At 72.2% G+C, this 56,576-nt stretch carries 55 protein-coding genes (2 of these 55 cut by a window edge); 14 read left to right on the plus strand and 41 right to left on the minus strand.

Features of this window, described 5'->3' with window-relative positions:
* From IE118_RS01295 to hisI, 5 genes are all read right to left on the minus strand, one after another.
* A protein-coding gene (locus IE118_RS01295) for a DUF2752 domain-containing protein (RefSeq protein WP_189555327.1) crosses the window boundary here: on the minus strand, positions 1 to 105 show its start. The gene continues 339 nt to the left of window position 1, outside the view; the window shows 105 of its 444 coding nt (coding positions 1-105); the start codon lies at positions 103 to 105; its stop codon lies off the left edge, out of view.
* Positions 106 to 187: 82 nt separating this feature from the next.
* A complete protein-coding gene (locus IE118_RS01300; protein WP_189555328.1) occupies positions 188 to 439 on the minus strand; it encodes an HGxxPAAW family protein in 252 nt (83 codons plus the stop codon).
* 118 nt (positions 440 to 557) lie between these two features.
* The gene (locus tag IE118_RS01305) at positions 558 to 1,208 is read right to left on the minus strand and encodes a TIGR02234 family membrane protein (RefSeq protein ID WP_189555329.1); all 651 of its coding nucleotides are present in this window, start codon (positions 1,206 to 1,208) and stop codon (positions 558 to 560) included.
* Positions 1,208 to 2,752: an anthranilate synthase component I gene (locus IE118_RS01310; protein ID WP_189555330.1), complete on the minus strand. Its 1,545-nt coding sequence runs from the start codon at positions 2,750 to 2,752 to the stop codon at positions 1,208 to 1,210. Before IE118_RS01310 ends, IE118_RS01305 begins: the two co-directional genes overlap by 1 nt.
* An 11-nt stretch (positions 2,753 to 2,763) precedes the next feature.
* Positions 2,764 to 3,195, minus strand: coding sequence for a phosphoribosyl-AMP cyclohydrolase (gene hisI / locus IE118_RS01315; protein WP_189555331.1), 432 nt, complete (start codon positions 3,193 to 3,195; stop codon positions 2,764 to 2,766).
* A 297-nt stretch (positions 3,196 to 3,492) separates the two neighbouring features.
* Between hisI and IE118_RS01320 the strand changes: the two genes are divergently transcribed.
* On the plus strand, positions 3,493 to 4,128 hold the full coding sequence (locus tag IE118_RS01320; protein ID WP_189555332.1) for a TIGR03085 family metal-binding protein: 636 nt from the start codon (positions 3,493 to 3,495) through the stop codon (positions 4,126 to 4,128).
* 21 nt (positions 4,129 to 4,149) lie between these two features.
* Positions 4,150 to 4,548 (plus strand): VOC family protein, encoded by a 399-nt coding sequence (locus tag IE118_RS01325; protein WP_189555333.1) that lies wholly within the window; start codon positions 4,150 to 4,152, stop codon positions 4,546 to 4,548.
* A gap of 3 nt (positions 4,549 to 4,551) precedes the next feature.
* Here the strand turns inward: IE118_RS01325 and hisF are convergent, their stop codons facing one another.
* From hisF to hisD, 8 genes are read right to left on the minus strand one after another with little or no spacing between them, the layout of a single operon-like run.
* Complete coding sequence (gene hisF, locus IE118_RS01330) at positions 4,552 to 5,307, minus strand: imidazole glycerol phosphate synthase subunit HisF (RefSeq protein ID WP_189555334.1); 756 nt, start codon at positions 5,305 to 5,307, stop codon at positions 4,552 to 4,554.
* A complete protein-coding gene (locus IE118_RS01335; protein WP_189555335.1) occupies positions 5,304 to 5,708 on the minus strand; it encodes a Rid family hydrolase in 405 nt (134 codons plus the stop codon). Before IE118_RS01335 ends, hisF begins: the two co-directional genes overlap by 4 nt.
* Positions 5,705 to 6,430: a bifunctional 1-(5-phosphoribosyl)-5-((5-phosphoribosylamino)methylideneamino)imidazole-4-carboxamide isomerase/phosphoribosylanthranilate isomerase PriA gene (priA, locus tag IE118_RS01340; RefSeq protein WP_189555336.1), complete on the minus strand. Its 726-nt coding sequence runs from the start codon at positions 6,428 to 6,430 to the stop codon at positions 5,705 to 5,707. The genes IE118_RS01335 and priA overlap by 4 nt, the downstream gene beginning before the upstream one ends.
* A gap of 4 nt (positions 6,431 to 6,434) precedes the next feature.
* The gene (hisH, locus tag IE118_RS01345; RefSeq protein ID WP_189555337.1) at positions 6,435 to 7,076 is read right to left on the minus strand and encodes an imidazole glycerol phosphate synthase subunit HisH; all 642 of its coding nucleotides are present in this window, start codon (positions 7,074 to 7,076) and stop codon (positions 6,435 to 6,437) included.
* Between the two features lie 4 nt (positions 7,077 to 7,080).
* Positions 7,081 to 7,239 carry a CG2302 family histidine operon protein gene (locus IE118_RS01350; RefSeq protein WP_189555338.1) on the minus strand — a complete coding sequence of 53 codons (159 nt, stop codon included), beginning with the start codon at positions 7,237 to 7,239 and terminating at the stop codon, positions 7,081 to 7,083.
* A 3-nt stretch (positions 7,240 to 7,242) separates the two neighbouring features.
* A complete protein-coding gene (gene hisB / locus IE118_RS01355; protein WP_030228358.1) occupies positions 7,243 to 7,836 on the minus strand; it encodes an imidazoleglycerol-phosphate dehydratase HisB in 594 nt (197 codons plus the stop codon).
* Entirely contained in the window at positions 7,833 to 8,939 is a 1,107-nt protein-coding gene (locus IE118_RS01360) for a histidinol-phosphate transaminase (protein WP_189555339.1), read from the minus strand. Before IE118_RS01360 ends, hisB begins: the two co-directional genes overlap by 4 nt.
* Positions 8,936 to 10,261, minus strand: coding sequence for a histidinol dehydrogenase (hisD, locus tag IE118_RS01365; protein ID WP_189555340.1), 1,326 nt, complete (start codon positions 10,259 to 10,261; stop codon positions 8,936 to 8,938). Before hisD ends, IE118_RS01360 begins: the two co-directional genes overlap by 4 nt.
* 210 nt (positions 10,262 to 10,471) lie before the next feature.
* Here hisD and IE118_RS01370 point away from each other — a divergent pair, with 210 nt between their 5' ends.
* The 4 genes from IE118_RS01370 to ybaK all read left to right on the plus strand — a co-directional run bounded on the left by IE118_RS01370 (position 10,472) and on the right by ybaK (position 14,546).
* On the plus strand, positions 10,472 to 12,046 hold the full coding sequence (locus IE118_RS01370; RefSeq protein ID WP_189555341.1) for an oxidoreductase: 1,575 nt from the start codon (positions 10,472 to 10,474) through the stop codon (positions 12,044 to 12,046).
* Between the two features lie 142 nt (positions 12,047 to 12,188).
* Positions 12,189 to 13,265, plus strand: a complete 1,077-nt coding sequence (locus IE118_RS01375; protein WP_189555342.1) for a hypothetical protein — start codon at positions 12,189 to 12,191, stop codon at positions 13,263 to 13,265.
* 11 nt (positions 13,266 to 13,276) lie between these two features.
* Entirely contained in the window at positions 13,277 to 14,017 is a 741-nt protein-coding gene (locus tag IE118_RS01380) for an LON peptidase substrate-binding domain-containing protein (protein WP_189555343.1), read from the plus strand.
* Positions 14,018 to 14,045: 28 nt separating this feature from the next.
* Positions 14,046 to 14,546: a Cys-tRNA(Pro) deacylase gene (ybaK, locus tag IE118_RS01385; RefSeq protein WP_189555344.1), complete on the plus strand. Its 501-nt coding sequence runs from the start codon at positions 14,046 to 14,048 to the stop codon at positions 14,544 to 14,546.
* A 31-nt stretch (positions 14,547 to 14,577) separates the two neighbouring features.
* On the opposite strand, the gene IE118_RS01390 is transcribed toward ybaK, so the two are convergent.
* The 3 genes from IE118_RS01390 to IE118_RS01400 all read right to left on the minus strand — a co-directional run bounded on the left by IE118_RS01390 (position 14,578) and on the right by IE118_RS01400 (position 17,193).
* On the minus strand, positions 14,578 to 15,276 hold the full coding sequence (locus IE118_RS01390; RefSeq protein ID WP_189555345.1) for an AAA family ATPase: 699 nt from the start codon (positions 15,274 to 15,276) through the stop codon (positions 14,578 to 14,580).
* 34 nt (positions 15,277 to 15,310) lie between these two features.
* Positions 15,311 to 16,132, minus strand: coding sequence for an ABC transporter permease (locus IE118_RS01395; RefSeq protein WP_189555346.1), 822 nt, complete (start codon positions 16,130 to 16,132; stop codon positions 15,311 to 15,313).
* 86 nt (positions 16,133 to 16,218) lie between these two features.
* Positions 16,219 to 17,193 carry an ABC transporter ATP-binding protein gene (locus tag IE118_RS01400; protein ID WP_189556043.1) on the minus strand — a complete coding sequence of 325 codons (975 nt, stop codon included), beginning with the start codon at positions 17,191 to 17,193 and terminating at the stop codon, positions 16,219 to 16,221.
* Between the two features lie 243 nt (positions 17,194 to 17,436).
* On the opposite strand from IE118_RS01400, the gene IE118_RS01405 reads away from it, so the two are divergent.
* A complete protein-coding gene (locus tag IE118_RS01405) occupies positions 17,437 to 17,847 on the plus strand; it encodes a VOC family protein (protein WP_189556044.1) in 411 nt (136 codons plus the stop codon).
* Between the two features lie 16 nt (positions 17,848 to 17,863).
* On the opposite strand, the gene IE118_RS01410 is transcribed toward IE118_RS01405, so the two are convergent.
* Positions 17,864 to 19,069 (minus strand): NYN domain-containing protein, encoded by a 1,206-nt coding sequence (locus IE118_RS01410; RefSeq protein WP_189555347.1) that lies wholly within the window; start codon positions 19,067 to 19,069, stop codon positions 17,864 to 17,866.
* Between the two features lie 222 nt (positions 19,070 to 19,291).
* On the opposite strand from IE118_RS01410, the gene IE118_RS01415 reads away from it, so the two are divergent.
* Complete coding sequence (locus IE118_RS01415; RefSeq protein WP_189555348.1) at positions 19,292 to 19,459, plus strand: hypothetical protein; 168 nt, start codon at positions 19,292 to 19,294, stop codon at positions 19,457 to 19,459.
* Between the two features lie 89 nt (positions 19,460 to 19,548).
* Here IE118_RS01415 and dnaE read toward each other — a convergent pair whose 3' ends face one another.
* Positions 19,549 to 23,088, minus strand: coding sequence for a DNA polymerase III subunit alpha (gene dnaE / locus IE118_RS01420; RefSeq protein WP_189555349.1), 3,540 nt, complete (start codon positions 23,086 to 23,088; stop codon positions 19,549 to 19,551).
* Between the two features lie 203 nt (positions 23,089 to 23,291).
* On the opposite strand from dnaE, the gene IE118_RS01425 reads away from it, so the two are divergent.
* The 4 genes from IE118_RS01425 to IE118_RS01440 all read left to right on the plus strand — a co-directional run bounded on the left by IE118_RS01425 (position 23,292) and on the right by IE118_RS01440 (position 28,058).
* Complete coding sequence (locus IE118_RS01425; RefSeq protein ID WP_189555350.1) at positions 23,292 to 24,617, plus strand: DUF2252 domain-containing protein; 1,326 nt, start codon at positions 23,292 to 23,294, stop codon at positions 24,615 to 24,617.
* A 67-nt stretch (positions 24,618 to 24,684) separates the two neighbouring features.
* A complete protein-coding gene (locus tag IE118_RS01430; protein ID WP_189555351.1) occupies positions 24,685 to 25,395 on the plus strand; it encodes a hypothetical protein in 711 nt (236 codons plus the stop codon).
* Between the two features lie 78 nt (positions 25,396 to 25,473).
* Positions 25,474 to 26,286 (plus strand): DsbA family protein, encoded by an 813-nt coding sequence (locus tag IE118_RS01435; RefSeq protein ID WP_189555352.1) that lies wholly within the window; start codon positions 25,474 to 25,476, stop codon positions 26,284 to 26,286.
* 89 nt (positions 26,287 to 26,375) lie between these two features.
* Entirely contained in the window at positions 26,376 to 28,058 is a 1,683-nt protein-coding gene (locus tag IE118_RS01440) for an alkaline phosphatase D family protein (RefSeq protein WP_189555353.1), read from the plus strand.
* Between the two features lie 17 nt (positions 28,059 to 28,075).
* On the opposite strand, the gene IE118_RS01445 is transcribed toward IE118_RS01440, so the two are convergent.
* Positions 28,076 to 28,651, minus strand: a complete 576-nt coding sequence (locus tag IE118_RS01445; protein ID WP_189555354.1) for a dienelactone hydrolase family protein — start codon at positions 28,649 to 28,651, stop codon at positions 28,076 to 28,078.
* Positions 28,652 to 28,758: 107 nt separating this feature from the next.
* On the opposite strand from IE118_RS01445, the gene IE118_RS01450 reads away from it, so the two are divergent.
* The gene (locus IE118_RS01450; RefSeq protein ID WP_189555355.1) at positions 28,759 to 29,868 is read left to right on the plus strand and encodes a mechanosensitive ion channel family protein; all 1,110 of its coding nucleotides are present in this window, start codon (positions 28,759 to 28,761) and stop codon (positions 29,866 to 29,868) included.
* Positions 29,869 to 29,875: 7 nt separating this feature from the next.
* On the opposite strand, the gene IE118_RS01455 is transcribed toward IE118_RS01450, so the two are convergent.
* The 6 genes from IE118_RS01455 to IE118_RS01480 all read right to left on the minus strand — a co-directional run bounded on the left by IE118_RS01455 (position 29,876) and on the right by IE118_RS01480 (position 35,451).
* Positions 29,876 to 30,616 (minus strand): SDR family NAD(P)-dependent oxidoreductase, encoded by a 741-nt coding sequence (locus tag IE118_RS01455; protein WP_189555356.1) that lies wholly within the window; start codon positions 30,614 to 30,616, stop codon positions 29,876 to 29,878.
* A 36-nt stretch (positions 30,617 to 30,652) separates the two neighbouring features.
* Entirely contained in the window at positions 30,653 to 32,245 is a 1,593-nt protein-coding gene (locus IE118_RS01460; RefSeq protein WP_189556045.1) for a Na+/H+ antiporter, read from the minus strand.
* Positions 32,246 to 32,327: 82 nt separating this feature from the next.
* A complete protein-coding gene (locus IE118_RS01465) occupies positions 32,328 to 32,795 on the minus strand; it encodes a GNAT family N-acetyltransferase (protein ID WP_189555357.1) in 468 nt (155 codons plus the stop codon).
* Positions 32,792 to 33,736 (minus strand): RluA family pseudouridine synthase, encoded by a 945-nt coding sequence (locus IE118_RS01470; protein ID WP_189555358.1) that lies wholly within the window; start codon positions 33,734 to 33,736, stop codon positions 32,792 to 32,794. The genes IE118_RS01465 and IE118_RS01470 overlap by 4 nt, the downstream gene beginning before the upstream one ends.
* A gap of 54 nt (positions 33,737 to 33,790) precedes the next feature.
* Positions 33,791 to 34,417, minus strand: coding sequence for a signal peptidase II (gene lspA, locus IE118_RS01475; RefSeq protein WP_189555359.1), 627 nt, complete (start codon positions 34,415 to 34,417; stop codon positions 33,791 to 33,793).
* A gap of 65 nt (positions 34,418 to 34,482) precedes the next feature.
* Positions 34,483 to 35,451: a TraR/DksA family transcriptional regulator gene (locus IE118_RS01480; protein ID WP_189555360.1), complete on the minus strand. Its 969-nt coding sequence runs from the start codon at positions 35,449 to 35,451 to the stop codon at positions 34,483 to 34,485.
* Between the two features lie 581 nt (positions 35,452 to 36,032).
* On the opposite strand from IE118_RS01480, the gene ileS reads away from it, so the two are divergent.
* Complete coding sequence (ileS, locus tag IE118_RS01485; protein WP_189555361.1) at positions 36,033 to 39,185, plus strand: isoleucine--tRNA ligase; 3,153 nt, start codon at positions 36,033 to 36,035, stop codon at positions 39,183 to 39,185.
* A 219-nt stretch (positions 39,186 to 39,404) separates the two neighbouring features.
* Here ileS and IE118_RS01490 read toward each other — a convergent pair whose 3' ends face one another.
* From IE118_RS01490 to rsmH, 16 genes are all read right to left on the minus strand, one after another.
* Positions 39,405 to 40,592: a DivIVA domain-containing protein gene (locus IE118_RS01490; protein WP_189555362.1), complete on the minus strand. Its 1,188-nt coding sequence runs from the start codon at positions 40,590 to 40,592 to the stop codon at positions 39,405 to 39,407.
* Positions 40,593 to 40,644: 52 nt separating this feature from the next.
* Entirely contained in the window at positions 40,645 to 40,935 is a 291-nt protein-coding gene (locus IE118_RS01495) for a YggT family protein (protein ID WP_004932337.1), read from the minus strand.
* Between the two features lie 48 nt (positions 40,936 to 40,983).
* Positions 40,984 to 41,625 (minus strand): cell division protein SepF, encoded by a 642-nt coding sequence (locus IE118_RS01500; RefSeq protein ID WP_189555363.1) that lies wholly within the window; start codon positions 41,623 to 41,625, stop codon positions 40,984 to 40,986.
* A gap of 129 nt (positions 41,626 to 41,754) precedes the next feature.
* Positions 41,755 to 42,474: a YggS family pyridoxal phosphate-dependent enzyme gene (locus IE118_RS01505; RefSeq protein WP_189555364.1), complete on the minus strand. Its 720-nt coding sequence runs from the start codon at positions 42,472 to 42,474 to the stop codon at positions 41,755 to 41,757.
* Between the two features lie 6 nt (positions 42,475 to 42,480).
* Positions 42,481 to 43,209, minus strand: coding sequence for a peptidoglycan editing factor PgeF (gene pgeF, locus IE118_RS01510; protein ID WP_189555365.1), 729 nt, complete (start codon positions 43,207 to 43,209; stop codon positions 42,481 to 42,483).
* Positions 43,206 to 44,399: a cell division protein FtsZ gene (gene ftsZ, locus IE118_RS01515; RefSeq protein ID WP_189555366.1), complete on the minus strand. Its 1,194-nt coding sequence runs from the start codon at positions 44,397 to 44,399 to the stop codon at positions 43,206 to 43,208. The genes pgeF and ftsZ overlap by 4 nt, the downstream gene beginning before the upstream one ends.
* A gap of 279 nt (positions 44,400 to 44,678) precedes the next feature.
* Positions 44,679 to 45,473: a cell division protein FtsQ/DivIB gene (locus IE118_RS01520; protein WP_189555367.1), complete on the minus strand. Its 795-nt coding sequence runs from the start codon at positions 45,471 to 45,473 to the stop codon at positions 44,679 to 44,681.
* A 26-nt stretch (positions 45,474 to 45,499) separates the two neighbouring features.
* Complete coding sequence (gene murG / locus IE118_RS01525; protein WP_189555368.1) at positions 45,500 to 46,594, minus strand: undecaprenyldiphospho-muramoylpentapeptide beta-N-acetylglucosaminyltransferase; 1,095 nt, start codon at positions 46,592 to 46,594, stop codon at positions 45,500 to 45,502.
* Between the two features lie 6 nt (positions 46,595 to 46,600).
* Complete coding sequence (gene ftsW / locus IE118_RS01530; RefSeq protein WP_189555369.1) at positions 46,601 to 47,953, minus strand: putative lipid II flippase FtsW; 1,353 nt, start codon at positions 47,951 to 47,953, stop codon at positions 46,601 to 46,603.
* A gap of 86 nt (positions 47,954 to 48,039) precedes the next feature.
* Positions 48,040 to 49,458 carry a UDP-N-acetylmuramoyl-L-alanine--D-glutamate ligase gene (gene murD / locus IE118_RS01535; protein WP_189555370.1) on the minus strand — a complete coding sequence of 473 codons (1,419 nt, stop codon included), beginning with the start codon at positions 49,456 to 49,458 and terminating at the stop codon, positions 48,040 to 48,042.
* A complete protein-coding gene (gene mraY, locus IE118_RS01540; RefSeq protein WP_189555371.1) occupies positions 49,440 to 50,513 on the minus strand; it encodes a phospho-N-acetylmuramoyl-pentapeptide-transferase in 1,074 nt (357 codons plus the stop codon). The genes murD and mraY overlap by 19 nt, the downstream gene beginning before the upstream one ends.
* On the minus strand, positions 50,510 to 51,940 hold the full coding sequence (locus IE118_RS01545) for a UDP-N-acetylmuramoyl-tripeptide--D-alanyl-D-alanine ligase (RefSeq protein WP_189555372.1): 1,431 nt from the start codon (positions 51,938 to 51,940) through the stop codon (positions 50,510 to 50,512). The genes mraY and IE118_RS01545 overlap by 4 nt, the downstream gene beginning before the upstream one ends.
* A gap of 4 nt (positions 51,941 to 51,944) precedes the next feature.
* Complete coding sequence (locus IE118_RS01550; protein WP_189555373.1) at positions 51,945 to 53,465, minus strand: UDP-N-acetylmuramoyl-L-alanyl-D-glutamate--2,6-diaminopimelate ligase; 1,521 nt, start codon at positions 53,463 to 53,465, stop codon at positions 51,945 to 51,947.
* 170 nt (positions 53,466 to 53,635) lie between these two features.
* The gene (locus tag IE118_RS01555; RefSeq protein WP_308431809.1) at positions 53,636 to 55,597 is read right to left on the minus strand and encodes a peptidoglycan D,D-transpeptidase FtsI family protein; all 1,962 of its coding nucleotides are present in this window, start codon (positions 55,595 to 55,597) and stop codon (positions 53,636 to 53,638) included.
* 5 nt (positions 55,598 to 55,602) lie between these two features.
* A complete protein-coding gene (ftsL, locus tag IE118_RS01560) occupies positions 55,603 to 56,118 on the minus strand; it encodes a cell division protein FtsL (RefSeq protein ID WP_189555375.1) in 516 nt (171 codons plus the stop codon).
* 94 nt (positions 56,119 to 56,212) lie between these two features.
* On the minus strand, positions 56,213 to 56,576 hold the 3' portion of the coding sequence (gene rsmH / locus IE118_RS01565) for a 16S rRNA (cytosine(1402)-N(4))-methyltransferase RsmH (RefSeq protein WP_189555376.1). 593 nt of this gene lie beyond the right edge of the window; only the last 364 of its 957 coding nucleotides appear in the window; the start codon falls outside the window, past its right edge — the gene reads right to left on this strand; the stop codon is at positions 56,213 to 56,215.

The following is a 56,576-nucleotide window of genomic DNA, read 5'->3' on the forward strand; positions in this document are numbered from 1 at the left end:
GAAGGCCCCGGCGACGGCGGCGAGGATCGCGACGGGGACGGCCGGCCGGGCCGCCCGGCCGGTGCCGCGGGGCGCGCTGGGGCTGGGGGCGTTCACGTGGTGCATTGTGCCCCGGAAACGGGTCGGGGGCGGTGCGGGCTCCGCCGTGCGGGCCGCGCCGCCCCCGGTCCCGGGTGACGGGTGGTGCTCAGCCGCGGGCGCCGGCCGGGGCGCCTTCGCCGGTGGTGCGGTGCACGGGGTGGGCGCTCTTCGGCTGGCCCAGGCCCATCGAGCGCATGACGGCGCCGACGACACCGCCGAGGAGCACGACGCCCATGCTCGCCCAGAAGCCCACCGGCTGGTCCATCACCATGAACGCGCCCGCGGCGCAGAAACCGATGAAGGCGATGATGACACCGGTCCAGGCGGCCGGGGTGTGACCGTGGTTGCTGCCCGCCATTGCATGCTCCTCGTTGCTGTGTACGTGTCTGAGCAGGGCGCTCCCGCCCATTGTCCCGCACCCGGCCGTCCCGGGTGATCGGGGGTGCCGGACGGGTGGGACCGTGCGCGGGAACGCGTCAGGCCCCCGTCGGGTCCTCGCCCCGGTCGAGCGCCTTCCAGAGGTCCTCGGGACGGTCGGGGTCGACCCGCGCCGCCTGCTTCCGGCGCGGCCGCGCGGCGGCCCCGCCCCGTTCGTAGCGGCCGGACATCGCCGGCCACAGCCATCCGTACCGCAGCGCCAGCAGCCCCGCCAGCAGCAGCAGCGCGCCGCCCGCCGCGGCGACGTACGGCCACGCCGTGTGGCTGAGGGCCTCGACCGTCGCCGAGGTGTCCCCCGACGCCTTCGCCGCCTGCTCGTTCAGCGCCGAGCGGTCGGACGCCCCGAGCAGCGCCGCGGCGACGATGCCCGCTCCGGAGAGGGCGAGCAGCCCGGCGACGGCGAGGCGGCCGGCCCGGCGGACGGCGAACACGGCGACGAGCGCGGCCAGTCCCACGACCGCGAGGGCGGCCGGGACGCCGGTGACGTCACTGCCGCGGGCGGTCAGGGGGAAGGGGCCGCCGGCCACCGTGACGGTGCCCTCCGACCACTGCTGCCGGGTGGCGAGCAGGGCCACGGCCGCGCCCAGGGCGCCGGACAGCAGGGCGACGGCGAGGCTGAGGCGGCCGGTCCTGGCGGAGCCGGCGGCCTCGGAACGCGGGGGGGTGGGTACGGCAGTCACGACATCCACTATCGCCTGAACCCCGGGCGAACCGACAGCCGGGGTTCGTCCCGGACGTCTCGGGCCCGCCCCAGCCGGTTCGCCGTGTGCACCGCGCGCAGTACGGCCGCCGCCTTGTTGCGGCACTCGGTGTCCTCGGCGACCGGGTCGGAGTCGGCGACGACGCCGGCCCCGGCCTGGACGTACGCGGTGCCGTCCCGCAGCAGGGCGGTGCGGATGGCGATGGCCGTGTCGGAGTCCCCGGCGAAGTCGAGGTAGCCGACGCAGCCGCCGTACAGTCCGCGCCGGGACGGTTCGAGTTCGTCGATGATCTGCATCGCGCGGGGCTTGGGCGCGCCGGAGAGCGTGCCCGCGGGGAAGCATGCGGTGAGCACGTCGAAGGCGGTGCGGTCGCCGGTGACCCGGCCGGTGACCGTCGAGACGATGTGCATGACGTGCGAGTAGCGCTCGACGGACATGAAGTCGACGACCTCGACGGAGCCCGGCTCGCACACCCGTCCGAGGTCGTTGCGGCCCAGGTCGACGAGCATCAGGTGCTCGGCGCGCTCCTTGGGGTCGGCGAGGAGTTCGTCGGCGAGGGCCTGGTCCTCCTGCGGGGTGCCGCCGCGGTGCCGGGTCCCGGCGATGGGGTGGACCATGGCCCGCCCGTCCTCGACCTTCACCAGCGCCTCGGGGGACGAGCCGACCACGTCGAAGCCGTCGAAGCGGAACAGGTACATGTACGGGGACGGGTTGGTGGCGCGCAGCACCCGGTAGACGTCGAGGGCGCTCGCCGTGCACGGCGTCTCGAAGCGCTGGGAGGGGACGACCTGGAAGGCCTCCCCGGCGCGGATGCGCTCCTTGACGTCCTCCACGGCCGCCCGGAAGTCGGCGCCGCCCCAGAGCGCGGTGTACTCGGGCAGTTCGGAGGGGGGCAGGACGGCCGGCGGCTGCGCCACCGCGCGGGTGAGGTCGGCCTCCATGGCGTCGAGGCGGGCCACGGCGTCGGCGTACGCCTCGTCGACGCCGGTCTCCAGGTCGTTGTGGTTGATCGCGTTGGCGATCAGCCAGACGGAGCCCTCCCAGTGGTCCATGACGGCGAGGTCGCTGGTGAGCAGCATGGTCAGCTCGGGGAGGCGCAGGTCGTCCCGCTCGCCGGGGCCGATCTTCTCCAGGCGGCGCACGACGTCGTAGCCGAGGTAGCCGACCATGCCGCCGGTGAAGGGCGGCAGGCCGAGGTCGTGGGCGAGGTCGCGCGGGGTGTGCAGGGCCTGGAGGGTGGCGCGCAGCGCGGCGAGCGGGTCGCCGGACGTGGGGACGCCGACGGGTGGGATGCCCTCCCAGTGGGCCTGTCCGTCGCGTTCGGTGAGGGTGGCGGCGCTGCGGACGCCGACGAAGGAGTACCGGGACCAGGACCGCCCGTTCTCCGCCGACTCCAGCAGGAACGTGCCGGGGCGCTCGCCGGCGAGCTTGCGGTAGAGCGCGACCGGGGTGTCGCCGTCGGCGAGGAGCTTGCGGGTGACCGGGACGACCCGGCGGTCGGTGGCGAGCTTGCGGAACGTCTCGAGGTCCATGGCGGCCGACCCTACTGATCCGCGGCGGGGGCGTCCGCCACCAGGACGTCGGCGTCGAAGCAGGTGCGCGCCCCGGTGTGGCAGGCAGCGCCGACCTGGTCGACCTTGACCAGCACGGTGTCGGCGTCGCAGTCCAGGGCCACCGACTTGACCCACTGGAAGTGGCCGGAGGTGTCGCCCTTGACCCAGTACTCCCGGCGGCTGCGCGACCAGTAGGTGCAGCGGCCGGTGGTCAGGGTGCGGTGCAGCGCCTCGTCGTCCATCCAGCCCAGCATCAGCACCTCCCCGGTGTCGTACTGCTGGGCGATGGCGGGCAGGAGGCCGTCGGGGCTGCGCTTGAGCCGCGCGGCGATCTCCGGGTCGAGGCGGCTGGACGACGCACCGTGGCGCGCGGCGCCTTCGTGCGGGGTGGTGGCCGGGCGACGGGCGGGCGTGCTGGTCATGCCGACCATTGTGCCGCGCGGGACGGGTGAGCCCGCGCACTCGTCCACCGATTGGGAACGCGGCTCGTTGAGGGGTGGCGGTCGGGTGACGGGTGGACTGCGCTGTGCCGCGCCGGCGGCTCCTTGAGGGGTGGTGGCCGGGTGACGGGTGGACTGCGCTGTGCCGCGCCGGCGGCTCCTTGAGGGGTGGTGGCCGGGTGACGGGTGGACTGCGCTGTGCCGCGCCGGCGGCTCCTTGAGGGGTGGCGGCCGGGTGACGGGTGGGCGGACGTCGCGGGCGGCCGTAGGCTGGCTGGCATGTCGACCCATGCGAAGCGTGAACGACTCCTGCTGGCCGATCTGCTGGAGACCGCGGGCCCCGAGGCCCCGACCCTGTGCGAGGGCTGGACGACCCGGGACCTCGCCGCCCATGTCGTGGTGCGTGAGCGCCGCCCCGACGCGGCGGGCGGCATGCTGGTCAAGCAGCTGGCGTCGCGTCTGGAGCGGGTGATGGCGGAGTTCACCGCCAAGCCGTACGAGGAGCTGATCCAGCTCATCCGGACCGGTCCCCCGCGTTTCTCACCCTTCTCGCTCAAGCAGGTCGACGAACTGTCCAACATCGTCGAGTTCTACGTCCACACCGAGGACGTCCGCCGGGCCCAGCCCGACTGGACGCCGCGCGAGCTGGATCCCGTGTTCCAGGACGCCCTGTGGTCGCGGCTGGAGCGCTCCGCACGTCTGATGGGGCGCGGGGTTCCGACGGGTCTGGTGCTGCGCCGTCCGGACGGCCAGACGGCGGTGGCCCATCGCGGCACGCCGGTGGTGACGGTGACCGGGGAGCCCTCCGAGCTGGTGCTGTTCGCCTACGGGCGGCAGGGCGCGGCCAAGGTGGAGCTGGACGGCGACGAGAACGCGATCGCGAAGCTGCGGGAGACCAAGCAGCTCGGCATCTGATCCGCCCCGAAAGGCGCAGCCGTGATCAAAGTGGCCATGACCAGTGTGTACGTCGACGACGTGGCGAAGGCGCACGCCTTCTACACCGACGTCCTCGGCTTCGAGACGCGCACCCGCATGGATCTCGGCGACGGGACGCTGTTCGTCACCGTGGGCGCCCGTGAGGGGGCCCAGCGGGACCTGGAGCTCCTGCTGGAGCCGGGCCGGGGCCCGATCGCCGGGCCGTACCGCCGGGCCGTGCGGGAGGCGGGACTGCCGGCGATCGTGTTCTCGGTGGACGACCTCCGCGCGGAGTTCGAACGGCTGCGCGGGGAGGGCGTCCACTTCGTCCAGGACCCGCGGCGGCAGGGCCCGGTGCTCGCCGCGGTGCTGGACGACACGGTCGGCAACCTGATCCAGCTGGCGCAGCCGGCGGGCTGAGCCTCAGCGCACCGGGTGACCGGCGTCCCGCAGGGTGTCCTTGACCTGGCCGATGCGCAGATCGCCGAAGTGGAAGACGGAGGCGGCGAGGACGGCGTCCGCGCCGGCCGCGACGGCGGGCGGGAAGTCCGCGAGCCTGCCGGCGCCGCCGGAGGCGATCACCGGCACCGTGACGTGCTTGCGGACGGCGGCGATCATCTCCAGGTCGTAGCCGTCCTTGGTGCCGTCGGCGTCCATGGAGTTCAGCAGGATCTCGCCCGCGCCGAGTTCGGCGGCGCGGTGTGCCCATTCCACGGCGTCGATGCCGGTGCCCCGGCGGCCGCCGTGCGTGGTGACCTCGAAGGACCCGGACTCCGTGCGCCGGGCGTCCACGGACAGCACCAGGACCTGCCGGCCGAAGCGCTCGGCGATCTCCCGGATGAGTTCGGGCCGGGCGATGGCCGCGGTGTTGACGCCGACCTTGTCGGCGCCCGCGCGCAGCAGCCTGTCCACGTCCTCGGAGGTGCGGACGCCGCCGCCCACCGTGAGCGGGATGAACACCTGCTCGGCGGTGCGGCGCACCACGTCGTAGGTCGTCTCGCGGTTGCCGGACGAGGCGGTGATGTCGAGGAAGGTCAGCTCGTCGGCGCCCTCGGCGTCGTACACCTTGGCCATCTCGACGGGGTCGCCCGCGTCGCGCAGGTTCTGGAAGTTGACACCCTTGACGACCCGGCCGTTGTCCACGTCCAGGCAGGGGATGACTCGGACCGCCAGGGTCATGAATCCACGGCTCCTCTGAATGCTTCGAGTTCCACTGAGACCAGTACGCGCGAGTCGACGAAGCCCTCGACCACCAGCAGGGTGGTGACCGGGCGCACGGCGTCGAACAGCTCCTTGTGGGCGCGCCCGGCCGCGTCGACGTCCCGCGCGTGGGCGAGGTGGATGCGGGTGCGGATCACGGACCCGATGCCGAGCCCGAACTCCCCGATCGCCTCCAGCGCGCTGGTGAAGGCCACCTTGGCCTGCTCGTACGGGTCGCCCTCCCCGTACAGCACCTCGCCCCGGAACGCGGTCGTGCCCGCCACCAGGACGCGGTCGCCCGCCGCCACGGCGCGCGCGGAGCCGAGGGTCTCCTCCCAGGGGTTCTGGCTCTGCACACGCCGTACGGCATCGAACGTCATCGGGACACAGCCTCCAGGGCCTCTTCCAGGGTGAACGCCTTGGCGTACAGGGCCTTGCCGACGATGGAGCCCTCGACGCCCAGCGGGACGAGCTCGGCGATGGCCCGCAGGTCGTCCAGGGAGGAGACGCCGCCGGAGGCGACGACGGGGCGGTCGGTGGCGGCGCAGACGTTCTTCAGCAGTTCCAGGTTGGGGCCCTGGAGGGTGCCGTCCTTGGCGATGTCGGTGACCACGTAGCGGGAGCAGCCCTCCTTGTTGAGGCGGTCCAGCGTCTCGTAGAGGTCGCCGCCGTCGCGGGTCCAGCCGCGGCCGCGCAGGGTGGTGCCGCGCACGTCGAGGCCGACGGCGATCCGGTCGCCGTGCTCGGCGATGACCTTGGCGACCCACTCGGGGGTCTCCAGGGCGGCGGTGCCCAGGTTGACGCGGGTGCAGCCGGTGGCGAGGGCGGCGGCGAGGGTGTCGTCGTCGCGGATGCCGCCGGACAGCTCCACCTTGATGTCCATCGCCCCGGCGACCTCGGCGATCAGCGCGCGGTTGTCGCCGGTGCCGAACGCGGCGTCGAGGTCGACCAGGTGCAGCCACTCGGCGCCGGAGCGCTGCCAGGCGAGCGCGGCCTCCAGGGGGGAGCCGTAGGACGTTTCGGTCCCGGACTCGCCGTGCACGAGGCGGACGGCCTGGCCGTCGCGGACGTCGACGGCGGGAAGGAGTTCGAGCTTGGCCATGTCTCTACAGGGTTCCGATCCAGTTGGTGAGGAGCTGGGCACCGGCGTCGCCGGACTTCTCGGGGTGGAACTGCGTCGCCCACAGGGCGCCGTTCTCGACGGCGGCGACGAAGGGCTTGCCGTGGGTGGACCAGGTGACCAGTGGGGGGCGCATCGCCGGGTTCGTCGTCTCCAGGGTCCAGTCGTGGACGGCGTAGGAGTGCACGAAGTAGAAGCGGGCGTCCGCGTCGAGGCCGGCGAACAGCTCGGAGCCGGCCGGGGCGTCCACGGTGTTCCAGCCCATGTGGGGCACGACCTCGGCCTGGAGCGGCTCGACCGAGCCGGGCCACTCGTCGAGGCCCTCGCTCTCCACGCCGTGCTCGATGCCCCGGGCGAAGAGGATCTGCATGCCGACGCAGATGCCCATGACCGGGCGGCCGCCGGAGAGCCGGCGGTCGACGATCCAGTCGCCGCGCGCTTCCTTGAGGCCCTTCATGCAGGCGGCGAAGGCGCCGACGCCGGGCACCAGCAGGCCGTCGGCGTTCATGGCCGTGTCGAAGTCACGGGTGATCTCGACGTCGGCTCCCGCGCGGGCGAGGGCCCGCTCGGCGGAACGGATGTTGCCGAAGCCGTAGTCGAAGACCACGACCTTCTTGGTGGTGCTCAAGGGCTCACACCTCCAGGTACAGAAGGCCCGTGCCGATGCACAGCACGGCGCCGATGGAGAGCAGCACGACGAGGCTCGTGGGCATCTTCTGCTTGACGAAGGAGATGATCCCGCCGACGAAGAACAGGCCGACGACGATCAGGACGGTGGACAGACCGTTCATGGGCTACAGCGCGCCCTTCGTGGAGGGCAGGATGCCGGCCGCGCGCGGGTCGCGCTCGGACGCGTAGCGCAGGGCGCGGGCGAGGGCCTTGAACTGGCACTCCACGATGTGGTGCGCGTTGCGGCCGTAGGGCACGTGCACGTGCAGGGCGACCTGCGCCTGGGCGACGAAGGACTCCAGGATGTGCCGGGTCATCGTGGTGTCGTACTCGCCGATCATCGGCGCCATCTTCTCGGGCTCGGTGTGCACGAGGTAGGGGCGGCCGGACAGGTCGACGGTGACCTGGGCGAGGGACTCGTCCAGCGGGACCGTGCAGTTGCCGAAGCGGTAGATGCCCACCTTGTCGCCGAGCGCCTGCTTGAAGGCGGCGCCGAGCGCGAGGGCGGTGTCCTCGATGGTGTGGTGGGAGTCGATGTGCAGGTCGCCCTCGGTCTTCACGGTCAGGTCGAACAGGCCGTGGCGGCCGATCTGGTCGAGCATGTGGTCGTAGAAGCCGACCCCGGTGGAGATCTCGGTCCTGCCGGTGCCGTCGAGGTCGATCTCGACGAGGACGGACGTTTCCTTGGTGGTGCGTTCCACGCGTCCAACGCGGCTCATGCGCTCTGCTCCTTCTTGATGTCACGTACCGCGTCGAGGAACGCGTCGTTCTCGGCCGGGGTGCCCGCGGTGACCCGCAGCCATCCCGGTACGCCGTTGTCCCGGACCAGGACGCCCCGGTCGAGGATCTCGCGCCACGCGGCGTGGGAGTCCTCGAACCTGCCGAACTGCACGAAGTTGGCGTCGGATTCGGTGACGTCGTAGCCGATCGCGCGCAGTTCGGCGACCAGCCGGTCGCGCTCGGCCTTCAGCTGCTCGACGTAGCCCAGCAGTGTGTCGGTGTGCTCCAGGGCGGCCAGCGCGGTGGCCTGGGTGACCGCCGACAGGTGGTACGGCAGCCGCACCAGCTGGACGGCGTCGACGACGGCCGGGTGCGCGGCCAGGTAGCCGAGGCGCAGTCCGGCCGCGCCGAACGCCTTCGACATGGTGCGGGAGACCACCAGGTGGGGGCGGCCGTCGAGCAGCGGGAGCAGCGAGCCGCCGTGGCTGAACTCGATGTACGCCTCGTCCACGACCACCATCGACGGCCGGGCCGCCTGGGCGGCCTCGTACAGCGCGACGACGGTCGACGCGGGGACCGCGTTGCCGGTGGGGTTGTTGGGGGTGGTGACGAAGACGACGTCGGGCCGGTGTTCGGCGATCGCCTGCTGGGCGGCGGCGAGGTCGACGGTGAAGTCCTCGTTGCGCGGCCCGGAGATCCAGCCGGTGCCGGTGCCGCGCGCGATGAGGCCGTGCATCGAGTACGACGGCTCGAAGCCGAGCGCGGTGCGGCCCGGCCCGCCGAAGGTCTGCAGCAGTTGCTGGATGACCTCGTTGGAGCCGTTGGCCGCCCAGACGTTCTCCACGCCCACCGGGTGGCCGGCGGTCCTGGTCAGGTAGGCGGCCAGCCCGGTGCGCAGTTCGACCGCGTCCCGGTCGGGGTAGCGGTTGAGGTGCCGGGCGGCCTCGCGGACCCGCTCGGCGATCCGCTCGACCAGCGGCTCGGGCAGCGGGTAGGGGTTCTCGTTGGTGTTCAGCCGTACGGGGACGTCCAGTTGGGGCGCGCCGTAGGGGGACTTGCCGCGCAGCTCGTCCCGTACGGGGAGATCGTCGATGCCGGTCACTTGCTCTTCGGTACCTTCCAGCCGAACCTCGCCTTGATCGCCGCGCCGTGCGCGGGCAGGTCCTCCGCCTCCGCCAGCGTCACCACGTGGTGCGCGACCTCGGCCAGCGCGTCCTCGGTGTAGTCGACGATGTGGATGCCGCGCAGGAAGGACTGCACGGACAGGCCCGAGGAGTGGCAGGCGCAGCCGCCGGTGGGCAGCACGTGGTTGGAGCCGGCGGCGTAGTCACCGAGCGAGACCGGGGCCCAGGGGCCGACGAAGATGGCGCCCGCGTTGCGCACCCGGTCGGCGACCGCGGCGGCGTCGGCGGTCTGGATCTCCAGGTGCTCGGCGCCGTAGGCGTCGACGACCCGCAGGCCCTCCTCGATGCCGTCGACCAGGACGATGGCGGACTGGCGGCCGGACAGGGCCGGGGCGATCCGCTCCTCGACGTGCTTGCTGGCCTCGACCTGCGGCCTCAGTTCCTTCTCCACGGCGTCCGCGAGGTCCGCGGAGTCGGTGACCAGGACGGCGGCGGCCAGCGGGTCGTGCTCGGCCTGGCTGATCAGGTCGGAGGCCACGTGTACCGGGTCGGCCGTGGAGTCCGCGAGGATCGCGATCTCGGTGGGGCCGGCCTCGGCGTCGATGCCGATCTTCCCGGTGAAGTAGCGCTTGGCGGCGGCGACCCAGATGTTGCCGGGTCCGGTGACCAGGTTCGCGGGCGGGCAGGACTCGGTGCCGTGGGCGAACATGGCGACGGCGGTGGCGCCGCCGGCCGCGTAGACCTCGTCGACGCCGAGCAGGGCGCAGGCGGCGAGGATGGTCGGGTGCGGAAGCCCGCCGAAGTCGGCCTGGGCCGGGGAGGCGAGCGCGAGGGAGGGGACGCCGGCCTCCTGGGCGGGCACCACGTTCATGATCACCGACGACGGGTAGACGGCCCGGCCGCCCGGCGCGTACAGCCCCACGCGGTCGACCGGCACCCACTTCTCGGTGACCGTGCCGCCGGGGACGACCTGGGTGGTGTGGGTGGAGCGGCGCTGCTCGCGGTGGACGAGCCGGGCGCGCCGGATGGACTCCTCCAGGGCCGCGCGCACGGCCGGGTCGAGCTCCTCCAGGGCGCGGGTGAGCGCGTCGGCCGGGACCCGCACCCGGTCCAGCTTCACGCCGTCGAAGCGCTCGGCGTAGTCGATCAGCGCCGCGTCGCCCCGATGGTGCACGTCCTCGCAGATGGGCCGCACCTTGTCCAGGGCGGCCGCGACGTCGAAGTCGGCTCGGGGCAGCAGGTCGCGCAGGGCGGCACCCTCGGGGAGGGCGTCGCCGCGCAGATCGATTCGTGAGATCACGTGCTCAATTCTCTCAGACCGGGACTGTGGGCCGTCCGCCCGTTCCAGTGGCTGATACGGACCCCTCGCGGTAACGGTCCGCTCACATATGCGAGATCTTCTTCACTTTCCGTGTTCAACGGGTCACCGCACTGGGCATCACCGGTTGTACGAAGAGACGAATCGTACGAAGAAACGAACCGACGAGTACATGGGGAGGAGGAGAGGTCCGTGACCCACGGGGTGACACCCGGCGCGGAACCGCCGGAGGATCTGACCGTCGCGGAGGCGGGCATGTGGCAGGCCTTCCGCAACGGCAGCGTGTACGACCTGAGCAGCGGTGACACGGCCGTCGACGATCCGCACGGCGGGCACCCCTGGGGTCCGGAGCGGACCGTACGGGCGCGCGTGGTGTGCTGGCTGCTGCTGGACGGTCCGCCCGCGCTGGCCGGCCGGGTGTCGTCGCTGAAGCTGGTCGGGGTGCGGATCAGCGGCGTGCTCGACCTGGCCGGGGGCACGGTGGTGCCCTACTGGGAGCTGCGCGGCTGCCGCTTCGAGCGGGACGTGCTGCTGCCGGAGAGCCGCTTCACGACGGTGCGGATGGTCGACTGCGCCATACCCCGCCTGGAGGCGGCCCGGCTGCACACCGAGGGCGATCTGCACCTGCCGCGCTGCCGGTTCCTGGGCGGCATCCGGCTGACCGACGCGCGCATCGGTACGGATCTGCTGCTCAACCAGGCGGTCGTGCACCGCGACCGCAGCGGCCGCTCGATCGCCGCGGACGGGATGAGCGTCGGGCAGGACCTCCAGGCGGAGATGCTGGAGTCGCACGGTGAGCTGAGCCTGCGCAGCGCGACGATCGGTGTCTCGCTGAGCCTGCGCGGCGCACGGCTGGGGAACTCGCAGACCCGGCTCGCGCTGAACGCGCCGCAGCTGACGGTGGAGCGCTCGCTGTACCTGACTCCGGCCGGGGTCGGGGCCCAGGCGCGCAGCGGGATGACCCCGGCGCGCGGCACGCGGATCCAGCGGTTCGAGTGCCGGGGCGGGGTGCGGCTGGACGACGGCCGCTTCGGGGACGCGGTCGACTTCGAGGGGGCCCGGTTCGTCCTCACCGACGAGCAGGAGCTGTCGCTGCGCCGGGTGCAGACGCCGGAGCTGCGCTTCCTCGGGGAGCGGCCGGCGCGCGGCCGGGTGGTGCTGTCGGGGGCGCGGGTGGTGAACCTGGTGGACCGGGCGGACAGCTGGCCGGGCCCCGGCCGGCTGCACATGGGCGGCTTCACCTACGAGAACCTGGTGCCGCGCGGCCCGTTCCCGCTGTCCCTGCGGCTGCGCTGGGTGGACGCGGCGAGCGCCGAGTACAACCCGGAGCCGTACGAGCGGCTGGCCGCCGTGCTGCGGGAGGGCGGGGAGGACGAGCACGCCCGGGAGGTGCTGCTCGCCAAGCAGCGCCGGCGCCGCGAGAGCCTGCCGCTCGCGGCCAAGCTGTGGGGGTACGCGCAGGACTGGACGGTCGCCTACGGGTACCGTCCGGGCCGGGCGGCGCTGTGGATGGCGGTGCTGTGGGCGGCCGGTTCGCTGGCCTTCGCGCGCTCCGACCACCCGCCGCTGAAGGCCGGTGAGCACCCGGACTGGAACCCGGCGCTGTTCGCGCTGGACCTGCTGCTGCCGGTGATCGACCTGGGGCAGGTGGGCTTCTGGCAGCTGCGCGGCGGCTGGCAGTGGCTGTCGGCCGCGTTCGTCCTGCTGGGCTGGATCCTGGCCACGACGGTGGCGGCGGGCGCGACCCGCACACTGCGGCGCACCTAGGGGGTCTGGGGCGGGTGGGTCCGCCGCTCCGCCGGGGGCGCTTTGAGGGCCGTCCGTTCTTTGCCGGTCCTTGACCGGCCCCCGTACAACTTTCCGTGACTTCCGTGTCGGCTCTGGCGCCGCTGTGACCAGCGGTCTTTCAATGGTCGACACCATGGCTCTGCTGCACGCGTTCACCCGCACGTCCCGGGTGCGAGGAAAGTCGACGGGCGCCGCCTCCCCCGTCCCCGTCGTGCTGCCCGCTGACGACGAGGTGCTGCTCGACGCGCCCGACGACGTCCTGGGCCGGGCGCTGGTCGGCGCGGCGGGCGGCGACCACCGGCCCGCCGCGGAGCTGCTCGCCGCCACCCGGCGCACGGGTGCCTGGGACCACCGCGACCGGTACGTGCGGGGCCTGGCGGCGTTCGCCCGCGCGCGGCCCGAGTGGCTGGACACCTGGCGCGCTCTCGCCCCGCTCGACCCGGACGCCACCGTGGTGGACGCCCAGCGGGCGGTGGACCGCGCCTGGGACTCCCCGGCGCGGGGCGAGCTGCTGCGCGAGGTGAGCCCGCTGATCACGGCCGCGGCCCGGGCGGACAACCGCGACCCGGTGCCCTGGCGGCTGGCGCTGGACCACGCCCGGGGCGCGCGGGCCGGCCACACCTACGTCGAGGAGCTGTGGGAGGCGGCCGTCCGGCGCGCCCCGCACCACTACGGCTGCCATGTGGCGGCCCTGCGCTACCTGGCGTCCTCCTGGCACGGCTCGCACCGGGAGTGCCTCGACTTCGCCGACCGGGCCGCCCAGGACGCGCCGGAGACGTCGCTCACGCAGGCGCTGCCGCTGCGGGCGGCGTTCGGCTACCTGACCGACGGCTGCGGCCCCGAGGTGCCGCGCGCACGGCTGGAGGCCGCGGCCGACCGCGCCGTCGCCCTGTCCGCGCGGCTGCCGGCGGGCCAGCCCTGGCCGGCCGAGCCGCGCAATCTGCTGACGTACGTCCTGGTGCGGCTGGAACGCTGGCAGGACGCCCTGGAGCAGCTGCGGCTGACGGGCCCGTACGCCACCTCGTTCCCCTGGGACCGGGACGCGGAGGACCCGCTGGGTCGCTTCCTCGAAGTGCGCCGGGATGTGGGCGCCGCGGTCGCGGCCGGTGCCCGCGGACCCGATCCCAGGGGCTCCGTCCCGGTCCCGGACCGCCCCGAACGCGGGCAGGGCGGACGACTCCGCTCCGGCGCCCATTAGGCTTTTACGTCGTGACCACCGTCCGGCTCCCGCTCTTCCCCCTGAACACGGTGCTGTTCCCGGGGCTCGTGCTCCCGCTCAACGTCTTCGAGGAGCGCTATCGCGCCATGATGCGCGAGCTGCTGAAGACCCCGGAGGACGAGCCACGCCGGTTCGCCGTCGTGGCGATCCGCGACGGCCACGAGGTGGCGCGGACCGCCCCCGGGATGCCCGATCCCACGGCCGAGCCCGAACGGGGCCCGGCGGCGGGCTTCGGCAGCGATCCGCTGCGCGCCTTCCACAAGGTGGGCTGCGTGGCCGACGCGGCGACGGTCCGGGAGCGGGCCGACGGCACCTTCGAGGTGCTGGCGACCGGGACGACCCGGGTGCGGCTGCTGTCGGTCGACGCCTCGGGTCCGTTCCTCACGGCCGAACTGGAACCGCTGGAGGAGGAGCCGGGCGACGATCCGGGTCCGCCGGCGGAGGTCGTACTGCGGGCGTTCCGCCAGTACCAGAAGCGGCTGGCCGGGGCGCGGGAGCGGTCGCTGGCGACCGGCGCGGACCTGCCGGACGAGCCGGGCGTGGTCTCCTACCTGGTCGCCGCGGCGATGATGCTGGACACGCCCACCCGGCAGCGTCTGCTGCAGGCGCCGGACACCGCGTCGCGGCTGCGGGACGAGCTGAAACTCCTTCGCACCGAGACGGCGATCATCCGTAATCTGCCGTCGTTGCCCGCGTCGGAGCTGACGCGCGGCCCGATGAGTCTCAACTGACGTACGACTGTCCGGGGTGACGGCCGACATGGCGAAGAAGTCCAGGAAGCAGCAGCCGGGGGGAACGCCCGCGACGGTGGCGCTCACGGCGGCCGGGGTGCCGTTCACCGTGCACTCCTACGACCACGACCCGTCCCATCCCTCGTACGGCGAGGAGGCGGCCGAGGCGATGGGCGTCGCACCGGAGCGGGTGTTCAAGACGCTGGTGGCGGACGTCGACGGGGCGCTGACGGTGGCGGTGGTGCCGGTGGCGGGGCAACTGGACCTGAAGGCCCTCGCGTCGGCGGCCGGCGGCAAGCGGGCGGCGATGGCCGATCCGGCCCTCGCGGAACGCACCACCGGGTACGTGCGGGGCGGGATCTCCCCGCTGGGCCAGCGCAAGAGGCTGCCGACGGTCCTGGACGAGTCGGCGACGCGGCACGAGACGATCTGCGTCTCGGCGGGCCGCCGCGGCCTGGAGGTCGAGCTCTCCCCGGCCGACCTGACCGGCCTGACCTCCGCCGTCCTGGCCCCGATCGGACGCGTCTGACCGGTCCGGTCTCCCCCGGGGGCTCGGGGATCTAGGCCCCCGGGGCCGGCACGTGCGGGTCCGGCGGAAAGTCCTCGGGGTCCCGCGGCCCGAACAGGCTCGTCAGCCCCAGGTGCACCACCAGCGCCGCGAACGGCCACGCGAGCAGGGCGCCCTTCGCGCTCAGCTGCAGCGGGGCATCGAAGGTGACGCCCTGGCCCACGCTCCGGGCCTGCGCCATCACGTCCTCGGGCGGCCCCAGCCACACCCCCAGCCGCCAGGCCAGGACCGACCCCAGCAGCCCGCCCGCGGCCAGCGCCACCACCAGCGGCACGCCGCCCCGCCGCCGCACCAGGAACACGACCAGCGCGCTCAGCGCGCCGAACGCCAGCGCGAGCAGGGTGAACGTCCCGTCCACCCCGATGCCCTGCTCACCCTCGGAGTCCTTGAGGTAGACGGCCCAGTTGCCGCCGGACACCTCGCCCACCAGCGGCACCCGCGGCGCCAGCCACCACCACAGCGCGCCGAGCAGCAGCCCGCCGAGCGCCACCGCCACCAGGGTCACCGCGGCCTCGCGCAGTTCCTGCTTCATCCCGGGACCGTCCTGGTCGTCCCACCAGCCGCGCCGGGGATACCCGGACTTCCCGGCGTGCCGGGCCGAATCCTCCGCGGCCGGGCCGGACGGCGACTGCCACGGGTCACGGGCGGAATGCCCGTGCGGGGGCGGTGGTGGTGTCAGGGGAGCGCTCACCCTGCCATCGTGCCAGGCCCGGCCGTGCGGCGCGTCACCGGACGGCGGCCCTGCGGTAGGCCCAGGTCGCCACCGCCAGCGAGAGCACCCCGACCACCCCGCACACGGCGAGGTCACCGAGGACGAGGGCCCAGTCGGGGTGCGGGGCGAAGGTCCGCGCGAAGGCCTCGACGCCGTACGTCGACGGCAGCAGGTCGCGGGCCAGGCGCACCGCCTCCGGCATCCGCTCCGGCGGCAGCACCCCCAGCAGCAGCGCCGCGGACATGCCGAGCTGGCCGAGGAGCGTGGCCAGTTCCGGCCGGGGCGCGAGCAGGCCGAGCGCCGCTCCGAGCCCGGCGAGCGCGGCGCCCGCGAGGGGGATCACCGCGATCAGGACCCACAGGTGCGCCAGCGGCAGCCCGAACAGCGCGCAGCCGAAGACGGCGGTCACGACGGTGCCCGGCACGGTGAACGAGGCGTACGCGCCCGCCGCGCCCAGCACCACCGCCGCCGGCGGCACCGGCAGGGTCGCGTAGTGGTCGAGTCCGCCGCCGGCCCGCAGCTGGCCGAAGTACTGGGCGAGGAGGTTCAGGGCGACGAACGCGACGACCAGTACCGCCGAGCCGGCGACCACGGCGCGCGCCTCGCCGCCGCCGTCCACGACACCGCGCATCAGGATCATGATGCCGACCGACTGGAACGTCGCCACGAACAGCAGCGGGATGCGCGCCACCCGGGCCCGGGACAGCTGCGCCCGGTACACGGCCGCCAGCGACGGCCACAGCCGCGCCCGGGGGCCGAGCTCGGCCGTCTCCGGCTCGGCCGCCCCGACGGCCGGGACACCGCCCGGCAGGACATCGGCGGGTACGACACTCACGTCGTGCTGCTCTCCTTCGCTCGGAGCCTCACCCGGATGCGCGGCGGCACCCGCCCCGTTCCGTACGGATGACACGGCCCGTGTGCTCACGCCTTCACCAGTCCTTGTCGTACGGCACCGCCGAGCGCGAGGTAGACGTCCTCCAGGCTGGGCGTGGCCAGCGTGAAGTCGTCCAGGGCGGCGAAGGCGGCACCGCCGGTGACGGTGGCGACGACGGTCCGGGCCTCCTCGGGGGCCAGCCGCAGGGTCCAGCGGCGGCCGGACTCGACGACGCGGTCGCGCAGCGCGGCGACCTCGGGCACGTGCAGCGGCGCGGCCTCGCGCCACACCAGATCGACCCGGACCTCGCCGGCGACCTGCTCCTTCAGCCCGGACGGGGTGTCGCAGGCGATGACCCGGCCGCGGTCGAGCACCGCGACACGGTCGAGGACGGTCTCCGCCTCGATGACGTTGTGGGTGACCAGCAGGACGGTCGCGCCGTGCTCGGCACGGCGCCGGTCGACGGCGGACCACACCGCGCGCCGGGCCACCGGGTCCATGCCGGTGGTGGGCTCGTCGAGCACCAGCAGCGGCCGCCGCCCCACCAGCGCGGCGGCGAAGCAGGCGAGCCTGCGCTGGCCGCCGGAGAGCTTGCGCAGCGGGCGCCCGGCGAGCGGGGCGAGCCCCAGTTCGTCCAGGACGTCGTCGCGTTCGCCCCGTGCCCGGCGGGCGTCGAGGCCGCGCAGCCGGCCGGTCGTCTCGGCGGCGAGGGACACGGTCAGGTCGTCCAGGGCGGTGGACTCCTGGCCCAGGTAGGCGAGGATGCGGGAGGCCCGCTCGGGATGGCGCACGATGTCGTGGCCCAGGATCCGGACGCTGCCGCGGTCGGGCCGCATCAGCCCGGTCAGCTGGCGCACCAGGGTGGACTTGCCGGCGCCGTTCGGCCCGAGCAGGCCGAAGATCTCACCGCGCCGGATGTCGAGCTCCACGTCGTCGGTGGCCCGGACCTCGGGCGTCGCGGGAACCCCGCGCCGGCCGCGCACCGCCGGGTAGGTCTTGGTCAGCCCGCGCACCACGCACACGACGTCACCGCCGTGCCGGAATCCCTGTGCCGCGCGCGTATTCACAAGGGACGAGCCTACGGGGTCGGGAAGCCCGGTCCGTCCTCGGGTCGCCCTTGCGCCGCGCCCGCCGGGAGGGGACGCACCGGACGCACCGGACACGCCGGCCCCGGAGCGGGAACCGCGGGGAATCATCCGGTCGCACACCGTGTTCCCCGGTCGTCCCGGCCGAGCGATCTCCGAGGAGCCGACATGAGCGACGACATGAGCGACGGACCCGCCGTCCGCGAGCTGCGCCTGGTGGTCACCGCCGACGACTACGACGCCGCGCTGCGCTTCTACCGCGACGTCCTGGGACTGCCCGAGCGCGCGGCGTTCTCGTCACCCGACGGCAGGGTCACCATCCTGGAGGCGGGCCGGGCCACCCTGGAGCTGACCGACCCGCACCACGCCGCCTTCATCGACGAGGTCGAGGTCGGGCGCCGTACGGCCGGTCACGTCCGGGTCGCCTTCCAGGTCGACGACTCCGCCGCCACCACGGCCAGGCTGGCCGCCGCCGGGGCGGAGGTGCTGGCCGAGCCGACCCGCACCCCCTGGAACTCCCTGAACGCGCGGCTGGAGGCACCGGGCGCGCTCCAGCTGACCCTCTTCACCGAGCTGGGCGGGCAGGACTGACCGGGGCGGGCTCCGCTCACTCCCCCGCGGGAGCCCGCTCCGTGCCCGTGCGGAGGTCGAGTTCGCGCCAGAAACCCGCCCGGATGGCGTAGCGGTCGCGCTCGTCGATCTGGTCGTCCTTGTGGGCGAGGAGGCCGAAGCGGGCCGCGTAGCGGAGCAGCTCGCCGTCGACGCGGTGCGGGATGCGGGGGTACATGCCGGACAGTTTCTGAATGTGGCTCTGGTCGCCCAGCCGCTCCACCCAGCGGCGGGCGAAGACCTGTCCCACCTCGAAGGGGTCACCGCCGACGGTGGTGATGTCCTCCTCGCGGTCGGCCCAGCGCTGCTCCGCCGTGGTCAGCTGGGCCAGCGTCGGCATGGAGGCAGCCTCCGGCGGCTCGGCGGCGGGCCGGTCGACCCAGCCCTTGTCGGAGGACCACCTGAGCGTCGCGGAGGCCGGCTGCTGGGGCTGCTGCGCGCCGGGACCGCGCAGGGCCGCCAGGTCCTTCGGGGTGGGGACGCCCCGCGCCGTGGAGGTCCGCTCCGGGGTGCCGTTGTGCGCGGAGGCCGGGTGCTGCGGCTCCTGCGCGGTGCGCTCGGCGGCCGCGGCGAGCGCGGAGTCCGGCAGCGGGGCGGAGAGGATCGCGGCGATCTCGGGGCGCGGCACGGGCGGCGGCGCGCACACCCCGGTGTGTTCCTTGGGCCGTACGGCCTGGGTGATCCACGCCCGGTCCAGCACCCGGCGCTCGTCGGCCTCGGCGACCAGGTCCTCGGACTGGTTGTAGTCGCCGTCGGCGGCCTGCACCGCCCACAGGTGGACGGCGACGCCGTGCTCCTTGGCGGCCATCATGCCGGGCAGCAGGTCGCCGTCACCGGTGACCAGGACGATGTCGGAGCAGGCGCGGTTGCGGGCGAGTTCGGTCAGCTCGGCGTGCATCGCCGCGTCGACGCCCTTCTGCGCCCAGCGGCCGTCGCTGCGGGTCAGCGCGCCGAGCCGGACGGTGACCCGGGGCATCACGCGCAGCCGGCGGTGCTCGGGCTGCGGGACGCGGTCGGGGGCGCCGTCGAACCAGTAGATGCGCAGCAGCGGCTGCCGCGTGTCATTCTCGGCGCGGTCGCGCAGGCCCTGGATGAGGGCGGCGTGGTCCACGGTGATGCGGGACCGGGAGGGCTCCCCGGCGAGGAGACTGGCGGCGGCCCCCAGCAGATACCCGGCGTCCACCAGGACGATGCAGCGGTCCACGCGATCCACCCTCTTTCCGGGAGGTTTGCTTCGGGCTTGCTTCGAGTCTGCCCGACTGCACCGGGGTTAACGGCCCGAACTCGATCTTCGGCGTGGCGTTTCCACACTTCCTCCCCCGACCAGGCAGGTCACGCACGGTAATTGTCCGACATGCGTGGGTCATCGGGGTGTGTGAATCTGAGGGCGGCCCTGGCCCCTAGTCCCCCACAGGAGGCAACCACCATGGCCAAGAACAAGAACCGTGAACGTAAGCAGCCCCAGGCCGAGCACGCCCGGCGCGCGTCGCAGCCGACCGCGATGGAGACGCCCGACGAGCAGCGCACCACGCAGGTCGTGCCGGGCGAGGTCGGCCCGGGCAAGGGCCGGCAGAAGCGCTTCGGCCACAACTGACGTCCGTGTGACGGGCCGTCGTGGCCCGGGCAGATGACGAGGGGCGCACCCACCACAGGGTGCGCCCCTCGAGCGTGCGAGGCCGCGAACTAGCCCGCGAGGCAGGACGGGCCGAGGAGGACCTTCAGGTCGCCGAACAGGGCCGGGTCGGGCTTGACCCGGTGCCGGTCCAGGCGCAGCACCGTCGTCTTCGTCGGCCCCTGGAGCTTGATCCGGACCTCGCTGTCGCCCTTGTGGTGCGTGAGGATCTCACCGAGCCTGCTGACCATCGGCGGGGTCACGCGGGTGGCCGGGATGGTGAGCACCACGGGCGCGTTGGCGCCCGCGTTGGACAGGTCGGGGATCATCAGCTCCATCGCGACCAGGCGCGGCACGTCCTCGCGCTTGTCGAGCCGCCCCTTGACGAACACCACGGCGTCCTCGACGAGCTGGGTCGAGACGAGCTGGTAAGTCGCCGGGAAGAACATGCACTCCAGGGAGCCCGCGAGGTCCTCCACGGTCGCGATCGCCCAGGCGTTGCCCTGCTTGGTCATCTTGCGCTGGAGGCCCGAGATGATCCCGCCGATGGTGACCACGGCGCCGTCCCCGAAGTCGCCGCCGGTGAGCTGGGAGATGCCCGCGTCGGCCTTGTCGGACAGCACGTGCTCCAGGCCGAACAGCGGGTGGTCGGAGACGTAGAGACCGAGCATCTCCCGCTCCTGCGCGAGCAGGTACGTCTTGTCCCACTCGTCGTCGGTGAAGGTGACGTCGAGACCGAAGCCCGGCTCGCTGCTCTCCTCCTCGCCCATGCCGCCGAAGAGGTCGAACTGCCCCTCGGCCTCCTTGCGCTTGACCGCGACCACGTTGTCGATCATCGGCTCGTACTGCGCGGTGAGGCCCTTGCGGGTGTGGCCCATGGAGTCGAAGGCGCCGGCCTTGATCAGCGACTCTGTGGTGCGCTTGTTGCAGACCACGGCCTCGACCTTGTCGAGATAGTCGGGGAAGGAGGCGTACTTCCCCTTGGCCTTGCGGGACCTGATGATCGACTCGACGACGTTGGTGCCGACGTTGCGCACCGCCGACAGGCCGAAGAGGATCACGTCGTCGCCCTGCGCGGCGAAGTTCGCCTCGGACTCGTTGACGTTGGGCGGGAGCACCTTGATGCCCATGCGGCGGCACTCGTTGAGGTAGACCGCCGACTTGTCCTTGTCGTCCTTGACGGACGTGAGCAGCGCCGCCATGTACTCGGCCGGGTAGTTCGCCTTGAGGTACCCGGTCCAGTACGACACCAGTCCGTACGCGGCGGAGTGGGCCTTGTTGAACGCGTAGCCGGCGAAGGGGACCAGCACGTCCCACAGCGCCTGGATCGCCTCGTCGCTGTAGCCGTTCTTGCGGGCGCCCTCCTGGAAGAGAACGAAGTTCTTCGCCAGTTCGTCGGGCTTCTTCTTGCCCATCACGCGGCGGAGGATGTCGGCCTCGCCGAGCGAGTAGCCCGCGATGATCTGGGCGGCCTTCTGCACCTGCTCCTGGTAGACGATCAGGCCGTAGGTGACCGACAGCACCTCCTGGAGCGGCTCCTCCAGTTCCTTGTGGATCGGGGTGATCTCCTGGCGGCCGTTCTTGCGCTCCGCGTAGTTGATGTGCGAGTTCATGCCCATCGGGCCCGGCCGGTAGAGGGCCGAGACGGCGGAGATGTCCTCGAAGTTGTCGGGCTGCATCTGGCGGAGCAGCGAGCGCATCGGGCCGCCGTCGAACTGGAAGACGCCGAGGGTGTCGCCGCGGCAGAGCAGTTCGAAGGTCTTGGGGTCGTCCAGCGGGAGGGAGAGCATCTCCAGGTCGATGCCCTTGTTGGCCTTCACCATCTTGATGGCGTCGTCCATGATCGTGAGGTTGCGCAGGCCCAGGAAGTCCATCTTCAGCAGGCCCAGCGACTCGCACTGGGGGTAGTCCCACTGCGTGATGGTCACGCCGTCGGTGTGCCGCACCCAGATCGGGGCGTGGTCGACGATGGGTTCGCTGGACATGATCACGCCGGCCGCGTGCACGCCCATCTGCCGCACCAGGCCCTCGACGCCCTTGGCGGTGTCGATGACCTTCTTCACGTCCGGCTCGTTCTCGTACATCGCGCGGATCTCGCCCGCCTCGTTGTACCGCGGGTGCGAGGGGTTGGTGATGCCGTCGAGGTCGATGCCCTTGCCGAGGACGTCGGCGGGCATCGCCTTGGTGAGCCGGTCGCCCATCGCGTACGGGTAGCCCAGGACGCGCGCGGAGTCCTTGATGGCGTTCTTCGCCTTGATCTTGCCGTAGGTACCGATCATGGCGACCTTGTCGGCGCCGTACTTCTCCGTCACGTACCGGATCACCTCGACGCGCCTGCGCTCGTCGAAGTCGATGTCGACGTCGGGCATGGAGACGCGCTCGGGGTTGAGGAACCGCTCGAAGATCAGGCCGTGCGGGATCGGGTCGAGGTCGGTGATGCCCATCGCGTACGCGACGATCGAACCGGCCGCGGAGCCTCGGCCGGGGCCGACCGCGATGCCCTGGTTCTTGGCCCACATGATGAAGTCGGCGACCACCAGGAAGTAGCCCGGGAACCCCATCTGGATGATGACGTCCATCTCGTACTCGGCCTGCTTGCGGCGGTCCTCGGGGACACCGCCGGGGAAGCGGCGCTCCATGCCCCGGCGCACCTCCTCCTGGAACCAGGTGACCTCGGTGTAGCCCTCCGGGATGTCGAACTTCGGCATCAGGTCCCGCTTGACGAACATGCCCGTGGTGTCGACCATCTCGGCGATCAGCCGGGTGTTGGCGCACCCCTGCTGCCAGGCGTCCGAGGAGTCGATGGCGTACATCTCGTCGGTGGACTTGAGGTAGTAGCCGGTGCCGTCGAAGCGGAAGCGGTCGGGGTCGGAGAGGTTCTTGCCGGTCTGGATGCACAGCAGCGCGTCGTGGGCGGTCGCCTCGTGCGCGTACGTGTAGTGCGAGTCGTTGGTGACCAGCGGGGGGATGCCGAGCTTCCTGCCGATCTCCAGCAGTCCGTCGCGGACCCGGTGCTCGATGTCGATGCCGTGGTCCATCAGCTCCAGGAAGTACCGGTCCTTGCCGAAGATGTCCTGGTAGTCGGCGGCGGCCTTGAGCGCCTCGTCGAAGTGGCCGAGGCGCAGCCGGGTCTGGACCTCGCCCGAGGGGCAGCCGGTGGAGGCCACGATCCCCTCGGACCACTGGGAGATGGTCTCCTTGTCCATCCGGGGCCACTTCTGCAGCCAGCCCTCGGCATACGCGTCGGAGGACAGCCGGAAGAGGTTGTGCAGGCCGGTGCTGTTCACCGCCCACATCGTCTTGTGGGTGTAACCGCCGGAGCCGGAGACGTCGTCGCGCTTCTGGTGCGGCTGCCCCCACTGGATCTTGCGCTTGTTGCGCCGGGACTCGGGGGCGACGTACGCCTCGATCCCGATGATCGGGGTGACCCCGGCCTTCTGCGCGGAGTGGAAGAAGTCGTACGCCCCGTGCAGGTTGCCGTGGTCGGACATGGCGATGTGCGTCATGCCCATCTCGTTGCAGGCGTCGAACATGTCCTTCAGCCGCGCGGCACCGTCCAGCAGCGAGTACTGGGTGTGGACGTGCAGGTGCGTGAACGGCGGCTTCGACACGGTGCGGCCTCCAAGGAGAAGTCACGGCGACGGCGGGCGGACGGTCCGGGGGACAGCGTCGAAGTCTATGCCCCGGCGCCGACACCCCGGGCTCGCGGCGACGTACCTCCGGGCGGGTCGCGGGCACTCCCGTGGTCCGTCACACGTTGGGCAGGGGACGGACCAGCCGTCCCGAGACATCCCGCACCTGGAGGCACACAGCGATGTCGGTCCCGCAGCTCAACGACGAGCACCGCGGCGAGGAGATCCTCGCCGTCCTCGACACCGCGTTCGGCGAGCTCCTGGCCGCCGACCCGGCCGCGTTCCGGGTGAAGTTCCGGAAGATGGCCGCCTCGGCGTTCGCCTTCTACCGCGGGACGGCGAGCCTCTTCTACCACGACCTGGACGCGGAGCGGCACGGCGGCCCCTACCTGGACGAGCGCACCTCGCGGGTGTGGATCCACGGCGATCTGCACGCGGAGAACTTCGGCACGTACATGGACTCCAACGGCCGCCTGGTCTTCAACGTCAACGACTTCGACGAGGCCTACGTCGGTCCCTTCACCTGGGACCTCAAGCGCTTCGCCGCCTCCGTGGCGCTGATCGGCTACGCCAAGGCGCTCAGCGACGGTCAGATCGGCGAGCTGGTCACCGTCTACGCGGCCGCCTACCGGGAGCGGATCCACGCGCTGGCCACCGGCGCGAAGAGCGACGAGGTGCCGCCGTTCACCCTGGACACCGCCCAGGGACCGCTGCTCGACGCGCTGCGCGACGCCCGCTCGCTGACCCGCTTCGGGCTGCTGGACTCGATGACCGAGATCCGCGACTTCGAGCGCCGCTTCGCGCCCGGCGGCGGCGCGGTCGAGCTGGACGCCGCCACGCGCTACAAGGTGCTCGCCGCCTTCGACGGCTATCTGGAGACGCTGCCGGATGCCTCGCTGGCCCGGCCCGACTCCTACCGCGTGAAGGACGTCGTGGGCCGCCGCGGCATCGGCATCGGCTCGGCAGGGCTGCCGTCGTACAACATCCTGCTGGAGGGCCACAGCGACGCCCTGGAGAACGACGTGGTGATCTACATCAAGCAGGCGCAGACCCCGGCGGTCTCCCGGCACATCACCGATCCGGCGGTCCGCGACTACTTCCGGCACGAGGGGCACCGCACGGTGATCTCCCAGCGTGCCCTCCAGGCGCACGCCGACCCGTGGCTGGGCTGGACCGAGCTGGACGGCTCGGGGCAGCTGGTCGCCGAGGTCTCGCCGTACGCCGTGGACCTGGACTGGGGCGACATCGACGACCCGGAGGAGATCGCCCTGGTCGTCGCCGACCTCGGCCGGGCCACCGCGACCATGCACGCGGCGGCGGACGACACCTCCGGCGAGTCCCTGGTGCCGTTCTCCACCGAGCGCGCCATCGACGCCGCGATCGCCGCGGACGAGGAGTCCCTGGCGCCGCTCCTGGTCGACTTCGCCCACACCTACGGCGCCCGCGCCCGCGCCGACCACCAGACCTTCCTGGACCTGTTCCGCAACGGCAGGATTCCGGGGCTGTAACCTTCCGCACATCCACAGGGACCCTTTAGGGACCCCTTACCGGAGCACATGGCACACTCGTTCCGCCATGGACATATCCGGAACCCAGCTCAGAGCCGTACGCGCGGCGCTGTTCACGGCCGTCGTCGTGACGCTCAGCACCGCGTCGCACGTGCTGCTGTCCGGGGCTCCGCTGCCGGTGAACACGGTGGCCGCCGTCGGCGCCGCCGTGTTCCTCCTGGCGTACGCCCTGGCCGGGCGGGAGCGTTCCTTCGGGCGGATCGCCGCCCTGCTGATCCCGCTGGAGCTGGCCGCGGACACGGTCTTCACCACCGGCCAGCACGTCTGCTACGGCCGGATGGGCGGCCCCGTGGCCGGCCCGCTGCGCTCCGTCGGCTTCGACGTGCTGTGCGGCGACGGCACCAGCGTGGGCGCGCCGCTCGCCCAGGTCACCGGGCCGGCCGCCGGGGGCGGCGACCGGCTGGCGGCGCTGCTCTCCCAGGCCGAACCGGCCACCGCCTGGATGCTGCTCGGCGCGCACGTCGGGGTCGGCCTGTTTGCCGCCGCCTGGCTGCGCCGGGGCGAGCGGGCACTGGCCCACCTGCTGAGCGCGGTCGCGGCGGCGGCGTCGACGGCGGTCCGGCCGCTGCTGCTGGCGGTGTCGGCGGTGTCCGTGCGCCGGGCCCCGGAGGTCCGCCGTCCGGCGCGCCCGGCGCTGCGCACCGCCGTCGCCCGGACCCTGCTCCTCGCGCACTCCCTGGGACGCCGCGGACCGCCGTGCTCCGCCGCCTCCGCCTGAGGCGACCCCACCGAGCACCAGCAGTCCCCCATACGTATCCCGCACACCCCCGTGTGCGTCCCCCGTGGAGACATCACCATGAGCAAGCGGAACAGCCAGGCAGCGAAGACGGCGGCCCGGGAGCGCCTGCGCGAGGAGCGCGAGCGCCAGGCGAAGAAGGCGAAGGCCAAGCGGCAGGTCGTGGTCGCCCTCTCGGTCGTGGGCGTCCTGGCGGCGGCCGGCGGCATAGGTTACGCGGTCGTGCAGACGAACAAGCCCGACTACTGGGAGGCCGCGGCGGACGACAAGCTCGTCAAGCCCGCCAACTCCAGTGGCGCGAACGGCACGACCGTCGTCATCGGCAAGCCCGAGGCGAAGAAGACGCTGGAGCTGTACGAGGACCCGCGCTGCCCGATCTGCGCCACGTTCGAGCAGTCGGTCGGCGAGACCATCGAGAAGGACGTCGAGGCCGGCAAGTACAAGATCCGTTTCATCGGTGCCTCGTTCCTCGACCGCAATCTGACCGGTGAGGGCTCCAAGAACGCGCTGAGCGCCCTGGGCGCCGCGCTGAACGTCAGCCCCGAGGCGTTCCTCGCGTACAAGAGCGCGCTCTACTCGGCCGAGTTCCACCCCGAGGAGTCGAAGGACACGTTCAAGGACGACGCGTACCTGATCAAGGTCGCGAACTCGGTGGACGCCCTGAAGGGCAACAAGGAGTTCCAGGCGGCCGTGAAGGACGGCACCTACGACAAGTGGGCGCTGGAGATGTCCGACACCTTCGACGACAGCGAGGTCGAGGGCACGCCGAGCCTGATGATGGACGGCAAGAAGCTCACCGGCTCGGACGGCCAGAACACCCCGATGACCCCCGAGGACTTCACCACCGCCGTCGACAAGGCCCTCAAGGGCTGACCCCGGCCGGCTGACCGCGCACTGAAGAGCGGGCGAACTTCCGTCGGTTCGCCCGCTCTTACGTGTACCTGTCAGTAGCCTGGTCGGCTGTGACCAGTCGACTCAGATCCTCCCGGAGTGCCGTCCCCGCCCCCGCGGACGCCCACCCTCCCTCTCCGCGCCGCCGTACGGTCGTCAAGGCGGCCGCCGCCACCGCGGCGCTCGCCGGACCGCTCGCCGCGGCCCTGCCCGCCCGGGCGGCCCGGCAGACCCCCGCCTTCCTGCACGGTGTCGCCTCCGGCGATCCGCTGCCGGACGGTGTGCTGCTGTGGACGCGGGTGACGCCCGTGCCGGAGGCGACACCCGGTTCGGGGCTCGGCCCCGACATCGAGGTGAGCTGGACCGTGGCCCGGGACAAGGCGTTCACCGACGTCGTCGCGCGGGGCTCGGCCCCCGCCACCGCCGCCTCCGACCACACCGTCAAGGCGGACATCCGCGGCCTGCGCCCGGCCACCGACTACTGGTTCCGCTTCTCCGCCGGCGGCACCGACTCCCCCGCGGCCCGCACCCGTACCGCCCCGGCCGCCGACGCCGCGGTGACCGGTCTGCGCTTCGGGGTGGTGTCCTGCTCCAACTGGGAGGCCGGCCACTTCTCGGCGTACCGCCACCTCGCGGCCCGCGGCGACCTGGACGCCTGGCTGCACCTCGGCGACTACATCTACGAGTACGCCACCGGCGCGTACGGCACCCGCGGCCGGGCCGTCCGCCCGCACGCGCCCGCCCACGAGATCCTCACCCTCGCCGACTACCGGCTGCGGCACGGGACGTACAAGACCGACCCGGACCTGCAGGCCCTGCACGCCGCGGCGCCGGTCGTCGCCATCTGGGACGACCACGAGATCGCCAACGACACCTGGTCGGGCGGCGCCGAGAACCACACGGAGGGCGCGGAGGGCACCTGGGCGGCACGCCAGGCCGCCGCCAAGCAGGCCTACTTCGAGTGGATGCCGGTGCGTCCCGCGCTGGCCGGCACCACCTACCGCCGGCTGCGGTTCGGCAGGCTCGCCGACCTGTCGCTGCTGGATCTGCGCTCCTTCCGCTCCCAGCAGGTCTCCCCGGGCGACGGGGACGTCGACGACCCGGACCGCACCCTCACCGGACGCGCCCAGCTGGACTGGCTGAAGTCCGGCCTGACGGCGTCCGACACCACCTGGCGGCTGGTCGGCACCTCGGTGATGATCTCGCCGTTCGCGGTGGGTTCCCTGCCCGCGAGCGTGCTGAAGCCCCTGGCGAAGCTGCTGGGCCTGCCGCAGGAGGGGCTCGCGGTCAACACGGACCAGTGGGACGGCTACACCGACGACCGCCGCGAACTCCTCACCCACCTGCGGGCCCACGCCGTCCGCAACACGGTCTTCCTCACCGGTGACATCCACATGGCATGGGCCAACGACGTGCCCGTGAACGCCGGCACCTATCCGCTGTCGCCCTCGGCCGCCACGGAGTTCGTCGTGACCTCCGTCACCTCCGACAACCTCGACGACATCGTCAGGGTCCCCGAGGGCACCGTCACCGCGCTCGCCGCCCCGCTGATCCGGGCCGCCAACCGGCACGTCCACTGGGTCGACACCGACCGTCACGGATACGGCGTGCTGGACGTCACCGCCGAGCGGGCGCAGATGGACTACTACGTGCTGTCCAGCCGCACGCGGGCGGACGCCACTGCCACGTGGGCGCGTTCCTACCGCACCCGCAGCGGCACGCAGCAGGCCGAGCGCGTGTACGACCCCGTCTGACCGGCGCGCCCGCCCGGTCAGTCCTCCAGCGACGCGAGGAAGCCGAGAGCCACCCGCCAGGTGGCCTCGGCGGCCTCCTCGTCGTAGTCCGGCAGTCCGGGGTCGGTGTACAGGTGGCCGGCGCCCGCGTACCGGTACACCTCGACATCCGCCCCGGCCCGGCCCATCCGCAGGTACCAGGCGGTGAGCCAGTCGTCGGTCTCGAACGGATCGGGCTCGGCGACGTGCAGCTGCACCGGCAGTTCGTCCACCGCGGTGTTCTCCGCGATGTCCGACGTGCCGTGCAGGAGCAGCAGCCCGCGCGCCTTGTCGTCGCCGAGCGCCAGCGTCTGCGCCACGGCGGCGCCGAAGGAGAACCCCGCGTACACCAGCCCGCGCTCCGAGTAGGGCGCCGCCGCCAGCACGGCCCGCTTCAGCAGCTCGTCCTTGCCGGTCTCCTCCTGGTACGCCACGCCCTCCTCGACCGAGTCGAACGTACGGCCCTCGAACAGGTCGGGCGTCCACACCTCGTGACCGGCCGCGCGCAGCCGGCCGGCGGCCTCGGCCACCGCGGGCCCCGGTCCGTGCGCCGAGTGAAAGAGCATGATGTTCATGCCGTCCATCGTGCCAGCAGGTGTGAGGGGAGCGGATCACGGCAGTACCCGCGATGGCGCGGAAGTCACATGTTCATGCCCGCGCGGAGCCGGTTAGGTTCGGGGACATGGATGACGTGCTCCGCCCCCTGATCGTGGTCGGCGGGTCGGTCGTGCTCACGCTGCTGATCGGCTGGGCCACCGACCTGCTGCTGCGCAAGGCCGACGAACGCCACCACGAGACCCCGCTGTGGGGGCTGCTGCGCCGTGCCCGCGTCGCGTACCAGCTGGTGATCTGTGCGGCACTGCTCAGAGGCTCCTACGAGGAGGCCCGGGTGCTGCCGGACCACGAGGTCGGTGTCGGCAGGTTCCTTTCGCTGGTGCTGATCGGGTCGGCCGCCTGGCTGGCGGTCCGGATCGCGCTCGCGGTCGTGGAGACCTCGTACACCCGCTACGCCAGCACCCACCGGGAACGGGACCCCGCCCGGGTGCGCCGGGTGCGCACCCAGGTGACGCTGATCCAGCGGGTGGTGACGGCGGTCGTCGGAGTGGTGGCCGTGGCGGCGATGCTGCTGACCTTCCCGGCGATGCGCGCGGCCGGTGCCTCCCTGCTGGCCTCGGCGGGAATCCTCGGCATCGTCGCCGGTGTGGCCGCCCAGTCGACCCTGGGCAACATGTTCGCCGGACTGCAGATCGCCTTCGGCGACATGGTGCGCATCGGCGACACGGTGACCGTGGACGGCGAGTGGGGCACGGTCGAGGAGATCACCCTGACCTTCCTGACCGTGCGCACCTGGGACGAGCGCCGGATCACCATGCCGGTGTCGTACTTCACGTCCAAGCCGTTCGAGAACTGGTCGCGCGGGACGCCGCAGATGACGGGCATCGTCCTGTGGCACCTCGACCACTCGGCCCCGCTGGACGCGATGCGCGACAAACTCCGCGACATCCTGCGGGAGTGCCCGGCGTGGGACGGCCGCACCTACAACCTGACCGTGACGGACAGCACTCCGAGCACCATGGAGGTCCGCGCCCTGGCGACGGCCAAGGACGCCGACGACATCTGGACGGTACGGGTCACGGTCCGCGAGGAGATGATCCGCTGGCTGGCCGCCGAGCATCCCTACGCGCTGCCGCGGGTCAACGCGGCCGACGCGGTGCTGCCGCCCCACCTGAACGGCCACCGCCCGGGGATACCGGGGGCCCGCAGGGTGCACCAGCACCAGCGGGAGCACTGAGCGGCCCTCAGTGGCCGCGTTCGGCACCTCCGTTGACCTGGATGATCTGCGAGGTGATGTGCCCGGCGCCCGGGGAGGCGAGCCAGTGCAGGGTCGCCGCGACGTCCCCGGGCGTCCCGGCGCGCCCGTTCGACGTCTCGGCGACCAGCAGGGCCCGCCGCTCCTCGTCCATGCCGTCACCGAAGAAACCGGTGTCCTCGACGTAGCCGGGCGCGACCACGTTCACGGTGATGCCGTGCGGGCCGAGCCGGCGGGCCAGGTCGTGGGCGTAGGGGTGCAGGGACGCCTTGGCCGCCGCGTACGACACCCGGCCGGAGCCCCGGTAGGCGGCGATGGAGCTGAGGAACAGCACCCGCCCGCCCGGTTCGGCGAGCCGGTCCCTGAGGGCCTCGGTGAGGAGCACGGCGGTCAGCACGTTGAGCCGGAAGTTGACGGTCCATTCGCGGGCGACGGCCTCCAGCGGGTCGTCGCCGCCGACCGGGGGTTCCAGCAGCCCGTTGCCGCCGGCGCTGTGGACGAGTACGTCCACGGCGCCGAGCTCCCGGCCCACGAAGCCGGCGACGCCCCGCACGGACTCGGGATCGGCCAGGTCGGCGGCGTGGGTCAGGGCACCCGGTACGCCCGCGCGCTCCAGGACGTCCCCGCGCCGGCCGAGCAGCAGCACCTGGTCCCCGTCGGCGGCGAACATCCGTGCGGCGGCCAGTCCGATGCCGGTGCCGCCCCCACTGATCACAACGTTGCGCGTCATGGCACGACCCTACGGAGAACCGGCCGCCGGCGGCGGTCACCGCAGACTGCGCACGTCCAGATGGCGCAGCACCCGGTCCACCACCTCGGGGTCGGCGCCCGCCTCGCTGCGCGCCGTCAGCACCTCGTGCCGGGCGGCGCTGAGCATCTCCCCCTCGATCCGCCGCACCCGCTTCAGCCGCAGCGCCCGCTGCCGGAGGGCCTCGCGCCGTTCGTCCTCCGCGATGTCCGGGCTGATCCGCACCCCGATGTCGAACGACCGGCGCAGCATCTGCTCGGAGAGTTCCTCCGGCAGCTCCTCGACCTGTTCGATCTCCCGCAGCCTGCGCTTGGCGGCCTTCGCCGCCCGCAGGGCCAGTTGCCGCTCGAAGTCCATCTCCCGTTCGGTGTCGCCGCGCACTCCCAGCCGGTTCACCAGCCAGGTCAGGCTCAGCCCCTGCACCAGCAGCGTCGCCAGCACCACACCGAACGCGATGAAGACGATCTCGCCCCGCGCGGGGAAGGCGTCCCCGCCGTCGGTCTCCAGCGGAATGGCCAGGGCCAGCGCGACGGAGGCGACCCCGCGCATCCCCGACCACCACATCACCACGGTCTCGCGCCAGCTCACCGGGATGTCCTCGCCGACGTCCCGCGAGGTGTGCAGCCGCTTCGTCAGCCAGGTGGCCGGCAGCAGCCACGCCAGCCGGACGAGGACGACCACGCCGACGACCGCCCCCGCCCAGGTGAGCAGCTCGCCCCAGTGGCCGGCCGCGGTCTCGACCGCGTTGTGCAGTTCGAGGCCGACCAGCCCGAACGCGACACCGGTGACCAGGGTGTCCACGATGTCCCAGAAGGTGTGCCCGGCGAGCCGGGCCATGACGTCGTCGGCGTCGGTGGCGTACTCCACCAGGAACAGCGCGGTGACGAGCACCCCGAGGACGCCCGAGCCGTGCAGTTCCTCGGCCAGGACGTAGGCCGCGAACGGCACCAGCAGGGTCAGGGCCACCTGGAGGGTCGGGTCGCCGAGCGCGCTCATCGCCTTGTTGGTGCCCCAGCCGAGCGCGAGCCCGACCGCGATCGCCACCACGGCCGACAGCACCAGGTCGAGACCCGCCCGCCAGGGCGAGAAGGTGCCGCTCACCGCGGCGGCGATCGCCACGTGGTAGAGCACGATGGCCGTGACGTCGTTGAAGAGCCCCTCACCCTCCAGGATCGACACCAGGCGGCGGGGCAGCCCCAGCTTCCCGGCGACGGCGGTCGCCGCGACCGGGTCGGGCGGGGCGACCAGCGCGCCGAGGGCGACGGCGGCGGCCAGCGGCAGCCCGGGCACGATCGCGTGCGCGACGACGGCCACGCACAGGGTGGTGACGAAGACCAGCGCCACGGCCAGCAGCAGGATCGGCCGGACGTTCGCCGCGAACTGGCGCCAGGAGGTGCGGCGCACCGCGGCGTAGAGCAGGGGCGGCAGCAGCAGCGGGAGGATCAGCTCCGGCGGGACGTCGACGTTCGGGACGAACTCCAGCAGCGCCAGGACGATGCCGAGGACCGTCATCAGCACCGGCGCCGGCAGCCTCAGCCGCTCCCCGACGGGGACGCTCACCACGGCCCCGACCAGCAGGGCGAACAGCAGGGCCAACTGGTCCACGGTCAGCGCTCCCAGGGGATCGACGATCGGCCGGCGGAGTCCAGACTGCCACGCCGACCGTCCTCACCAGGGCGTTTGCCGACCCGGGCTACAGTGCGCGCCGCATGGCCCGGTGCGGCATGCCGGCGTCCGGGAACTCCGGTCCGTAGGCCTCGTACCCCAGGCGCTGGTAAAAACCCAGGGCGTGGGTCTGGGCGTGCAGGTCGACGGCGGTGAGGCCCTGCTCGCGGGCCGCCTCCTCAATGGCCCGCACCAGCGCCGCGCCGACGCCCAGACCCCGTGCCCGGCGCGTCACCGCGAGCCGGCCCAGGGAACCGACGGCCGGGTCGCCGCCGTTCTTCGCGGCGGCCGCGGCGCCGTGCAGCAGCCGTCCGGTGCCGAGCGGCGTGCCGTCCTCACCGACCGCCAGCACGTGCACCGCGCCGGCGTCGTGGGCGTCGTACTCGATGTCCTCGGGGACGCCCTGCTCGGCGACGAAGACCTCCTTGCGGACCGCGAAGCACGCCTCGCGGTCGGCGGGCCCCCGCGCCACCCGGACGACGTAGCCGGCGCTCACGCGTAGGTCTCCTCACGGACCTGGTCCAGGGCCTGCTGCAGGTCCTCGGGGTAGTCGCAGGAGAACTCCGCCCACTGTCCGTCGCCGGGGTGCTCGAAGCCGAGCCGCACCGCGTGCAGCCACTGGCGGGTCAGGCGCAGCCGCTTGGCGAGGGTGGGATCGGCGCCGTACGTCAGGTCACCGACGCAGGGGTGCCGGTGGGCGGCCATGTGGACGCGGATCTGGTGGGTGCGCCCGGTCTCCAGCTTGACGTCGAGCAGGGACGCGGCGCGGAAGGCCTCGATGAGGTCGTAGTGCGTGACGGAGGGCTTGCCCTCGGCGGTGACGGCCCACTTGTAGTCGTGCTGCGGGTGGCGGCCGATGGGGGCGTCGATGGTGCCGCTGGTGGGGTCGGGGTGCCCCTGGACGAGCGCGTGATAGCGCTTGTCGACCGTGCGCTCCTTGAACTGGCGCTTCAGTGACGTGTACGCGTACTCGGACTTGGCGACGACCATGAGGCCGGAGGTGCCGACGTCGAGGCGGTGCACGATGCCCTGCCGCTCGGCGGCGCCGGAGGTCGAGATGCGGTACCCGGCGGCGGCCAGGCCCCCGATCACCGTGGGGCCGGTCCAGCCGGGCGAGGGGTGCGCGGCGACCCCGACCGGTTTGACGATCACCACGACGTCGTCGTCGTCGTGCACGATCTCCATGCCCTCGACGGGCTCGGCGACGACCTGCACCGGCGCGGGCGCACCCGGCATCTCCACCTCGAGCCAGGCGCCGCCGCTGACCCGCTCGGACTTGCCGACCACCGATCCGTCGACCGTGACCTTCCCCGCCGCGGCGAGCTCGGCCGCCTTGGTGCGGGAGAAGCCGAACATGCGGGAGATGGCGGCGTCGACGCGCTCGCCCTCCAGGCCGTCGGGCACGGGCAGGGTACGGATCTCGGGAATCGTGCTCACCCGTCGAGTATGCCGGACGGCCGCGGCGCTCCCGTACGGGAGGCCCGGGCGGCCTCAGTCCTTGTGGACGGTGCCGTCCGGGTCGAGGCCCCGGAACGACAGCAGCACGATCAGGATGCCGCCGCAGACGATCGCCGAGTCCGCCAGGTTGAACACGGCGAAGTGCTTGGGCGCGATGAAGTCGACGACCGCGCCCTCGAAGACGCCCGGCGAGCGGAAGATCCGGTCGGTGAGGTTGCCGAGGGCGCCGCCGAGCAGCAGGCCGAGGGCGATCGCCCAGGGCAGGCTGTAGAGCTTGCGGGCGAGGCGGATGATCACGACGATCACGGCCGCCGCGATCACTGTGAAGATCACGGTGAAGGCCTCGCCGAAGCCGAAGGCCGCGCCCGCGTTGCGGATCGCCTCGAACCGCAGCCAGTCGCCGACGATCTCGATCGGCTCGTGGTGCTCCAGCTTGGCGACCACGATCATCTTGCTGATCAGATCGAGGGCGTAGGCGAAGGCGGCGACGGCGAACAGCACGGCGATCCGCCGCTTGCCGCGGGGCCGCTCGGTGTCCGCCGCCGTCCCGTCGGTGCCGGCCCGTTCCCGCCCGTCCCGGGTCTGCTCGTCCCGGGTCTGCTCGCCCCGGTCCGCGTCCGGGGTGTCCGGCGTACCGATGATGCGCTCCGCCTCTGCCACGTGAGTCCCTCAGCCTAGGTACCTGACTGAGGACGAGGGTACGGCACGGCCCGGACGCCCGCCGATCAGTACCTGCGCTCCTGCTTCTGCTTGCACTCCACGCACAGGGTGGCCCGCGGGAAGGCCTGCATGCGGGCCTTCCCGATGGGGTTGCCGCAGTTCTCGCACAGGCCGTAGGTACCGGCGTCGAGGCGCTGCAGGGCGCGCTCGAACTGGCTGAGCATCTCGCGCGCGTTGGCGGCGAGCGCGAGCTCGTGCTCGCGGGTGATGTTCTTGGTGCCGGTGTCGGCGTCGTCGTCGCCCGCGCCGTCGCCGGAGTCGCGCATCAGGCCGGCCAGGGCCTGCTCGGAGTTGGTGATCTCCTCGCGCAGCCGCAGCACCTCGGACATCAGCTCGGCCCGGGCCTCCTCGACCTCTTCCGTCGTCCAGGGCTCCTCCCCGGGACGCACCGCGAGCTCGCCCGGCTCCACGGCCGCGAACCGGGCCTTGGGTACGGCGGTCTTCTCCGCCGTGGCCGCCGGGCCAGGGGTCTTCTTCGCACCCACTGTCGTCACTCCCGTCTGCGCCGCGGCCTCGGCCGCGCCCGCGTCATCGGCCGCGCTGTGCCCGGCCACATCCTGAGTGGACCCGCTGGTCCCGGCAGCGCCCTCGCGCTCCCCCGCCCCCGCGGCGGTCCCTTCCCCCGCTGCCCGCTCCCTCTCCGCGCCGCCGGGCGCCCCCGCGGCAGCCTCCCGGGCGGGCGTCCGCCGCGCCGCGTTCCGGGCCGCCTTCGCGGGCGGCGCCGCTCCGGCGGCCGCGTTCTCCGCGGCGGCCTTCCCCTGCGCGGCGGCCGCCTTCCTTCCCGCCGTCTTCTTCTTCTTCGCGGACGGCGTCCGGGCCGGCTCCTGTGCCGTCGCCGGCCGTTCGCCGGACCGTTCCGCGGCGGCCGGCCGCTTCCGGACGGTGGTCCTCCCGGCCGCCGGGGTCCTCTCCGGGGCCGGCTCCGCCGCCGGGTCCGCCTGCGCCGTACCCCGCGCGGTCTTCTTCGCCACCATGGCCGCGACCCCTTCACATATGGTGATCTTGCGCGCGCATCGTGCTGGGACGATAAATCGACCCGGGTCCCGCGGCAACGGGGCACACCGCCCGGTTCCCCGCCCCGCGCACGCCGCGCGGGGAGCCTGCATGCGTTGTGCCCAGCTCCCCGCCGGGTATGCCGCCCGGGAGGGCGTCCCGGGATCCGGACCCGCATACCTCGCCATTCGGGGCACACCCCCTCATGTGCCCGGCGGAAATCCGGTCGGCCGCCGTCCGCGTCGCGCCGTACACTGGGCGGAGCGAAAAGCGTGGATGGGGACGAGTAGCGGCGTACGCAGCCCAGAGCGACCCGGGGACGGTGTGAGCCCGGGGGTGAGCGCGACGTGAAGATCACCCCGGAGCCGCCGGAGGAAAGCCGCGACCGCGGCGAGTAGAACCGGCATCGCGACCCCAATGAGGGGGCTCACCGGAGCGCACGGCGCACCGGGGGGCCAAGGAGGGTGGTACCGCGGGAGCGCGCCGACAGCGGCGCAGAGGATCACGACAGCTCTCGTCCCTCCGGACGGAAGGCAGCAAGTCCGCCGGAGGAAGCCCGCTGATGACATCGCCGACGTACCGCCAGGTACCCGCCCAGGTCGACCTGCCCGCCCTCGAGCACGCGGTGCTCGACTTCTGGCGCGAGCAGAAGATCTTCGCCAAGAGCCTGGAGCAGTCCGAGGGACGCCCCGAATGGGTGTTCTACGAGGGTCCGCCCACCGCCAACGGCATGCCCGGCGCCCACCACATCGAGGCCCGCGTCTTCAAGGACGTCTTCCCCCGCTTCCGCACCATGCGGGGCTACCACGTGGCCCGCAAGGCCGGCTGGGACTGCCACGGCCTGCCCGTGGAGCTCGCGGTGGAGAAGGAGCTCGGCTTCTCCGGCAAGCAGGACATCGAGGCGTACGGCATCGCCGAGTTCAACGCCCGGTGCCGCGAGTCGGTGACCCGGCACACCGACGCCTTCGCCGAGCTGACCACCCGCATGGGCTACTGGGTCGACCTCGACGACGCCTACCGGACCATGGACCCGGAGTACGTCGATTCCGTCTGGTGGTCGCTGAAGGAGATCTTCGGCAAGGGCCTGCTGGTCCAGGACCACCGCGTCGCCCCCTGGTGCCCCCGCTGCGGCACCGGCCTGTCCGACCACGAGCTGGCGCAGGGCTACGAGACGGTCGTCGACCCCTCCGTCTTCGTCCGCTTCCCGCTCACCTCCGGCCCGCTGGCCGGCGAGGCGGCCCTCCTGGTGTGGACGACCACGCCCTGGACCCTGGTGTCCAACACCGCCGTCGCCGCGCACCCCGAGGTGACCTACGTCGTCGCCACCCAGGGCCCCGAGGGCACGGAGAAGCTGGTCGTCGCCGAGCCGCTGCTCGCCAAGGCGCTCGGCGAGGGCTGGGAGGCCACCGGCGAGTCCTTCACCGGCGCCGAGATGGAGCGCTGGACGTACCGGCGCCCCTTCGAGCTGGTGGAGTTCCCGGAGCCGGCCCACTACGTGGTGAACGCCGAGTACGTCACCACCGAGGACGGTACGGGTCTGGTCCACCAGTCCCCCGCCTTCGGTGAGGACGACCTCAAGGTCTGCCGCTCCTACGGCCTGCCCGTGGTCAACCCCGTCCGTCCCGACGGCACCTTCGAGGAGGACGTGCCCCTGGTCGGCGGCGTCTTCTTCAAGAAGGCCGACGAGAAGCTCACCGCCGACCTCGACGAGCGCGGCCTGCTCTTCCGGCACGTCCCGTACGAGCACAGCTACCCGCACTGCTGGCGCTGCCACACCGCGCTGCTCTACTACGCGCAGCCGTCCTGGTACATCCGCACCACGGCCGTCAAGGACGAGCTGCTGCGGGAGAACGAGAACACCAACTGGTTCCCGGACACGGTCAAGCACGGCCGCTACGGCGACTGGCTGGACAACAACATCGACTGGGCGCTCTCCCGCAACCGCTACTGGGGCACCCCGCTGCCGATCTGGCGCTGCGAGGACGACCACCTCACGGTCGCCGGTTCCCGCGCGGAGCTGACCGAACTGACCGGCACCGACCAGTCGGGCCTCGACCCGCACCGCCCGTACATCGACGAGGTCACCTTCGCCTGCCCCCAGGACGGGTGCGGGAAGACGGCCACGCGCGTGCCGGAGGTCATCGACGCCTGGTACGACTCGGGCTCGATGCCGTTCGCGCAGTGGGGCTACCCGTACAAGAACAAGGAACTCTTCGAGTCCCGCTACCCGGCGCAGTTCATCAGCGAGGCCATCGACCAGACCCGCGGCTGGTTCTACACGCTGATGGCCATCGGCACGCTGGTCTTCGGCAAGTCCTCCTACGAGAACGTCGTCTGCCTCGGCCACATCCTCGCCGAGGACGGGCGCAAGATGTCCAAGCACCTGGGCAACATCCTGCAGCCGATCCCGCTGATGGACCAGCACGGCGCGGACGCCGTCCGCTGGTTCATGGCGGCCGGCGGTTCCCCCTGGGCGGCCCGCAGGGTGGGCCACGGCACCATCCAGGAGGTCGTCCGCAAGACGCTGCTGACGTACTGGAACACGGTCGCCTTCCAGGCGCTGTACGCCCGCACGTCCGGCTGGGCGCCGAGCGCGGCCGACCCGGCCCCCGCCGAGCGCACCGTGCTCGACCGCTGGCTGCTGTCCGAACTGCACGCGCTCACCGACCAGGTCACCCAGGCGCTGGAGGGCTACGACACCCAGCGCGCCGGCAAGCTGCTGTCCGCGTTCGTCGACGACCTGTCCAACTGGTACGTGCGCCGCTCGCGCCGCCGCTTCTGGCAGGGCGACAAGGCCGCGCTGCGCACCCTGCACGAGGTCGTGGAGACGGTCACCCGGCTGATGGCCCCGCTGACCCCGTTCATCACCGAGCGGGTCTGGCAGGACCTCGTCGTCCCGGTCTCTCCGGACGCGCCGGAGTCGGTGCACCTGTCCTCCTGGCCGGAGGCGGACCTGTCGGCGGTCGACCCGGAGCTCTCCCGGCAGATGGTGCTGGTGCGCCGTCTCGTGGAGCTGGGCCGCGCCACCCGCGCGGAGTCCGGTGTGAAGACCCGCCAGCCGCTGAAGCGGGCACTGATCGCCGCGGGCGGCTTCGACCGCCTCGACGCCGAACTGCGCGCGCAGATCACCGAGGAGCTGAACGTCGAGTCGCTGGCGTCGCTGTCCGAGGTGGGCGGTTCGCTGGTGGACACCACGGCCAAGGCCAACTTCCGTGTGCTGGGCAAGCGGTTCGGCAAGCGCGTCCAGGACGTCGCGAAGGCGGTCGCGAACGCGGACGCCGCCGCGCTGTCCCTGGCGCTGCGCGAGGGCACGGCCTCGGTGGAGGTCGACGGTGAGACGATCACCCTCTCCCCCGACGAGGTCATCGTCACGGAGACCCCGCGCGAGGGCTGGTCGGTGGCGTCCGACGCCGGCGCCACGGTCGCCCTCGACCTGGAGATCACCGAGGAACTGCGCCGCGCAGGCCTGGCCCGTGACGCGATCCGGCTGATCCAGGAGGCCCGCAAGAACAGCGGCCTCGACGTGGCCGACCGGATCGCCCTGCGCTGGACGTCGGCGGACCCGGCGACGGAGGCCGCGCTGGCGGAGCACGCGGGTCTGATCGCCGACGAGGTGCTGGCGACGGACTTCGCCCGCGGGGAGGCCGACGACACGTACGGCACCCCGTTCACCGACGAGGGCCTGTCCCTGACGTTCCGCCTGCGCAAGGCGTAGGGACGCGTCCCCTGCCGAAGAGGCCCGGGCCGGCCGGGAAGAATCCCGGCCGGCCCGGGCCTTCGGCATTGCGTGCGTAGGACACCGCACCCAAGGCCGAACAAACGGCGCATACTCCGTGAACACGCGTAGCGAAAGGGCGGGGCCCCGGGTTGGTGAACCCGGGGCCCCGCCCTGAACGCTGCCGACTGCTACGCCGTACTCATGGCCATGCGGCCGTCAGTTGTCGTCCTCGTCGATCAGGAAGCCGCGCATCGGCGAGGGTGCCTGACCCATCGGACCGGGGCCCTGCGGCCGGACCGGCGCCATGGGCTGCGTCATCGCCGGCTGCATCTGCTGCTGGCCGCCGTAGGACGGACCCGGGCCACCGGGGCCACCGCCCATGCCGGGGTTGGCGCCGTAGGACGGCGCACCGGCACCGGCCGGAGCCATCGAGGGCGCCGGGGACGGCGGCAGCGACGGAGCGGCACCGGCGGGCTGGCGCGGCGGGGCGAGCGAGTCGTCCGCCTGGGTCTCCAGCTGACGCAGCTGCGACTCCAGGTAGGACTTCAGCCGCGTGCGGTACTCGCGCTCGAAGCCGCGCAGGTCCTCGACCTTGCGCTCCAGCGTGGCGCGGGCGGACTCCAGGGAGCCCATCGCGACGCGGTGCTTCTCCTGCGCGTCCCGCTCCAGGGCGTCGGCCTTGGCACGGGCGTCGCGCTCGAGGCCCTCGGCACGCGAACGCGCCTCGCCCACGATCTTGTTGGCCTCGGAACGGGCCTCCGCGATCGCCTGGTCGGCGGTCTGCTGGGCCAGCGACAGCACACGCGCGGCACTGTCGCCGCCGGGGCCGCCCTGACCGGGAAGACCGGGGCCGCCCATCGGAGGACCGCCCATCGGGCCGCCGTGGCCCATCTGCCCCTGCATCGGGCCGCCCTGACCCATCGGGCCGCCCTGACCCATCGGCCCGGGACCCTGACCCATCGGCCCGGGACCCTGCCCCATGGGGCCGGGACCCTGCGGGCCGCCCTGTCCGCCGGGGCCGGCGGGCAGCTGAGGAGCACCGCTCGGCAGCTGGGGCGGACCACCCATGGGGCCACCCATCTGCTGCTGCGGCGGGCCCGATATGCCGGCGGGCACCGGAGCGCCGGGACCTCGCATGCCCTGCTGGGGCATGCCGGGAGGCGGACCCTGCTGTTGCTGCTGGTCCTGCTGCTCGGGAGGCTTGCGCATGTTCTGCTGGTTCTGCGCAGCGGCACGCGTGGCCGCGGCCAGCTTGGCGCGCAGGTCCTCGTTCTCGCGGAGCAGGCGCGTCAGTTCGGCTTCGACCTCATCGAGGAAGGCATCGACCTCGTCCTCGTCATAGCCTTCTCGGAGGCGGACGGTCGTGAACTGCTTGTTCCGCACGTCCTCGGGGGTCAACGGCATCTCTTCACCTCAACGTAGTCATCGGCAGTCGGCAAGACCGTATCGTCCACAGTCACCTCGCGAGATTGCCCACGATCGAGATCAGGATGTAGACGATGATCATCAGTACGAAGAAGGACAGGTCGAGCGCCACGCCCCCGAGACGCAGCGGCGGGATGAACCGCCGCAGAAGCTTCAGCGGTGGATCGGTGACAGTGTAGGTGGCCTCCAGGACGACCACCATCGCCTTGCCGGGTTGCCACGAGCGGGCGAACTGGAACACGTAGTCCATGACCAAACGGAAGATGAGCACGATGAGGAACACCATCAGCGCGATGTAGATCACCTGCGCGAACACGCTCATGGCCTGCTTTTCCCTCTCCCCTGTGCACTGCTCGATCGGTCCTGCGTCTCAGCTCTGGTTGAAGAACCCGCCCTCTGCGATGCGGGCCTTGTCCTCCGCCGTGACATCGACGTTAGCAGGCGACAACAGGAACACCTTCTGCGTCACCCGCTCAATGCTGCCGTGAAGACCAAACACCAAACCGGCCGCAAAGTCGACAAGTCGCTTCGCATCTGTGTCATCCATCTCAGTGAGATTCATGATCACCGGCGTGCCCTCACGGAAGTGTTCCCCGATGGTACGGGCCTCGTTGTACGTCCGGGGGTGGAGCGTGGTGATCCGGTAAGGCTCTCGTTCCGACACGACCTTGGGCATGATCACCGGTGCGTTCTTCTCCAGGCTTGCGCGTTCTTGTGTGATGGACGCCACGGGCGCGATCCGCGCCGGGCGTGGCGATTCCGCGGGCAGCGCGGCGGCACGGGCGACCGGTTCGCGCGGCGCGGGAGGGTGAACGACTCGTACCTCTTCGTCCCTTTGGGGCTGATGTGAGCCGTGTGACTGGTGCGGCGGCTCGTGCCGCCGGTGGTCCCGCTCGGGCTCCGGGTCGAGTTCGGGTTCGAAATCGTCGTCTGGGTCGAATCCGCGGCCGTCGTACCCATCGTCCTCCACGAGGCCGAGGTAGACCGCCATCTTGCGCATCGCGCCGGCCATGCTCCGAGTCCTCCGCTCTGTGGTGGATCCGCTGACGACCGCCAAGTGCCCGCGATCCACAAGGTCTTTACGTCCGCTGTTCGGCGGAACTGACCATATTTTCTGCTGTGGTCCGACTTCCTGGCGACGTTACCCGAGCCCGGGGCGGACTCCGAGTACCGCACTGCCGACGCGCACATGTGTCGCTCCGGCGGCCACGGCCTGTTCGAGGTCCGCGCTCATCCCTGCCGAGACCATGTTCGCAGCCGGATGGTCCCTGCGCAGGTCGGTCGACAAATCCATCAACCGCTCGAACGCCGCCTGTTCACGTCCGGCGTATTCCCCGGTGAGCGGGGCGACCGTCATCAGCCCGGCCGGCCGCAGCCCTTCCGCCCCGGCCACCAGCCCGGCCAACTCCGCGATCCCGGCGGGCGCCACGCCTCCGCGCTCCCCCCGCCCGCTCGCCCCGGCGTCGAGGGCGACCTGGATCAGGCAGCCGATCTCACGCCCGGCCCGCACCGCCTCCCTGGAGAGGGACGTCACCAGCCGGGCACGGTCGACGGAGTGCACGAAGTCGGCATAACCGACCACCGAGCGCACCTTGTTGGTCTGAAGCTGTCCGACGAAGTGCCAGGTGAGCGGCAGGTCCGCGCATGCGGCCGCCTTCGGGGCGGCGTCCTGGTCCCGGTTCTCGGCGACGTGCCGCACACCGAGCTCCGCCAGCATCCGCACGTCGTCGGCCGGGTACGTCTTGGTGACCACGACGAGGGTCACCTCCTCGCGCGCGCGTCCGGCGGCGGCGCACGCGACGGAGATCCGCTCCTCCACTTTCGCCAGGTTCGTGGCGAGTTCGCCCTTACGGTCCGTCATGTCCCATCAGTCCAGCCACACATAACCCGCGAGCCGCCCCGTGGTGCGGTCGCGGCGGTACGAGAAGTGATCCGCCGACTCCAGCGTGCACACCGGCGACTGCTCCAGGTCGCGCACCCCGAGCCGTTCGAGCTGGGCGCGCACGCCCGCGGCCACGTCGACCGCCGGGGTGCCCCGGCTCGTCGTGGCGTACGCCGCCGGTTCGGCTGCGGCGACCTCGGCGCGCATCGCCTCGGGCACCTCGTAGCACCGCCCGCAGACGGAGGGTCCGGTTCGGGCGACGATCCTCGCCGGGTCGGCACCGAGTCCGGTCATGGCCCGCACGGCCGCGGGGACGATCCCGGCGATCATGCCGGGCCGGCCCGCGTGGGCCGCGGCGACGACCCCGGCGACCGGGTCGGCGAGCAGCACCGGCACGCAGTCGGCGGTGAGCACCGCGAGGGCGAGTCCGCGCCGCGCGGTGACGATCGCGTCGGTCTCCGGCACCGGCCGGTCGCCCCACGGTTCGTCGACGACCGCGGCGTCGGCCCCGTGCACCTGGTTCATCCAGACCACGCGGGCCGGGTCGACGCCCAGCGACTTGGCGGCCAGTTCACGGTTGGCGCCCACGGCGCCGGCGTCGTCGCCGACGGCTCCGCCCAGGTTGAGTGCCTCATACGGAGCGGCGCTCACCCCGCCCCACCGGTCGGTGAAGGCGAAGTGCGCGCCGCTCACGCTCTCGCGCCGTCCTATCACTTCAGGAAGTCCGGTACGTCCAGTTCCTCGGCCGCGCTGTCGTAGGTCCGCGACGGCGGGACCGGGGGCTGGACCTGCGGGAGGTCGGCCACCGGCTCCGGCGCGACCGGCTCCGGGTCCTCCTTCGGCGTGACGCTGCCGAGCGAGCCGAAGGACGGGCGGCTCTCCGGCTGGCGGGCCGGGGCCGGCTCCTCGCGCTTGGCCGAGGACGAACCGAGCACGTTGTCCCGCTTGGAGGGCGGCTGGCCGCCGTCGAAGCCGGCGGCGATCACGGTGACCCGGACCTCGTCGCCGAGGGCGTCGTCGATCACGGCACCGAAGATGATGTTGGCCTCGGGGTGGGCCGCCTCGCTGACCAGCTGGGCGGCCTCGTTGATCTCGAAGAGGCCGAGGTCGCTGCCGCCGGAGATGGACAGCAGCACGCCGCGGGCGCCGTCGATGGAGGCTTCCAGCAGCGGCGAGGAGATGGCCATCTCGGCCGCGGCCACCGCGCGGTCGTCGCCGCGGGCCGAACCGATGCCCATGAGAGCCGAACCGGCCTCGGACATGACCGACTTGACGTCGGCGAAGTCGAGGTTGATCAGACCGGGGGTGGTGATGAGGTCGGTGATGCCCTGCACACCGGAGAGCAGCACCTGGTCCGCCGACTTGAAGGCGTCGAGGACCGACACCTGACGGTCGGAGATGGACAGCAGCCGGTCGTTGGGGATCACGATGAGGGTGTCGACCTCTTCGCGGAGCTCCGCGATGCCGTCCTCGGCCTGGTTGGCGCGGCGCCGTCCCTCGAAGGTGAACGGGCGCGTGACCACACCGATGGTGAGGGCGCCGAGCGAGCGGGCGATGTTGGCCACCACGGGTGCGCCGCCGGTGCCGGTGCCGCCGCCCTCACCGGCCGTCACGAAGACCATGTCGGCCCCCTTGAGGACCTCCTCGATCTCCTCGCGGTGGTCCTCGGCGGCCTTGCGGCCGACGGCCGGGTTGGCTCCGGCGCCGAGTCCGCGGGTGAGTTCGCGGCCGACGTCGAGCTTGACGTCGGCGTCGCTCATCAACAGCGCCTGCGCGTCGGTGTTGATGGCGATGAACTCGACGCCCTTGAGACCGACCTCGATCATCCGGTTGATGGCATTGACACCACCGCCGCCGACACCGATGACTTTGATGACTGCGAGGTAGTTCTGCGGTGCTGCCACGTCGAAGGCCTCTCGCCTCGAGTTACGTGTCGTCTTCTCGCGGATGCGATGCGATCCGACGACTGATGCCGAATGGGACGGTCCGTATCGCCGACCCGAACCCTAACGTTGAAGTTTAGGGTTACCAGTGTGTCTGTTCCCTGGAGTCTTCTGAACAGGACACTAAGTCGACAAGTGGCGCACGTTCAACGAACACGCCGAACCTCCCGTTTTTCTTTTCACCCTATGTGATCAGCCGTAGCGCTGCCCAACCAGGGTGCTGGCCTGCACGGATACCCGTCAACTCCCTGATGACGCCGGGGCTGTGGGAACGCTGACGTCGAAGTGCCGGGCACCCGGCTCGGCTTTCATCAGCGCACCGAGAGTACGGCCCTTCTCCGCGCCCTTCTCACTGCTTCCCCAGTCGACCGTGCGGCCGTCCGCCAGCTCCAGCGAGATGTCGTCGTAGGAACGGACCTTGACGCTCCGGGTCGTCCGCGCCACGGGGCCGGGAAGGGTGCCGGCCACCCGCACCGCCGCCCGCACCAGCCGGTCCTCCCCGAACCGGCGCAGACTCGCCGAGGCCGAACCGCTCCCCCGGGTCTCCAATTTCAGCTCCGGTACACCCTTGACGGCCTTGGAAACCGTGGCGAACCGGACACCTTCGTCGTCCACTTCGATGAACTTCCCTTCTTTGTGGACGAGAAGAACCGGGGTGCGTTCCGTCACTTTCAGCGTGATTTCGTGCGGCCAGGAACGGACCGCGTCAATCGTGTCGATTCGGGGCAATTCCTTCGCGATCCGGGCCTCGATCGCCCCGGTGTCGACGGAGACCAGCTGCTCCCCGAGCGGCACGTCGGCGGCCTCGCGCACCTGGGCCGCCGTCAGGACCTCGGTCCCCGACACCGATACCCGCTCCACACGTACCAGGTCCGACCCGTACAGCAGCCAGAACGCGCCACTGCCGAGGAAGACCAGGGCAACCGCCGATGCGATGATCCGACGAAGGCGTCGCCGGCCGAACCGCCGGACGGGCGGCGGGCCGGACGACTCCCGCTTGCGTTCACCGCGCTCCGCGGTGGTCGATCCGGCCACGCTCCCTGCCCTTCCGTCATGCGCCTCTAGCGGTGGGCACGGGCGGCGACCGCCTCGTACACCATGCCGACGAGCAGGTCGTCGGCGTCCCGGCGGCCGAACTCGGCGGCGGCGCGGGACATCTCGTACAGCCGGTGCGGGTCGGCGAGCACCGGCAGCACGTTCTGCTGGACCCACTCGGGCGTCAGTTCCGCGTCGTCGACCAGCAGTCCGCCGCCGGCCTTGACCACCGGCTGGGCGTTGAGCCGCTGTTCGCCGTTGCCGATGGGCAGCGGGACGTAGGCGGCCGGGAGTCCGACGGCGGAGAGTTCGGCGACGGTCATCGCGCCCGCACGGCAGAGCATCATGTCCGCGGCGGCGTACGCGAGGTCCATCCGGTCCAGGTAACTTACCGGGATGTAGGGCGGCATTCCCGGCATCTGCTGCACCTGCGGCAGTTCGTTCTTCGGGCCGACCGCGTGCAGGATCTGGATCCCGGCCTGCTGGAGCCACGGAGCGACCTGCTGCACCACCTCGTTGAGCCGGCGGGCGCCCTGCGAACCGCCGGAGACCAGCAGCGTCGGCAGGTTGGGGTCGAGCCCGAACGCGGCGCGCGCCTCCGGACGCATCGCCGCGCGGTCCAGGGTGGCCACGGAGCGGCGCAGCGGGATGCCGATGTAGCGGGAGTTGCGCAGCTTGCTGTCCGGCGTGGAGACGGCGACCTGGGCGGCGTAGCGCGAGCCGATCTTGTTGGCCAGGCCGGGACGGGCGTTGGCCTCGTGGACGACGATCGGCACACCGAGCCGCTTGGCCGCGAGGTAGCCGGGCAGGGCGACGTAGCCGCCGAAGCCGACCACCGCGTCCGCCCGGGTGCGCTCCAGGATCTGCTCGGTCGCCTTGATGGTGCCGCGCAGCCGGCCCGGGACGGTGATCAGCTCGGGGGTGGGCTTGCGTGGCAGCGGTACGGCGGGGATCAGCGCCAGTTCGTACCCGCGCTCGGGTACGAGACGGGTCTCGAGGCCGCGTTCCGTGCCCAGGGCCGTGATGCCCACGGCCGGGTCATGCCTGCGCAGGGCATCCGCGAGGGCGAGCGCGGGCTCGATATGGCCCGCGGTTCCTCCGCCGGCGAGTACGACATGCACCGAAATTCACCGCTCTCCGGACGAACGCGCCACCGGGGCGCGCCGTCGCATCGTGTTCCATCTGCGGGGCCCCTGAGAGCCCCTTACCCGCTTTTTACCAAAGCGGGGTTGCCGCATCGCAAGCGCCATCCGCGCAGCGGGGTCCTCACGCGCGAAGGCGATCAGCAGCCCGATGGCGAACATGGTCGGCAGCAGGGCGGACCCTCCGTAGGAGAACAGCGGGAGCGGGACACCGGCGATCGGCAGCAGGCCGAGCACCGCACCGATGTTGATCACGGCCTGGGCCGTGATCCAGGTGGTCACGCCTCCCGCGGCATACCTCACGAAGGGGTCCTCCGTGCGTCCGGCCACGCGGATACCCGCATAGCCTAGAGCCGCGAACAGGGCGAGCACCGACAGCGTCCCCGCCAGGCCCAGTTCCTCACCGGTGATGGCGAAGATGAAGTCCGTGTGCGCTTCGGGCAGTTGGCCCCATTTCTCCACGCTCGCCCCGAGTCCCGAGCCGAAGATGCCGCCGGAGGCGAGGGCGTAGATGCCGTGCACGGCCTGCCAGCAGTCGACCGGGCCCGCCTGGGGCTCGGTGGCGCCGAGGCAGGCCAGCCGGGCCATGCGGTTGGGGCTGGTGCGGATGAGGATCGCGCCGAGCACCGCGGCGACCGACAGCACGCCGACGAACAGCCGGGTCGGCGCTCCCGCCAGCCACAGCAGGCCGAACAGGATCGCCGTCAGGATGATGGCCGTGCCCATGTCGCCGCCGAGCATGATCAGCCCGAGCAGCATGAACGCGGCCGGGACCAGCGGCACCAGCATGTGCTTCCACTGGGTCAGCAGCCGCTTGTCCTGCTTGCGGGCCAGCAGGTCGGCGCCCCACAGCACCAGGGCGAGCTTGCCGAACTCGCTGGGCTGGAGCTGGAAGGAGCCGCCCAGGGCGATCCAGTTCTGGTTGCCGTTGACCGCGACTCCTATCCCCGGCACCTGGACCAGGGCCATCAGGACGACGGCGCCCGCGAGGATCGGGTAGGCCAGCGCTCGGTGCAGTCTCACCGGCATCCGGGACGCGGCGAGCAGCAGGACCGCGCCGATGCCGGCGGCCAGCAGCTGCTTGCGGAAGAAGTAGGAACCCGGCAGCGACATCTGCAGCGCCGTGATCTGGGAGGCCGAGTAGACCATCACCAGGCCGAGCACGGTGATGAGCAGACTTCCGCCCAGGATCAGGTAGTAGGCGGTCAGTGGGCGGTCCCAGGCCCTGCGCGCACGGACGATCAGGGTGCGCAGGGGGTTCTCCCGCGGGGGCCCGGGCACGACGGGCCGGCGCGCGGCCCGCTGTACCGGCGGCCGGCCGGTACGGCTACTGGGCATCACGGCCTCCCCCGTACGCCGGACAACCGGCTTCGGACGGTCCCACGCGTCCCTCCCAAGGTCGCCCGGCGCCAGGCGGGCCGGGGTCAGGCGCCGAGCTCGCGCACCGCCTGTGCGAACGCGTCACCGCGCTTGTTGTAGTTGGCGAACATGTCCATCGAGGCGCAGGCGGGGGCCAGCAGTACCGTGTCGCCGGGCCGTGCGAGCCGTCGCGCCTCCTGGACAGCCTGGAGCATCGCCCCAGTGTCGGTCCGGTCGAGGTCGACGACGGGTACCTCCGGGGCGTGTCGCGCGAGGGCTTCCCGGATCAGGGCACGGTCCCTGCCGATCAGCACGGCACCCCGCAGCCGCTTCGCCGAGGCCGCGACCAGCTCGTCGAAGGTGGCCCCCTTGGCGAGACCGCCGGCGATCCACACGATCGACTCGTAGGCGGCCAACGAGGCCTCCGCGGCGTGGGTGTTGGTGGCCTTGGAGTCGTCGACGTAGGCGACCTCGTCGACGTCCGCGACGTGCGCGATGCGGTGGGCGTCCGGGGTGAAGGCGCGCAGGCCGTCCCGTACGGCGCTCGCGGGCACCCCGTAGGCCCGCGCGAGGGCGGCGGCCGCGAGGGCGTTGGCGATGTTGTGCGGGGCCGGGGGCCTGACGTCGGAGACCTCGGCGAGTTCCTGCGCGTTCCTGTGCCGGTCCTCGACGAAGGCGCGGTCGACCAGGATGCCCTCCACGACGCCGAGTTGGGAGGGGCCCGGGGTGCCGAGGGTGAAGCCGACCGCCCGGCAGCCCTCCTCGACGTCGGCCTCGCGGACCAGGTCCTCGGTGGCCTTGTCCGCGACGTTGTAGACGCAGGCGACGCGGTTGCCCTCGTAGACGCGGCCCTTGTCCCTGGCGTACGCCTCCATGGAGCCGTGCCAGTCGAGGTGGTCCGGGGCCAGGTTCAGGACGGCCGCGGAGTGGGCGCGCAGCGAGGGTGCCCAGTGGAGCTGGTAGCTGGACAGCTCCACGGCGAGCACGTCGTAGCGCTCCTCGCCGAGCACCGCGTCGAGGAGGGAGACGCCGATGTTGCCGACGGCCGCGGTGCGCAGGCCGGCCGCCGTCAGGATGGAGGCGAGCATCTGGACGGTGGTGGTCTTGCCGTTGGTGCCGGTGACCGCGAGCCAGGGGGCCGCATCGGGCTTTCTGAGCCGCCAGGCGAGTTCGACGTCGCCCCACACCGGCACCCCGGCCTCGTCCGCCGCCGCGAAGAGCGGCTTGTCCGGCTTCCAGCCGGGAGCGGTGACGATCAGCTCGGTGCCCTCGGGCAGGGTGTCGCCGTCGCCGAGGCGCACGGTGACGCCGAGCGCCTCCAGCCCTGCGGCCTGCTCCCGGGCGCGCGCGTCGTCCCCGTCGTTGACGACGGTGACCTTCGCGCCGAGCCCGTGCAGCACCCTGGCCGCCGGTACTCCGGAGACGCCGAGGCCGGCGACGGTGACGTTCTTCCCCTGCCAGTCGGTCACTTGTCCGCTGCCCATCCCGCGTAGAAGATGCCGAGTCCGACGATCACACAGATGCCCTGGATGATCCAGAAACGGACCACCACGAGGACTTCGGACCAGCCCTTGAGTTCGAAGTGATGCTGGAGTGGTGCCATCCGGAAGACCCGCTTACCGGTGAGCCGGAACGAGCCGACCTGGATGACCACCGACATGGTGATGAGGACGAACAGGCCGCCGAGGATGGCCAGCAGCAGCTCGGTGCGGGAGCAGATCGCGAGGCCCGCGAGCACGCCGCCGAGCGCCAGCGAACCGGTGTCGCCCATGAAGATCTTGGCCGGGGAGGTGTTCCACCACAGGAAGCCGAGGCAGGAACCCATGAGGGCGGAGGCGACGACCGCGAGGTCCAGCGGATCGCGCACCTCGTAGCAGGCACCCGGGTTGGTGAGCGTGTCGCCGTTGGCGCAGGACTCCTGGAACTGCCAGACGCCGATGAAGGTGTAGGCGCCGAAGACCAGGACGGAGGCGCCGGTCGCCAGACCGTCCAGACCGTCGGTCAGGTTCACGCCGTTGGACATGGCGAGGATCATGAACAGCGCCCAGACCACGAACAGCACCGGGCCGATGGTCCAGCCGAAGTCGGTGATGAACGACAGCTTGGTGGAGGCCGGGGTCTGCCCGCGGGAGTCCGCGAACTGCAGCGAGAGCACCGCGAAGGCGATGCCGACGATCAGCTGGCCGGCCATCTTCGCCTTGGCCCGCAGACCCAGCGAACGCCGCTTGACGATCTTGATGTAGTCGTCCAGGAAGCCGACCATGCCCATGCCGACCATGAGGCCGAGCACCAGCAGCCCGGAGAAGGTCGGGGGTTTGCCGGTGATCACCTTGGACAGGAAGTAGGCGGCGAGCGTCGCCAGGATGAAGGCGATACCGCCCATCGTCGGCGTACCGCGCTTGCTGGCGTGCTCGCGCGGGCCGTCGTCGCGGATGTACTGCCCGTACCCCTTGCGGGCGAGCAGCTTGATCAGCAGCGGAGTGCCGATCAGGGTGAGGAAGAGACCAATGACTCCTGCGAACAGGATCTGATTCATCATCGGGCCGCGACCTCACCCTCGGCACCGGTCTCGAGCAGCGCCTGCGCCACCCTCTCGAGCCCGACCGAACGGGACGCCTTCACGAGTACGACATCCCCCGGGCGCAATTGGCTGCGCAACAGGTCGACCGCCGCCTGTGCGTCGGACACGTGCACCGACTCCTCACCCCACGAACCCTCGTTATATGCGCCCAGTTGCAGCCAGGCGGCTTCCCTGCCCCCGACCGCGACGAGCTTGCTGACGTTGAGCCGGACGGCGAGCCGTCCGACCGCGTCGTGCTCGGCGAGCGCCTCGTCCCCGAGCTCGGCCATCTTGCCGAGCACCGCCCACGTACGTCCCCCCTGAGCCCGTGAGGCACCGCCCATGGCGACCAGCGCACGCAGCGCTGCCTTCATGGACTCGGGGTTCGCGTTGTAGGCGTCGTTGACGACCGTCACGCCGTCCGGGCGCTCGGTGACCTCCATCCGCCAGCGGGAGAGGGAGCCCGCCTCGGAGAGCGCGCGGGCGATCTCGTCAGCGGACATGCCCAACTCGTGGGCGACGGCGGCCGCGGCGAGCGCGTTCGACACGTGATGCTCACCGTACAGGCGCATGGTCACATCGGATGCACCGGAGGGTGTGTGAAGCCTGAAGGAGGGCTGTCCGCTGTCCGTGAGTCGCACGTTCTCGGCCCGAACGTCCGCTTCGCCGGACTCCCCGAAGAGAATCACCTTCGCCTTCGTACGGGAGGCCATGGCCTTGACGAGGGGGTCGTCCGCGTTGAGGATCGCGGTGCCGCCGTCCTCGGCCGCGGGCAGGGACTCCACCAACTCGCCCTTGGCCTGGGCGATCTGCTCCCGGCCGCCGAACTCGCCGATGTGGGCGGAGCCGACGTTCAGGACCAGGCCGACCTTCGGCGGTGTCAGGCCGGTGAGGTAGCGGATGTGGCCGATTCCGCGCGCTCCCATCTCCAGCACGAGGAACTTCGTCTCCTCGGTGGCGGTGAGGGCGGTCAGCGGCAGCCCGATCTCGTTGTTGAGGGAGCCGGGGGTGAAGACGGTCGGCGCCTTGCTGCCGAGCACCTGAGCGATGAGGTCCTTGGTGCTGGTCTTGCCGGCCGAGCCGGTGAGCGCGACGAGGGTGGCGCCGAGCCGGCCGACGACGTGCCGGGCGAGGGCGCCGAGGGCCGCCTGGACGTCCTCGACGACGATCGCGGGCACGCCGACGGGCCGGGAGGCCAGCACCGCGGCCGCGCCCGCCTCGACGACCGCGGCCGCGTAGTCGTGTCCGTCCACGCGCTCGCCGACGAAGGCGACGAACAGGCTGCCCGGTCCCGCCTCCCGCGAGTCCCGGACCACCGGCCCGGTGACCTGTACGGACGGGTCCGGTATGTCGTGCGTCTGCCCGCCGACGACTTCTGCGATCTCGGCGAGGGAGAGGGCGATCACAAGTTCATCCCTGGGTCTTCTTGATGGCTTCGCGAAGCACCTGGCGGTCGTCGAAGGGACGCACCACCCCGGCGATGTCCTGACCCTGCTCGTGGCCCTTGCCGGCGACCAGCACGGTGTCACCGGGCCGCGCCCGGGCGACGGCGGCGGCGACGGCGGCGGCCCGGTCCTCGAAGACCTGCACCTCGCCGCGCTCGTGGGCGGGCACCGAGGCGGCGCCCCGGAGCATGGCGGCGAGAATCGCGAGGGGGTCCTCGGAGCGGGGGTTGTCGGAGGTCAGTACGGCGGTGTCGGCGAGCCGCGCGGCGGCGGCCCCCATCGGCTCCCGCTTGGTGACGTCGCGGTCGCCGCCGCAGCCGAGCACGACGTGCACCCGGCCCTCGGTGACCTTGCGCAGGGCGCGCAGCACCGACTCCACGGCGTCGGTCTTGTGGGCGTAGTCGACCACCGCGAGGTAGGACTGTCCGGCGTCCACGCGCTCCAGCCGGCCCGGCACGCCCGGTACGGCGGCGACGCCGTCCGCGGCGGCCTGCGGGTCGAGTCCGGCGGCGGCGAGGGCGACGATCGCGGCCAGGGTGTTGGCCACGTTGAAGGGGCCCGGCAGCGGCGAGCGGGCGGTGATCCGCTCGCCCTTCGGGCCGACCACGGTGAACGTCGAGTCCAGCGGGCCGACCTCGACGTCCTCGGCGCGCCAGTCCGCGTCGGGGTGGCCCTCGGCGGAGTAGGTGACGACCGGGACGCCGGCCTCCCCGACCAGGCGGCGGCCGTACTCGTCGTCCACGTTGACCACGCCGAGGCGACTGCGGGCGGGCGTGAACAGCTGCGCCTTGGCCTGGAAGTAGTCCTCCATCCCGGAGTGGAACTCCATGTGCTCCGGGCTGAGGTTGGTGAAGACGGCGATGTCGAAGACGCAGCCGTCGACCCGGCCGAGGACCAGTGCGTGGCTGGACACCTCCATGGCGACCGCGTCGGTGCCGCGCTCGCGCATGACGGCGAACAGCGCCTGGAGGTCGGTGGCCTCGGGCGTGGTGCGCTCGGACTTGATGCGCTCGTCGCCGATGCGCATCTCCACCGTGCCGATGAGCCCGGTGCTGCGGACGGTCCTCAGACCGCCCTCGACCAGGTAGGCGGTGGTGGTCTTGCCGGAGGTGCCGGTGATGCCCAGCTGGAGCAGGTCGCGTCCCGGGTGGCCGTAGATGGTGGCGGCCAGTTCGCCCATCCGGGCCCGCGGGTCGTCGACCACGAGGGCCGGCAGACCCGCGGCGGCGACGCGCTCGGCGCCGGACGGGTCGGTCAGCACGGCGACGGCGCCGAGGCCGGCGGCCTGGGTGACGAAGTCGGCGCCGTGCGCGCGGGCGCCCGGGAGGGCGGCGTACAGGTCGCCGGGGCGGACGGCGCGCGAGTCATGGGTGATGCCCGTGACCTCGGCCGCCCGCTCCGGCGCGGCGGCGCCCAGCTGACCGGCGAGTTCCGCGAGGGGTGTGGCGGCGACCCGGTCCGGGCGGGGCGGCCCCGGATATGTCACGGGGTGACCCTTCTGGGCGTTGGGGGACTGATCAGCGTGTGGCACGGCGGTGAGCGTACCGGGCGCGGCGGCGGAGGGGCCAAGCGAGGTGGGCGGGGTGGGCCGGTTGCCCGGCTCGGGGGTGATCGTTGTCACGAGGTGGTTCCTGGTGGCTCGGTGCTCGGTGCGGGTCAGGGTTCGAAGGTGACCGGGAGGGCGGTGGGCGCGGCGCCGGTCGGGGGTACCTGGAGGGTCTTCAGCGCGAACTCCATGACCTGCTTGTACACGGGTCCGCAGATCTGGCCGCCGAAGTAACTGCCCTCGGTGGCGTTCTGGATGACGCAGTACACGGTGATCCTGGGCTTGTCGGCGGGCGCGAATCCGGCGAAGGACGACGTGTAGCCGTGGTACTTGCCGGTGGCCGGATCCACGCGGTTCGCCGTACCCGTCTTCCCCGCGACCCGGTAGCCCGGGATGCGTGCCTTGGTGCCGGTTCCCTCCTCGTCGTCCACGACCGACTCCAGCATGCGGGCGAGCGTCTTCGCCGTCTTCTCGCTGACGACCCGGGTCTCCTTGGGCTTCGGAGCGGGGGTGAAGCGTCCGTCGGGCCCCTTGGAGCCGCGTACGAGCGTGGGTTCGATCCGGACGCCGCCATTGGCGATGGTCGAGTAGACCGAGGCGGCCTGCATGGCGTTGACGGACACGCCCTGGCCGAAAGGAATCGTGTACTGCTGCGAGGTGGACCAGGCGTCCGGCGGGGCGAGGATGCCCCTGGTCTCGCCGGGGAAGCCGAGCCCGCTGTGGCTGCCGAGACCGAACCTGCGCAGGTAGTCGTAGAGGACCTTGTTGGCCGCGGCCTGGTTCTTGCCGAGCTGGCCGGTGGCGAGGATGGTGCCGATGTTGCTGGACTTGGCGAGCACGCCGTTGAGCGTGAGGTACCAGGTCGGGTGGTCGACGTCGTCCTTGAAGAGCCGGTCGCCGCGGTGCAGCCGGTTGGGCACGACGACGTGCGTGCCGGGGGTGGCGGCGTTCTCCTCGAGGACGGCGGCCATGGAGAGGACCTTGGCCGTGGAGCCGGGCTCGAAGGCGTCCTGCACGGCCGCGTTGCCGAGCGCCCCGGGATCGGCCTCGGAGAGGTCGTTGGGGTCGAACCCGGGGGCGTTGGCCATGGCGAGGACCTCGCCGGTGCGGGTGTCCTGGACGATGACGTAGCCGCGGTCGGCCGCGGACTTCTCGACCTGCTCGCTGATGGCGTTCTGCGCGGCCCACTGGATGTCGCGGTGGATGGTCAGTTCGACGTCGCTGCCGGGCACGGCCGGGGTCTCGGTGGCGCCGCCCGCGGTCGGCACCAGACGGCCGCCGGACTGGGCGTAGCGGATCTTGCCGTCCTCGCCGGCCAGCCGCTTGTCGAGCTGGAGCTCGATGCCGCCGCCGCCCTCTCCCTCGGCGTTGACCCAGCCCAGTATCCCGGCGGCGAGCTCGTTGTTGGGGTACACCCGCTTGCTGGTGGGCACGGAGAAGACTCCGGCGAGGACGTTGACGGTGGAGTCGTCGTGCTCCGCCTTCTTGGCGAGGGCGCCCTTGAGTTCCTTGATCTGGTTCCAGACCTGCGGGGTCTGGCGGCCGGCCAGTTTGACGTAGCGCAGGGCCTCGTTCTCCGGGCGGAGCTTCTTGACCAGCGCCTCCTGGTCGGTGCCGAGGATCGGGGCGAGGAGGGCGGCGGCCTGCTCGGGGCCGTCGGTGACGTCCAGCTCGTCCGGGGCGAACATCGTGGGGTCGGCGGTGATGTCGTAGGCGTCCTCGCTGGTGGCGAGGGCCACGCCGTTGCGGTCGGTGATCTCGCCGCGTTCGGCGGCCAGCACCTGGCCGACGTAGCGGTTCTGTTCGGCCTTGCCGGCGTAGGTGCTCGCGTCGACCGCCTGCACCTGGAACAGCCGTACGACGAAGGCGAGCAGCACCAGGGTGAGGGCGACGCCGATCAGGCGCAGCCGGGGGCGCGGGCTGCCCAGGCGGATGACCTTGGGGGCCCCGGGCCGGGGGCCCGCGGGTCCCCGGGAGGGGCGGGCGCCGGGTCCGGGCCGCCGGACGGCCCCCGGGCGGGCGGGCTGGGCGGGTGCGGGCACCCGGCGGCGGGGCGGTTCCCTGTCGGACACTTCCGTCACCTGCCGGGAGTCGGGGTCGATGCGGAGGAGGGTGTGGGGGCGGCCGCGGACGGGCTCGGCACGGCGGTGGGCGGCGGGGCCGTCGCGGTGGCCAGTGCCTCGGGGGCGAGGACCAGGGGGGCGCGGACCGCGGAGGCGGCGCTCGGTACGCCCTTGACCTTGCCGTCGGCGTCCAGGAAGGCGGGGTCGCCGCCGGGCACCATGCCGAGTTCGCGGGCGCGCCGCTGGAGGGCGTCGGGGGCCGAGTAGGCGTCGATGTCCCGCTGCAGGCCCTGTTCCTCGTCGGTGAGGCTCTTGGTCTCCCGCTGGAGGTCGTCGAGCTGGAAGGCGCCCTCGCTGAGCGCGGAGTTCAGCACGAGGAGGCCGATCAGACCGCCGCCGAGGAGCACGACGACGAGGAGGACGAAGGGGGTGCGGGCCGCCTGGGCGCGTCCGGTGGGCAGGAGCTGCGCGAGCCGGGCCGCCCGCCCCTTCAGCTCGGGCCGTCCCCGCAGTTCGGGTTTCCTGCTCACTCACGCTCCCCTGGGTTCGCTCGTCCCACCGTGTGCCCGGCCCGTCGCCCGCCTCACGCGCCGTCCGTGCCCGGCCGTCCGTCCCGTCCGCGCCTCAGCCGACGTCCTCCCGGATCCGCTCGGCGCCGCGCAGCCGCGCGGGGGCCGCGCGGCGGTTCCCGGCGATCTCCTCCTCGGTGGGAAGTTCGGCACCGCGCGTCAGCAGCTTGAGCCGGGGCTGGTACTGCTCGGGGACGACCGGGAGTCCGGGCGGGGCGGTGGTGGCGGCACCGGCGGCGAAGACCTGCTTGACGAGGCGGTCCTCCAGCGAGTGGTACGACAGCACGGCGATCCGCCCGCCGACGTCGAGGGCCTTCACGGCCGCCGGGATCGCGCGCTCCAGCACCGACAGCTCGCCGTTGACCTCGATCCGCAGGGCCTGGAAGGTCCGCTTGGCCGGGTTGCCGCCGGTGCGCTTG

The organism is Streptomyces pilosus, from assembly GCF_014649835.1.
GTDB classification, from domain to species: Bacteria; Actinomycetota; Actinomycetes; order Streptomycetales; family Streptomycetaceae; genus Streptomyces; species Streptomyces pilosus.

What these genes read in the sequence shown, in the direction of transcription:
- IE118_RS01415 (WP_189555348.1), top strand. Translation starts at nt 19,292, where the DNA reads ATGGCCAAGAACAAGAACCGTGAACGTAAGCAGCCCCAGGCCGAGCAC.
- ybaK (WP_189555344.1), top strand. Translation starts at nt 14,046, where the DNA reads ATGGCGAAGAAGTCCAGGAAGCAGCAGCCGGGGGGAACGCCCGCGACG.
- IE118_RS01350 (WP_189555338.1), bottom strand. Translation starts at nt 7,239, where the DNA reads ATGAACGGTCTGTCCACCGTCCTGATCGTCGTCGGCCTGTTCTTCGTC.
- IE118_RS01455 (WP_189555356.1), bottom strand. Translation starts at nt 30,616, where the DNA reads ATGACGCGCAACGTTGTGATCAGTGGGGGCGGCACCGGCATCGGACTG.
- IE118_RS01300 (WP_189555328.1), bottom strand. Translation starts at nt 439, where the DNA reads ATGGCGGGCAGCAACCACGGTCACACCCCGGCCGCCTGGACCGGTGTC.
- ileS (WP_189555361.1), top strand. Translation starts at nt 36,033, where the DNA reads ATGACATCGCCGACGTACCGCCAGGTACCCGCCCAGGTCGACCTGCCC.
- IE118_RS01505 (WP_189555364.1), bottom strand. Translation starts at nt 42,474, where the DNA reads ATGACGGACCGTAAGGGCGAACTCGCCACGAACCTGGCGAAAGTGGAG.
- hisI (WP_189555331.1), bottom strand. Translation starts at nt 3,195, where the DNA reads ATGACCAGCACGCCCGCCCGTCGCCCGGCCACCACCCCGCACGAAGGC.
- IE118_RS01490 (WP_189555362.1), bottom strand. Translation starts at nt 40,592, where the DNA reads ATGCCGTTGACCCCCGAGGACGTGCGGAACAAGCAGTTCACGACCGTC.
- IE118_RS01445 (WP_189555354.1), bottom strand. Translation starts at nt 28,651, where the DNA reads ATGAACATCATGCTCTTTCACTCGGCGCACGGACCGGGGCCCGCGGTG.
- IE118_RS01405 (WP_189556044.1), top strand. Translation starts at nt 17,437, where the DNA reads ATGAGCGACGGACCCGCCGTCCGCGAGCTGCGCCTGGTGGTCACCGCC.
- IE118_RS01450 (WP_189555355.1), top strand. Translation starts at nt 28,759, where the DNA reads ATGGATGACGTGCTCCGCCCCCTGATCGTGGTCGGCGGGTCGGTCGTG.
- mraY (WP_189555371.1), bottom strand. Translation starts at nt 50,513, where the DNA reads ATGATGAATCAGATCCTGTTCGCAGGAGTCATTGGTCTCTTCCTCACC.
- IE118_RS01435 (WP_189555352.1), top strand. Translation starts at nt 25,474, where the DNA reads ATGAGCAAGCGGAACAGCCAGGCAGCGAAGACGGCGGCCCGGGAGCGC.
- ftsW (WP_189555369.1), bottom strand. Translation starts at nt 47,953, where the DNA reads ATGCCCAGTAGCCGTACCGGCCGGCCGCCGGTACAGCGGGCCGCGCGC.
- IE118_RS01425 (WP_189555350.1), top strand. Translation starts at nt 23,292, where the DNA reads ATGTCGGTCCCGCAGCTCAACGACGAGCACCGCGGCGAGGAGATCCTC.
- hisB (WP_030228358.1), bottom strand. Translation starts at nt 7,836, where the DNA reads ATGAGCCGCGTTGGACGCGTGGAACGCACCACCAAGGAAACGTCCGTC.
- IE118_RS01320 (WP_189555332.1), top strand. Translation starts at nt 3,493, where the DNA reads ATGTCGACCCATGCGAAGCGTGAACGACTCCTGCTGGCCGATCTGCTG.
- IE118_RS01480 (WP_189555360.1), bottom strand. Translation starts at nt 35,451, where the DNA reads ATGGTGGCGAAGAAGACCGCGCGGGGTACGGCGCAGGCGGACCCGGCG.
- IE118_RS01500 (WP_189555363.1), bottom strand. Translation starts at nt 41,625, where the DNA reads ATGGCCGGCGCGATGCGCAAGATGGCGGTCTACCTCGGCCTCGTGGAG.
- IE118_RS01430 (WP_189555351.1), top strand. Translation starts at nt 24,685, where the DNA reads ATGGACATATCCGGAACCCAGCTCAGAGCCGTACGCGCGGCGCTGTTC.
- priA (WP_189555336.1), bottom strand. Translation starts at nt 6,430, where the DNA reads ATGGCCAAGCTCGAACTCCTTCCCGCCGTCGACGTCCGCGACGGCCAG.
- IE118_RS01495 (WP_004932337.1), bottom strand. Translation starts at nt 40,935, where the DNA reads ATGAGCGTGTTCGCGCAGGTGATCTACATCGCGCTGATGGTGTTCCTC.
- hisF (WP_189555334.1), bottom strand. Translation starts at nt 5,307, where the DNA reads ATGACCCTGGCGGTCCGAGTCATCCCCTGCCTGGACGTGGACAACGGC.
- IE118_RS01310 (WP_189555330.1), bottom strand. Translation starts at nt 2,752, where the DNA reads ATGGACCTCGAGACGTTCCGCAAGCTCGCCACCGACCGCCGGGTCGTC.
- IE118_RS01335 (WP_189555335.1), bottom strand. Translation starts at nt 5,708, where the DNA reads ATGACGTTCGATGCCGTACGGCGTGTGCAGAGCCAGAACCCCTGGGAG.
- IE118_RS01375 (WP_189555342.1), top strand. Translation starts at nt 12,189, where the DNA reads ATGGTCGACACCATGGCTCTGCTGCACGCGTTCACCCGCACGTCCCGG.
- murD (WP_189555370.1), bottom strand. Translation starts at nt 49,458, where the DNA reads ATGGGCAGCGGACAAGTGACCGACTGGCAGGGGAAGAACGTCACCGTC.